The organism is Streptomyces sp. NPDC043996 (genome assembly GCF_056435225.1).
Genome location: NZ_JBWKEY010000012.1, coordinates 1 through 57,671, shown reverse-complemented (window position 1 = coordinate 57,671; position 57,671 = coordinate 1). Strand labels below are relative to the sequence as shown.

The following is a 57,671-nucleotide window of genomic DNA, read 5'->3' as shown; positions in this document are numbered from 1 at the left end:
GCCCGGTGTCTCACCGAGGGCGCGAACGAGGCGCGGCGGCGTTTCGAAAGCCATGCGCGAGGTGTTCCTTTCAGTCCCGCGGCGGCGCGGACGGGTCCGCGCCGGTGTCGGCCCGCTCCGCGAGCCCAGGGAAGGCTACGCTCCCGCCGCGCCAGCGCGCCGCCCGGACCGCGGCCTCGCGCAGGGCCTCGGCGGCGGCCCCGCGCCGGTCGCCCTCGGCGGCCCGCACCAGGTCGGAGTACACCCCGGCGACCCGCTCCTCCAACTCGGCGGCGAACCGCGCCGCGGCGGCCGCGTCCGGCACCGGGAACGGCAGCGCGTACGCCGCCGCCGACGGCTCGGGCTCGCCCCCGAGCCGCCGCACGGCCCGCCGCAGCTCGTCCCGCCGGGCCCGGTGCGCGTCGTAGGCCGTACGGGCCTCGGCCCGGCGCCCGTCGCCCACGCGGCCGCCCACGACCCCGTAGCCGTACACCGCGGCGTGCTCGGCGCGCAGCGCCGCCTGCACCGCCCTCAGCTCGGCCTTCGACACCTCGCGTGCGCTCACTGGCCGCCCTCCCTCTCATCCCGCTCGTCCCGCTCGTCGCTCTTGTCGCCGCCATCGCGCTCCGTCAGCAGGTACGCGTGCGCGGCGCCCGCCGCGGCGACCGACGCGAACAGCCGCGCCAGCTCGCCCGGCACGTCGAGGAGCTGCTTCCCGCGCCGCCGGGCCAGCTCCCGCTCGGCCGTCGCCAGGGAGCGCAGGGCGTCCCGCGCGTCGCCGGGCACCGGGGGCGACGGCCGCGCCGATGAGGGCGGGGGGCTCGTCGCGGAGCGGCCGTCGGCGAAGGCCTTCTCGTGCCGGGCCACTTCCGCGCGCAGCGGCCGCAGCCGCTCCGCCAGCGGGGCGTGGGCCGCGATCACGGCGTCGTAGCGGCGCAGCAGCCGGGCGCTGTCCCGGGCCGCCCGCGCCCGCAGCCGCTCGGCGGCGGCCGGGAGCCCGTCGGCGGAGCCGTCGTCCGAACAGCCGGTGAGCAGCAGGGCGGTTCCGGCCGCGCCGGCGGCCCCCGTGAGCAGGCTTCTGCGGCGCGGACCCGGACGGGGCCGCGAGAGAGCGGGATACGACGGCACGGCAGACGTCCTCGGAAGGTGGGCCGCGGGCGGCGGGGCGGGAGCGGGAGACGAGCGGGCGCGAGGCCGGTGATCACCGTACCTTCGCCCTGTCCTCGTACGTGCGAGCGGCTCGGTCCCGTACGCGCGTACGAGGCCCGGCGGGCGCGCGACCCCGACGATGGACGGCAACACCCTCCGGGACCGGATACCCTTTGACCTGACACGCGACGATCCCACAACAGCACACGCGGCCGAGGAGTCACCCGGATGAGCACCACCCAGAGCGAGAGGCTGCGGGAACTGCTGGAACCGCTCGTCAGCTCCCAGGACCTCGATCTTGAAGAGATCGAAGTGGCCTCGGTCGGACGCAAGCGGGTGCTGCGGGTCGTCGTCGACTCCGAGGACGGCGTGGACCTGGACGCGATCGCGGATGTGAGCCGGGCGCTCTCCGCGAAGCTCGACGAGACCGACGTCATGGGCGAGGGCGAGTACGACCTGGAGGTCGGCTCCCCGGGCGCCGAGCGCCCCCTGAAGGAGCGGCGCCACTACGAGCGCGCCGTCGGGCGGCTCGCGAAGTTCCAGCTGGCCGACGGCGACGAGCTCGTCGCGCGCATCCTCGACGTGGACGACGAGGGCGTCGACCTGGAAGTGCCGGGCGTGAAGGGGCGCAAGCCCACCGCCCGCAGGCTCGCCTTCGACGCGATCGACAAGGCGCGCGTGCAGGTCGAGTTCAACCGCAAGGACAAGAAAGACATGAAGGAAGAGGAGGAGGCGTAGCCGTGGACATCGACATGAGTGCCCTGCGGGGTTTGGTACGGGAGAAGGAGATCTCCTTCGACCTGCTGGTCGAGGCGATCGAGTCGGCCCTCCTCATCGCCTACCACCGCACCGACGGCAGCTTCCGTCGCGCACGCGTGAAGCTGGACCGCGAGAGCGGCCACGTGACGGTGTGGGCGACGGAGGACCCGGCGGACCTCGAAGAGGGCCAGGAGCCCAAGGAGTTCGACGACACCCCGTCCGATTTCGGCCGGATCGCCGCCACCACCGCCAAGCAGGTCATCCTGCAGCGGCTGCGCGACGCCGAGGACGACGCGACCCTCGGTGAGTACGCGGGCCGTGAGGGCGACATCGTCACGGGCGTCGTCCAGCAGGGCCGCGACCCGAAGAACGTGCTCGTCGACATCGGCAAGCTGGAAGCCATCCTGCCCACGCAGGAGCAGGTGCCGGGCGAGGAGTACCCGCACGGCATGCGCCTTCGCTCGTACGTGGTGCGCGTGGCCAAGGGCGTGCGCGGCCCGTCCGTGACGCTCTCGCGCACCCACCCGAGCCTGGTGAAGAAGCTCTTCGCGCTCGAGGTCCCCGAGATCGCCGACGGTTCCGTGGAGATCGCCGCCATCGCGCGCGAGGCCGGGCACCGCACCAAGATCGCGGTCCGTTCGACCCGCTCCGGGCTCAACGCCAAGGGCGCCTGCATCGGCCCGATGGGCAGCCGGGTGCGCAATGTCATGGGCGAGCTCAACGGCGAGAAGATCGACATCGTCGACTGGTCGGACGACCCGGCCGAGATGGTGGCCCACGCGCTGTCCCCGGCGCGCGTCAGCAAGGTCGAGATCGTCGACCTCGCCGGACGCTCGGCCCGCGTGACCGTGCCGGACTACCAGCTGTCCCTGGCCATCGGCAAGGAGGGCCAGAACGCCCGCCTCGCCGCCCGGCTCACCGGCTGGCGGATCGACATCCGGCCTGACACCGAGCAGCCCGGCCAGGACGCCTAGGACTGACCCGTCCGAGGGGGAGTCGCGGTCCGGGAAAACCGGTTGCGCGAACCCCCCTCGTCCTGGTCACGTACTGATCAAGACAACAGCCGTTCGATTTTTGCCCCAGAGGGGTGAGGTCGGTACGGGGAGGTAGACTTAAGCGTGTCTGGCCGGACGCATGCCCGCGCATGCCCTGAGCGCACGTGTGTGGGGTGCCGGGAGCGAGCGGCCAAGAACGAGCTGCTGCGCACCGTGGCGGTCGAGGGCGCCTGCGTCCCCGATCCAAGCGGTACGCTGCCCGGCCGGGGTGCGTATGTACACCCCGCCCTGGTCTGTCTCGACCTGGCGGTCCGCCGCCGGGCGTTCCCCCGGGCCCTTCGGGTCCAGGGACCGCTCGACACCGCGCTCCTGCGCGGGAATGTCGAGGCAGCCGAGACCGTTGCCCCGCAGGCAACACCGTAAGAAGTGCCGCACGGAGCCTCCGTGCGGCCCTGGTACCTCGCGAGTTGGAAGTAGGTCGAGATTGCGATGAGCACTCGATGAGTACGCGATGAGTACGCCCATGAAGTAGCGACGGTCCGGCGGTAACCCGGACCTAAAAGGAGCGAAGTGGCTAAGGTCCGGGTATACGAACTCGCCAAGGAGTTCGGGGTGGAGAGCAAGGTCGTCATGGCCAAGCTCCAAGAACTCGGTGAATTCGTACGTTCGGCGTCCTCGACGATCGAGGCGCCCGTGGTACGCAAACTGACTGACGCATTCCAGCAGGGCAACGGCTCCGGCAAGTCCGGCAAGCCCGCCCCGCGCAAGCCCGCCGCGCGTCCCGCGGCACCGTCCCCCGCGCAGGCCGCCCGTCCGGGTCCGGCCGCGCCCAAGCCCGCGGCGCCCCGCCCGGCGCCCGCGGAGAGCGCGGACAAGCCCGCGCCGGCCGCCCCGGCGGCCCCGGGTCCGCGCCCGACGCCGGGCCCCAAGCCCCCGGCGCCCAAGCCGGCCCCCGCCGCTCCCGCAGCCCCGGCTCCGGCCGTGCCCGAGTTCACGGCGCCCCCGGCGGCTCCGGCCCCCGCGGCCCCCGCCGCCTCTTCCGGCGCCCCGGCCGCACCGCGCTCCGGCGCCCGTCCCGGTGCCCCCAAGCCCGGTGGCCGTCCGGCCCCCGGCCAGGGTCAGGGTCAGCGCGGCGGCGAGCGCCAGGGCGACCGTCAGGGCGCCCCGCGTCCCGGCGGCCAGGGTGGCGCGCCGCGTCCCGGCGGCCGTCCCGCGGGCCCGCGTCCGGGCAACAACCCCTTCACCTCTGGTGGCTCCACCGGCATGGCGCGCCCGCAGGCGCCCCGTCCGGGCGGCGCGCGTCCCGGCCCCGGTGGGCCCGGCGGCCAGGGCGGCCCCGGCGGCGCCCCGCGCCCGCAGGGCCAGGGCGGCCCCGGTGGCGCGCCCCGTCCGCAGGGTCAGGGCGGCGCCCGCCCGACTCCGGGCGGCATGCCCCGTCCGCAGGCCCCGCGTCCCGGCGGCGGCCCCGCGGGTAACCGTCCGAACCCGGGCATGATGCCGCAGCGTCCCGCCGCGGGCCCGCGTCCCGGCGGTGGCCCCGGTGGCGGCCGCGGTCCCGGCGGCGGTGGCCGTCCGGGCGGTGGCGGCGGCGGTCGTCCCGGCTTCGCCGGTCGTCCGGGTGGTCCCGGCGGTGGCGGCGGCGGCTTCGCCGGTCGTCCCGGCGGTCCCGGTGGCGGTGGCGGCGGTCGTCCGGGTGGTCCCGGTGGCGGCGGCGGTGGCTTCGGCGGCCGTCCCGGCTTCGGTGGCCGTCCCGGTGGCCCCGGTGGCCGTGGTGGCACGCAGGGCGCCTTCGGCCGTCCCGGCGGTCCCGCGCGTCGCGGTCGCAAGTCGAAGCGGCAGAGGCGCCAGGAGTACGAGGCCATGCAGGCCCCGTCGGTCGGCGGCGTGATGCTGCCTCGCGGCAACGGCGAGACCGTTCGCCTGTCGCGCGGTGCCTCCCTCACCGACTTCGCCGAGAAGATCAACGCCAACCCGGCGTCGCTCGTCGCGGTGATGATGAACCTCGGCGAGATGGTCACGGCCACGCAGTCCGTCTCCGACGAGACGCTGCAGCTCCTCGGCGACGAGATGAACTACACCGTTCAGATCGTCAGCCCCGAGGAGGAGGACCGCGAGCTGCTCGAGTCGTTCTCCATCGAGTTCGGTGAGGACGAGGGCGGCGAAGAGGCCCTCATCGCCCGTCCGCCGGTCGTGACCGTCATGGGTCACGTCGACCACGGCAAGACCCGACTCCTCGACGCGATCCGCAAGACCAACGTGGTCGCGGGCGAGGCCGGTGGCATCACCCAGCACATCGGTGCCTACCAGGTCGCGACCCAGGTCAACGGCGAGGACCGCGCGATCACCTTCATCGACACCCCGGGTCACGAGGCGTTCACCGCCATGCGTGCCCGTGGTGCGAAGTCCACCGACATCGCGATCCTCGTGGTCGCGGCCAACGACGGTGTGATGCCCCAGACGATCGAGGCGCTGAACCACGCCAAGGCGGCCGACGTGCCGATCGTGGTCGCGGTCAACAAGATCGACGTCGAGGGCGCGGACCCGACCAAGGTGCGCGGTCAGCTCACCGAGTTCGGTCTGGTGGCCGAGGAGTACGGCGGCGACACGATGTTCGTCGACATCTCCGCCAAGCAGGGCCTCAACATCGACAGCCTCCTTGAGGCCGTCGTCCTCACCGCCGACGCCTCGCTCGACCTGCGGGCCAACCCGGAGCAGGACGCGCAGGGCATCGCGATCGAGGCCCACTTGGACAAGGGCCGCGGCGCCGTCGCGACCGTCCTCGTCCAGCGCGGTACGCTCCGCGTCGGCGACACGATGGTCGCCGGTGACGCCTACGGCCGCGTGCGCGCCATGCTCGACGACAAGGGCGAGAACGTGGAAGAGGCGGGTCCCTCGACCCCGGTCCTCGTCCTCGGTCTCACCAACGTCCCGGGCGCGGGCGACAACTTCCTGGTGGTCGACGAGGACCGTACGGCCCGTCAGATCGCCGAGAAGCGCGCCGCCCGCGAGCGCAACGCCGCGTTCGCCAAGCGCGTCCGCCGCGTCTCGCTCGAGGACCTGGACAAGGTGCTCAAGGCCGGCGAGATCCAGCAGCTCAACCTCATCATCAAGGGTGACGCTTCTGGTTCCGTCGAGGCCCTTGAGTCCTCCCTGCTCCAGCTGGACGTCGGCGAGGAGGTCGACATCCGCGTCCTGCACCGCGGCGTGGGTGCGGTCACCGAGTCGGACATCGACCTGGCCATGGGCTCCGACGCCATCGTCATCGGCTTCAACGTCCGCGCGGCCGGCCGTGCCGCGCAGATGGCGGAGCGCGAGGGCGTCGACGTCCGCTACTACTCGGTGATCTACCAGGCCATCGAGGAGATCGAGGCGGCCCTCAAGGGCATGCTCAAGCCGGAGTACGAGGAGGTCGAGCTCGGCACCGCGGAGATCCGCGAGGTCTTCCGCTCGTCCAAGCTCGGCAACATCGCGGGTGTGCTCATCCGCTCCGGCGAGGTCAAGCGCAACACCAAGGCCCGACTGCTGCGCGATGGCAAGGTCATCGCGGAGGAGCTCAACATCGTGGGCCTGCGCCGCTTCAAGGACGACGTCACCGAGATCCGCGAAGGCTTCGAGGGCGGTATCAACCTCGGCAACTTCAACGACATCAAGGTCGACGACGTCATCGCGACGTACGAGATGCGCGAGAAGCCGCGGGCCTAGTGTCTGCGGGGCGGGGGTTGCCCGGGGATTCCCCGGGCGGCCCCCGCTGCCTTTTCGGCGCTCCGCGCCTCGTCCTCAAACGCCGGACGGGCTGAATCCCTGGAGCGGGGTCTGGGGCGGAGCCCCAGGAACGGGACGGGTAGGGGCGGCGGGGGCGAAATCCCGTCGAGCCGGACCCGCGTTCGTTGTACGGTTCTGGTGACCCTGCCAACCACACGCGGGGCCCGACCCCGGACCGGCGGGATATCCGGACACACATGTATGTGGGGACTCTGTCCTTCGACCTGCTCCTCGGCGACGTACATTCGCTGAAGGAGAAACGCTCCCTCGTCCGCCCCATCGTGGCGGAACTCCAGCGGAAGTACGCGGTGAGCGCGGCGGAGGTCGGCCACCAGGAGCTGCACCGCAGGAGCGAGATCGGCCTGGCGCTGGTCTCCGGGGACGCGGGGCACCTCACCGACGTACTGGACCGGTGCGAACGGCTCGTCGCCGCCCGGCCCGAAGTGGAGCTGCTGTCCGTACGGCGGCGGTTCCACGGTGACGATGACGACTGAACGACTTGATCGACCTGAACGATCAGCGGCGAGCACAGCACAGAAGGAGACGGAGCAGTGGCCGACAACGCGCGGGCGAAGAGGCTGGCAGACCTCATCCGAGAGGTGGTGGCCCAGAAGCTGCAGCGCGGGATCAAGGACCCGCGGCTCGGCACGCATGTCACCATCACGGACACCCGGGTCACCGGTGACCTGCGGGAGGCGACCGTCTTCTACACGGTCTACGGCGACGACGAGGAGCGCGCGGCCGCAGCCGCGGGCCTGGAGAGCGCCAAGGGCGTGCTCCGCTCGGAGGTCGGGCGCGCGGCGGGCGTGAAGTTCACCCCGACGCTGACCTTCGTGGCCGACGCCCTCCCGGACAACGCGCGGGCGATCGAGGACCTCCTCGACCGGGCCCGCGCCTCGGACGCGAAGGTCCGCGAGGCCTCCGCGGGCGCCGACTTCGCCGGTGGCGCGGACCCCTACCGCAAGCCGGGCGAGGACGAGGAAACGGACGGCGACGCCGCCTCATGACCAAGCGCACCACCCACACGCCGGACGGACTTGTCATCGTGGACAAGCCGTCCGGCTTCACGTCGCACGACGTGGTCGCCAAGATGCGGGGCATCGCCAAGACCCGCCGCGTCGGCCATGCGGGCACCCTCGACCCGATGGCGACGGGCGTCCTGGTGCTCGGCGTCGAGCGCGCCACCAAGCTCCTGGGGCACCTGGCCCTGACCGAGAAGGAGTACCTGGGCACGATCCGGCTCGGCCAGAGCACGGTCACCGACGACGCCGAGGGGGAGATCACCGCCTCGGTGGACGCCTCCGGAGTGAAGCGCGAGGCCATCGACGCGGGCATCGCCGAGCTCAGCGGCGCCATCATGCAGGTGCCGTCCAAGGTCAGCGCCATCAAGATCGACGGCAAGCGGTCGTACAAGCGGGCGCGCGAGGGCGAGGACTTCGAGATCCCGGCCCGCCCGGTGACGGTCTCCTCGTTCGCCGTGTACGACATCCGCGACGCCGTCGCCGAGGACGGCACCCCCGTGCTCGACCTGGTCGTGTCCGTGGTCTGCTCGTCCGGCACCTACATCCGGGCGCTCGCCCGCGACCTCGGCGCCGGGCTCGGCGTCGGCGGCCATCTGACGGCCCTGCGCCGCACCCGCGTCGGCCCGTACAAGCTGGACGCGGCCAAGACCCTCGACCAGCTCCAGGAGGAGCTGACCGTGATGCCCGTCGCGGACGCGGCCACCGCCGCCTTCCCGCGCTGGGACGTGGACGACAGGCGGGCGCGGCTGCTCCTCAACGGCGTGCGGATCGAGATGCCCGACGAGTACGCGGGCGCGGGCCCCGTCGCCGTCTTCGGGCCCGAAGGCACCTTCCTGGTGCTCGCCGAGGAGTCGCGGGGCAAGGCGAAGAGCCTCGCCGTGTTCGCCTGAGGCGGTCCCTCGCCGCGGGTGCCCGCGGTGAGGGGAGTTGGAGTGCCGCTCAAGTCCCTTGGCCTTGGCGGCACTTGACTCGTCTCATGGTGGAGCGGCGCACCATCGTCCGCCGCTCCACACCCCCCTTTAGGAAGGTGTATCCACCTCCGCCCGCCGATTCACCCGGGCGGGCAGGCGCTCGGAGTGAACCGCGGGAGCGGAAGGGGGCGCGTTCGGCTCGCGTTCTGTCCGGCTGATCACCGCCGACCTACGGTCGAAGGACGGGGGTCGGGTGAGCGGGCGGGGAGGTTCGAGCATGGCGGGACGGGGCCCGCGTGCCCGGGGCGGCGGGGGCCGGGGCCGCGGCACGAGGGCGAGCGCCCCGGACGGCTGGCGGGAGCCGGTGTGGTCCCTGGTGCGGATCTGCGACCTGGCCGGACGCCCCCGCGGCACCGGCTTCGCCGCCGACGAGCTCGGCACCGTGATCACCAGCCACGAGACGGTCGACGGCCTCGCCCGCGTCGTCCTGCACGCCGCCGACGAGCGCACCTGCGTCGTGGCCGCCGACGCCGTGGTGGCCCTCGCGGAGTCCGGCCTCGCGCTGGTGCGCACCGAGGGCCTCGGGCTCAGGCCGCTGCCCGTCACCCCGCGCGAGACCGTGCCGGTCGGCTCGTACGTACGGATCGCCGCCGGAGGGTGGCGGCAGGCGCGGGTCCTGGACTCCTCCTCCGTGACGTACGCGGCGACCGACCGCTTCCACGTCCTGGACGCCGCCATGGAGCTGGCCATCGGCACCGACGGCGCCGACGCGCTGCGGCTTGGCGGCGGCGCCGCGGGCGGCCCCGTCCTCGACTCCGCCTCCGGCGCCGTGCTCGCCGTCCTCGCCACCGCCGTGCACGCCCCGCACCGCGCCGCGGGCTTCGCGGTGCCGCTGCGCGACGCGGCCGCCGCCGACCCCGGCGGCCCGCTCGCCGCGCTCCTCGCCCACAACGCGGCCACCGTGCCCGCGTACGGACCCGATCTGAACCTGGCGGGCGCGCTCCAGCTGACGGCCACCTCCACGGGCTCCGACGGCCCGGACGCGCCCCGCACCGAGCCGGTCGAACGCCCCGCCGTCGGGCGGGAGCTGGCCGCCTTCGCCGACGGGCCCGCGCGCGTCCTCGGCCTCGTCGGCGACCCCGGCACCGGCCGCACCACCGAGCTCGCCGCGCTCGCCGCCCGCCGCGCCAAGGGCGCCGAGCCCGCGCCCACGCTGTGGCTGCGCGGCGCCGACCTGCGGGACGCGGACACCTCCGTGGGCGACGCCGTGGCCCGCGCCCTGGAGCGGGCCGCGCGCATCCTCGCCGCCTCGGACGCGGCCGCCACGGCGGGCGGCGGGCTCGGGGACGTCTCGGCGGGGCGCGTCGCCCGGCTCGTCCGGGACGCGGGGCGGCCGCTGCTGCTCCTGCTCGACGGCCCTGAGGAGATGCCGCCCGTGCTCGCCCACCGGCTCGCCGAGTGGAGCACGGGCACGGCCGGGTGGCTGCGGGACACCGGCGCGCGGCTCGTCGTCGCCTGCCGCGCGGAGTACTGGGAACAGGCGGGGGGCCACTTCCCTGCCGCCCTGCTGCACACCGGGGGAGCGGAAGGGCCCGGCGGCGACGCCTTCGGGGACGCGCTGCCGGGCTGCGTGCGCCTCGGCGATCTTTCGCCCGACGAGGCCCGCCGGGCCCGCGAGCGGTACGGCATCCCGGACGCCGCGCTCGCCGCCGCCGACGCGCGCCACCCCCTCGCGCTGCGCCTGCTCGGCGAGGTGCGGGCCGCGCTGCCCGGCGCGCCCCCGGGGCGGCCGGACCGCGAGGAGGTCCTCGCCGCGTATCTGGACCTGATGAGCCTGCGCGTCGCCGTGCGGCTCGCGGCGGCGAAGGGGCTGCGCGGCACCGCCGTGCGGCGGCTCGCGGCGAAGGCCGCCGGACAGATCCACGAGGCGGCCCGGCGGTGCCTCGGGCCAGGACAGGGCGAGCTGGACCGGGCCGCGTTCGAGGAGGTGTTCCCGTGGGGCGCGCTGCCGGGCGGCGACGGCTGCGCCGGATGGGCCTCCGCCGTCCTCGCCGAGGGCGTCCTCGTGCCCGCGGGCGCCGGATACCGCTTCGCCCACGAGGAACTCGCCGACTGGATCCAGGGCACCCACCTGGACGTCGAGGGCGCGCTCGCGTCCCTGGTCTACCGCTTTCTCCACACCGCGCCCCCCGCCCACTCCCTGCCGGTCCCCCGACACCGCGTCGGCCCCGTACTCCAGGCCCTTCTCCTGCTCGAACGGCAACGGGGCCCGGAGGAACTCGCGGAGTGCCTGGAGCGGCTCGCGGGGGCGCTCGACGCCTTGGAGAACCAGGCGGTGGCGGCGGCTGGGGGAGCTGGATTTGCGGGGTGTGGTGGGTGCATGGGGGGAGTCCGTGGTGCTGGGTGTGCTGGGCGCGCTGGGTGGACTGAGCGCGCTGGGTGCGCTGGGGCCGCCGGGGACGCCGGATGCGCCGGGCGTGCTGGAGGCACTGGACGTACGGGAGGCGCTGCCGGATGCACCGGGTGCGCCGGTGGTGCCGGATGCACGGGAGGCTCCGGGGGTGCCGGATGGGCCGGTGACGCGGGAGGGGCCGGTTGTGCCGCAGACGGTGGTGCCGGTGGTGCCGGTGGTGCCGGACGGGCCGGATGTGCCGCAGGCGCCGGTGCCGGTGGTGCCGGGCAGGCCGGATGTGCCGCAGGCGCCGGTGGCGCGAGAGGCGCTGGGTGTGCTGATGGGGCTGGTGAAGCCGGGGGCGCTGCGGGCGCCCGAAGTGGCGGTGGCGCGGGTGGCGCGGGATGCGCCGGGTGTGCCGATGGCACCAAGTGCGCTGGTGACGCCGGGTGTGCCGGAGACACCGGATGTGCGGAAGGCGCCGGAGGCGCCGCAGGTACCGGATGGGCCGGAGGCGGTGGAAGCGCCGGATGTGCCGATGGCGCTAGGTGCGCTGGTGACGCGGGGTGCGCTGCGGGCTCCGGATGTGTTGGAGGCGCCGGGCGCGCTGCGGGCATCGGATGTGCGGGAGATGCCAGGAGCGCCGTGGGTACTGGATGTGCTGGAGGTGGTGGATGCGCCGGGTGTGTCGATGGCGTCGGGTGCGCTGGTGACGTGGGGCGCGCTGCAGGCGCCGGATGTACTGGACACGCCGCAGGCATCGGATGTGCGGTCGACGCCAAGAGCGCCGTGGGTACCGGATGGGCCGGAGGCGGTGAAAGCGCCGGATGTGTCGATGGCGCCAGGTGCGCCGGTGACGCTGGGCGCGCCGCAGGCTCCGGATGTGCTGGAGCCGCCGGAGCCGCCGGGCGCGCCGGATGCACTGGACACGCTGCGGGCGCCGGGTGCGCCGGGTGCGCCGGATGCACCGGATGCACCGGGCACGCCGCAGGCACCGGATGCGCAGGCGCCAGTGGCGCCACCGGCGCCACCGGACAGCCCGATGCCCTCGGAGACGCGCGTTGGTGGGCCCGGCACCTGCTCGGGGGTGTCCTGCTGCGGGTTCGGGACGCGCGGCCCTATCTGCGCGTGCTCCAACCGCTCGCCGCGCGGCGCCGGTTCGCGCCCGCGTTCTGGCTGGCCCTGCCGCTGCCAGAGGCGGAACGGTACGACCTGCTGCGTACCGTCGTGGCCCACGACGACCCGCCCGGCACCCCCGGCCGCGCCCTGGACGCCGTGGCCGAGCGCCTCGCCGCCGACCCCGGGGCCGTGCAGCGCCACCTCACCCGCTGGTTCGCCGACGGCAGCCCGCTGCGGTCGACGCCGCACGCCACCGTCGCCTCCGCCGCCCAGGCCCTGCTCCACACCCACCGCCACCGCGCCATCGACGACCTCACCGAGGCCCTCGCCGACAGCGCCCACTCCCGCGCCGACGAACTCCTCGGCGCCCTCGCCGAGGATGAGCCGTCCGCGGTGTGCCGCGCCGTCGACCGCTGGGCGCACGACGACCGCGCCGCCCGCCGCGTCGCCGCCGTGGTCTGGGGCCTGCGCACCGCCCCGCACGCCCGGGGCGACGCCGACCGCGCCCTGCTGCGCTACGCCGCGCACGCCCTGCTCGCCCGCCCCGGCGACGACTCCCTGCACGGCGCCGCCCTCGCCCTGCTCGTCCGCGATCCGCAGACCCGGGCCCGCTATCTGCCCACCGCCCTGAAGCTGTTCGCCGCGGGCGCCCCCTGGCTGCCGGCGAGCGCCCTCGCCACCGCCCTGACCACGCACCCCGAGCCCGTACTCGCCGCCTTCCGCGCCCGGCTGTGCGGCCCGGACGCCGCGGCCGGGGACCTGCTGCGGGACCTCGCCGACGTGACCGCGCCCGGCCTGGCCCGCAAGGTCGCCGCCCTCGTCCTTGACCACGTGGAGCAGTGTCCGGAAGCCGCGGGGGCGGCCGCCGCGTACGTCGGTCTGCTGCTCGACCAGGGCCCGGGCGTGCGGGCCGTGCTGTTCCCGCTGGTCGGGGCGCTGCTGCACACCGGTGACGCGGACGTGCGGCTCGCCCTCGCGCCCGTGCTCACCGCGCCCGGCAGCCCGCCCTCGCGGCCCCTGCGCGCCGAACTCCTCGACCTGCTGCTCACCGAGGAGGACGAGCCGCGGGTCGTGGAGGCCGTCCTTCGCGCGGTCGGCGGCCGCGGCGGCGGGGCCGAGCGGGACCGGAACCTGGTGCGCCGCGCCGGGCTGCTCCTCGGCCGCACCCCCGAGGGCGCCACGCGCTACGACCGCACCCTGGTGGCGCTGGCCCGCGCCGCGCCGGACTTCGCCGTGCGGCTCGCCCGTTGGATGGCCGAGGCCCCCGGCGACTGGGCGGCGCTCGTCGGCCCGAGCGCCCGCCGCACCATCGAGGGCGTCGCGGGCGCGGTGGCGGTGTCGGCGTGAGCTCCGCCACCCCGGCCGATGCGGGCGACATCCTGTCGGCATGGCAGTCTTAGACCTGCGCAATCGGCAAGGGAACGTACACACGTACGGGACATACACGGGTTCGGCGAGGAGCGAAAAAAGTGCAGCGCTGGCGTGGCTTGGAGGACATTCCCCAGGACTGGGGGCGCAGCGTCGTCACCATCGGTTCCTACGACGGTGTGCACCGCGGCCATCAGCTGATCATCGGCCGCGCCGTCGAGCGCGCCCGCGAACTCGGCGTCCCCTGCGTCGTCGTCACCTTCGACCCGCACCCCAGCGAGGTCGTCCGCCCCGGCAGCCACCCGCCGCTGCTCGCCCCGCACCACCGGCGCGCCGAGCTGATGGCGGACCTCGGCGTGGACGCCGTCCTGATCCTGCCGTTCACGACGGAGTTCTCCAAGCTGTCGCCCGCCGACTTCGTGGTGAAGGTCCTCGTCGACAAGCTGCACGCCAAGGCCGTCGTCGAAGGCCCCAACTTCCGCTTCGGCCACCGCGCCGCGGGCAACGTCGAGGTCCTGGCCGAGCTCGGTGAGACGTACGACTACGACGTCGAGGTCGTCGACCTGTACGTGAGCGGCGCGGCGGGCGGCGGCGAGCCGTTCTCCTCCACGCTCACCCGGCGCCTCATCGCCGAGGGCGACCTCGCGGGCGCCCGCGAGATCCTCGGCCGCCCGCACCGCGTGGAGGGCGTGGTCGTGCGCGGCGCCCAGCGCGGCCGCGAGCTCGGCTTCCCCACGGCCAACGTCGAGACGCTGCCGCACACCGCGATCCCCGCCGACGGCGTGTACGCGGGCTGGCTGCACGCCCAGGGCGAGGCCATGCCCGCGGCGATCTCCGTGGGCACCAACCCGCAGTTCGACGGCACCGAGCGCACGGTCGAGGCCTACGCCATCGACCGCGTCGGCCTCGATCTGTACGGGCTGCACGTGGCCGTGGACTTCCTGGCCTTCGTGCGCGGCCAGGCGAAGTTCGAGTCCATCGACGCGCTGCTCGTCGCCATCGGCGACGACGTGAAGCAGGCGCGGGCCCTGGTCGAGGACTTCGACGCCGGCCGTGGCTGACGTCTAGCGCCCTTCGGGCTCGTCCTCGAACGCCGGACGGGCTTGAGTCCTCGCCGCCCAGTGGCACGCCACCTGCGAGGCCCCGCCGCCCGAGAGCACCGGCAGGTCCTTCGTGCGGCAGTCCCGCGCCACTCCGGCGCGCTCCGCCTCGCCCGCGGCCAGGACCTGGCAGCGCACATGGAAGCGGCAGCCCGCCGGTACGCGTGAAGGGTCCGGGGGCTCGCCGGTGAGGACCACGGGATCGCCCCCGGCCTCCGGCAGGACCGAAAGGAGGGCCTGGGTGTACGGGTGCTGAGGCGCCGTCAGGACCTCCTCCACCGCGCCGGTCTCCACGATGCGGCCCAGGTACATCACGGCCACGCGGTCGGCGATGTTCCAGGCCAGGCCCAGGTCGTGGGTCACGACGAGCGCGGACAGGCCGAGCTCGTCCCGCAGCCGCAGCAGCAGCGCCAGGATCTCGCCGCGCACCGACGCGTCGAGCGAGGCCACCGGCTCGTCCGCGACGATGAGTTCGGGTTCGAGGACCAGCGCGCCCGCGATGACCACGCGCTGGCGCTGGCCGCCGGACAGCTCGTGCGGGTAGCGCAGGAAGAACCGCTCCGGCGGGCGCAGGCCCGCCCGCGACAGGGCCTCGGCGACGGCCTCCCGCTCGTTCCCGCCGTACCGGTGGATGCGCAGGCCCTCGGCCACGGCGTCGTACACCGTGTGCCGCGGGTTGAGCGAACCGCTCGGGTCCTGGAGCACGAGCTGCACCCGCTTGCGGTACGCCTTCAGGGCGCGGCCCTTGTAGCTCAGGGGTTCGCCGCCGAACGTCACCCGGCCTGAGGTGGGCGGCACCAGGCCGAGCAGGGAGCGCGCGAGCGTCGTCTTGCCGCAGCCGGACTCGCCGACGAGGGCGACGATCTCGCCCGCCTCGATGGCCAGGTCCACGCCGTCCACGGCCCGCGCCGGGTCCCCGCCGTGGCGGCCGGGGAAGGCGATGTGCAGGCCCTCGGCCGCGAGCAGCGGCGCCGCCCCCGTGGGCGGCGGCGGGGGTGACGTCACGGTGGATTCGGTGGTCATGCGCGTCTCCTCGCGGCCCGGGGGGCGGTGTCGTCGGCTCGGTTCGCGGCCCGCGGCCCGGTCACGGCGCGCCTTCCACCGCGGGGGCCGAGGCCTGCTGGGCGGGGAGCTGACCGGCCACGTGGACGCAGGCCGCGTGGTGGTCCTGGCCCGCCGGGCGCAGGTGCTGGTCGTCCCCGGCGCAGCTGTCGATGGCCACCGGGCAGCGCGGGTGGAAGGTGCAGCCGGACGGCAGCGCCGAGGGGTCCGGCGGGTCGCCGGGCAGCCCGCGCGGCGCGAACCGCGAGGCCGGGTCCCCGATGCGCGGGAACGCCGCCGACAGGGCCTTGCCGTAGGGGTGCCGCGCCCGCTCGTACACCTCCCGGGCCGGGCCCTGTTCGACGACGCGGCCCGCGTACATCACCGCGAGCCGGTCGCAGGTGTCGGACAGGACCGCCAGATCGTGACTGATCATGATCAGGCCCAGGTCCTGCTCGGCGACGAGCCGCTCGATCAGGCGCAGGATCTGCGCCTGGATCATCACGTCGAGCGCGGTCGTCGGCTCGTCGGCGATGATCAGGCGCGGGTCGCAGGCGAGCGCCATGGCGATCATCACGCGCTGGCGCTGGCCGCCGGACAGCTCGTGCGGGTACGCGTCCCCGCGGGCGCCGGGCAGGCCCACGTGCTCCAGGAGCTCGCGGGCCCGCTTCCTGGCGGCCGCCGGTGTCGCCTTCTTGTGCAGCAGGATCGGCTCGGCGATCTGGTCGCTGATGCGGTGCACCGCGTTCAGCGAGTGCATGGCGCCCTGGAAGACCACGGACGCGCCCGCCCAGCGCACGGCGCGCACCCGCCCCCACTTCATGGTGAGCACGTCCTCGCCGTCCAGCAGGACCTCGCCGCTCACCCGCGTCCCCGCGGGCAGCAGCCGCAGCAGCGCGAGGGCCAGCGTGGACTTGCCGCAGCCGGACTCGCCCGCGACGCCCAGCTTCTGCCCGGCGCCCACGGCGAGGTCGACCCCGCGGACGGCGGCGGCCCCGGACGCGTACGTCACTTCGAGGTTCCTGACGTCGAGCAGCGGGGGCCCGGCGAGGGCGTTCTCGGCGGTCAACGGGTCACTCCCAGCCTGGGGTTGAGCACGGACTCCACGGCCCGCCCGCACAGCGTGAACGCGAGGGCGACGACGGCGATGGCGATGCCGGGCGGCGCCAGGTACCACCAGTCGCCCGCGCTGACCGCGCCCGCCTCACGGGCGTCCTGCAGGAGGCCGCCCCAGGAGACCGCGGTCGGGTCGCCGAGGCCGAGGAAGGCGAGCGTGGCCTCGGTGAGGATGGCGCTGGAGATGACGAGGGTCGTCTGCGCGAGCACCAGGGGCATGACGTTGGGCAGCACGTGGCGGAGCATGATGTGGGTGTGCCCGCCGCCGAGGGCCCGGGCCCGCTCGATGTACGGGCGGGACTCCACGGCCAGGGTCTGGGCGCGCACCAGGCGCGCCGTCGTCGGCCAGGTCGTCACGCCGATGGCCAGGATGATGGTGCTCAGGGAGCCGGACATCACGACGGCCAGGGCGATCGCGAGCACCAGCGTGGGCATCACCAGGAACCAGTCCGTGACGCGCATCATGACCGTCCCGTACCAGCCGCGGTAGTGCCCCGCCGTGATGCCCACGACCGTGCCGATCGCGACGGACAGGAACGCGGCGAGCAGCCCGATGGTCAGCGAGATCCGCGCCCCGTACACAAGGAGCGCCAGCAGGTCGCGGCCGAACTGGTCGGTGCCGAGCGGGAACTCCGAGCTCGGGGACTCCATGGCCTCGCCCGGCGCCCGGGTGACGCTGTCCGCGTCCGAGCCGACGAGCAGCGGCGCGCACACCGCCGCGAGGGAGATCAGGACGAGCACGGCGAGGCCGAGGAGCCCGGCCCGGTGGGTGCGGAACGCGCGCCAGAACCGGGCCGCGGAGTGCCGTCTGCGGGTCCAGGCGAGCGCCCGCGGGTTGGGGGCGGGCGCGGCGGCGGTGTCGGTCGTCATCGGCCCACCCTCGGGTCGAGCAGCGGATAGACCACGTCGGCGATGGTGTTCATGAGGATCACCGCGGTGGCGAAGACGAAGAACAGGCCCTGCACGAGCGGCAGGTCGGGCACGCTGAGGGCCTGGTAGAAGAGGCTGCCGAGCCCCGGCCAGGAGAACACGGTCTCCACCAGGATCGCGCCCGCGACGACCGTGCCCAGGTTCACGAACATCAGCGTGACCGTCGGCAGCAGCGCGTTCGGCACGGCGTGCCGACGGCGCACCAGATCGTCCCGCAGGCCCTTGGCGCGCGCGGTCGTCAGATAGTCGCTGCCCATCTCGTCGAGCAGCGAGGACCGCATCACGAGGAGGGTCTGCGCGTAGCCGACGGCGACGAGCGTCACCACCGGCAGGACCATGTGGTGCGCCACGTCGACGACGTAACCGAAGCCGCTCTCGTCACCGCTCTCCATGCCGCCCGTCGGGAAGAGCCCTGGCAGCGGCCCCGCCCCCACCGAGAAGGTGATGATGAGCAGCAGCCCGAGCCAGAACGACGGCACCGAGTACAGCGTCAGGGCGAGCCCGGTGTGGAAGCGGTCGCCGATGCGGCCGTTGCGCCACGCCGTGCGGGTGCCCAGCCAGATGCCGATGACGGTGTAGAGGACGTAGGCCGTCCCGGTGAGCCACAGCGTCGGTCCGATGGCATCCGTGATCTTGTCCATGACGGGCGTGTGGAACTGGTACGAGGTGCCGAAGTCCCCGGTCAGGACGTTGCCGCAGTAGTCCGTGAACTGCTTCCACACCGGGTCGTCCAGGCCGAACTCGGCTCGCATGGCGGCCAGTTGCTCGCTGGAGACGCGACGCCCGCCCGTCATCTGCTTCACCGGGTCGCCCGGGATGAGCCGGAACAGGAAGAAGCTCGTGACGAGCACGGCGAACATCGAGACGAGCGCGCCCGCGACCTTGCCGCCGACGTACTTCAGATAGGCGGCGCCGCCGTGCGCCCGGGGGCCGGGGCCCCGCGGTCCTGCCTGCTCGGCAGGTCCGCCGGGGGCCTTCGCCTCGGCCTCGGCGGCGAGGATCGCCGCCGGGTCGCTGTTCGCCGCGGTCATGTGCCGCTCGCGGTGTTGTGATTCGTCATCCGCTACTCACGGTCCTCCGCCGTCGAGCGGCGGCGCAGTGCGATCAGGACTCCGCCGCCCGCGAGCACCACCGCGGCGACGGCGATACCGATGATGACACCGGTCGAGCCGCCCTCATCGGAACTGCCGTTTCCACTCGCCGGTACCGCCGACCACCAACTCCAATAGCCGTCCTGGCCGTAAATGTTGCCCGCGGCCGTCGGCATGGTGCTGATGGACTTGATCTGGTCGGTGCGGTAGGCCTCGACGGCGTTCGGGTACGCGAGGACGTTCATATAGCCGGAGTCGTACAGCCACGACTGCATCTGTTTGACGAGCGCGGCTCGCTTGTCCGGGTCGTACTCGGCGAGCTGCTTGTCGTACAGCTCGTCGAACTTCTTGTCGCAGATGAAGTTGTCGGTGGCGGCGCTCTCCTTGGCCTTCTCGGGGAGCGCGGCGCAGGTGTGGATGCCGAGGACGAAGTCGGGGTCGGGGTTCACCGACCAGCCGTCGAAGGCGAGGTCGTACTCACCGGCGTACCAGGGCACGGAGACGTCGTCCAGGCAGTTCACCTTCAGCCCGATGCCGAGGTCGCCCCACCACTCCTTCAGATACTTCCCGACGGCCTTGTCGTTCGGGTCGGTGGCGTGGCACAGGATGCGCAGGTTCAGCGGCTTGCCGTTCTTGCCGACGCGCTTGCCGTCGCCGTTCTTCTTGTATCCCGCCGCGTCGAGGAGCTTCGCGGCCCGCTTCGGGTCGTACGCCAGCTTCTGGCTCGCGGAGGGCTGCCAGGCGTAGTCGGAGAAGCGCGGCGGAATGTATCCGGCGCCCTCCACGGCGTTGCCCTGGAAGACCTTGTCGACGATCGTCTCGCGGTCCACGGAGAGGAACAGCGCCTGGCGCACCCGCTTGTCGAGCAGCGCCGGGTGGCCGTCGCCGAACTTCTCGCCGTCCAGGGTCCGCGCCCCGGGGTTGGTGGCCAGGGCGAAGAAGCGGCGGCCCGGGCCGTTGTTCACCTTGACGTCCGGCTCGCCCTTGAGGCCATTGGCCTGCGCGGGCGTCAGCGCGGGCTGTCCGGCGACGAAGGAGACCTCGCCCTTCTTCAGGGCGGCGACGGCCGCGTCCTGGTCCTTGTACGTCTTGAAGACCAGCTCGTCGAATTTCGCCGGCCCGCGCCAGAACTTCTTGTTGGCCCGCAGCTTCACGAACTGGTCGACCTTGAAGTCGCTGAGGACGAAGGGACCGTTCCCGACGACGGGGAAGTCCTCGTCGTTGTTGAACTTGGAGATGTCGTCGACCTTCTCCCAGACGTGCTGGGGGACGATCGGCACGTCGAGCGCCGCCATCGTCGACTGCGGCTTCTTCAGCTCGATGACGAGCTGGGTGGGGGAGGGCGCCGTCACCTTCTTGAAGTTGGTGACGAAGTTCGAGTTGGCGGTGGCCGTCCCCTCCTTCGACATGATCTTGTTGAACGTCCAGGCGGCGTCCGCGGCGGTCGCCTTCTTCCCGTCCGACCACGTCGAGTCGGAGCGGATGGTGTACGTCCAGGTCAGCTTGTCGGGCGAGGCCTCCCATTTCTCGGCGAACCCCGGGACCGTGTGGTTGTCCTTGGGGTCGTAGTTCGTGAGGTACTCGTACGTCAGCCGGTGGATGCTGGTGCTGAGCAGCCGCTGGGCCAGGAACGGGCTGAGCGAGTCGACGCTCTGCGCCACGGCGACGGTCAGGGTCTTCTTGCCGTCACCCTTGGCCTGGGCCTCCCCGGGCGCGGGGTTGAGCGGGGTCGCGAGAGCGGCGGTGAGGCCGAGCGCGGCGAGGGCGCCGCCCGCGACGGCGAGCCGGGAACGGCGACGGGGGCGGGGCCGCGCGGGGCGCGCGGCGCGGGTGGGGGGCGCGGCGGAGGTGGGGGGCGCGGAGGGACCGCTGCTGGTTCTGCCGTTGCTTCCGTCGTTGCTTCTGCCGTTGTTGCTGCTGGTGCTGCCGTGCTGATCTCTTGTGTCCATGGCTCGGTGACCTCGCGTCATCGCGGCTCGTCGATCAAGGGAGTGCCAGCTGGATGCTGTGTGTCTACCAGCGCCAGTCTGCACGCGTCAACGGCCGGTGAACCCCATGTGGCCTGCGGAAATAACGAGTTGACCGGGATTTCATCCGCATTGGTCAAGACCTCTGCCGCCCCCCAGGCCAGCGCGTGACGCCGGGGGCGGGGGCGGCCTCACCTGCGGGGCGTTCCGCTCCCTGGTTCTTGCTGTGGGCAGCTGGTCCGCCCAGAGGGCGGAACGGGTGGGCACAGCCCGAAGCCGCCGGGTGGGGATACACCAAGGGCCCGCACCGGCGGGGGTACGGGCCCAGGCGAAGGGGGAGGGCTACTGCTGGGGCGGGGCTTCCGGGGCCTGCGGCGGCACAGGGCCGGGCTGCCCGGGCGCGACCGGCGGGTAGGGAGCCCCCGCCTGCGGCGGAACCCCCGGCTGCCACCCCTGCGGAGCCCCCGGCTGCGAGTACGGCGCCCCCGCCCCCGCCCCCGCCCCTGGCATAGGCGGAGCCACCCGCGGCGGCGGATTCCCGTCGGACGTCCACAGCCCCTGCGCCTGCTGCGCCCGCGTGAAGTCCTCCGCCACCATCGCGGCCAGCGTGAAGTACGCCTCCCGCACCTTGGGCCGCATCATGTCGAGATTGACCTCCGCGCCCGCGGCGAGGTGCTCGTCGAAGGGAACGACCACCACGCCCCGGCACCGCGTCTCGAAGTGCGACACGATGTCCTCGACCTTGATCATCTTCCCGGTCTCGCGCACGCCGGAGATCACGGTGAGGGACCGCCGCACCAGATCCGCGTACCCGTGCGCGGACAGCCAGTCCAGCGTCGTGGACGCGCTGCTGGCCCCGTCCACGGACGGCGTCGAGATGATGATCAGCTGGTCGGCGAGGTCGAGCACCCCGCGCATCGCGCTGTACAGCAGACCCGTGCCCGAGTCCGTGAGGATGATCGGGTACTGCTTCCCGAGGACGTCGATCGCGCGCCGGTAGTCCTCGTCGTTGAACGTCGTGGACACCGCCGGGTCGACGTCGTTCGCGATGATCTCCAGACCGGACGGCGCCTGCGAGGTGAAGCGCCGGATGTCCATGTACGAGTTGAGGTACGGGATCGCCTGGACGAGGTCGCGGATGGTGGCCCCGGTCTCGCGCCGGACGCGCCGCCCGAGCGTACCGGCGTCCGGGTTGGCGTCGATCGCGAGGATCTTGTCCTGCCGCTCGCTGGCGAGGGTGGAGCCAAGGGCGGTCGTCGTGGTCGTCTTGCCGACGCCGCCCTTGAGGCTGATGACGGCGATGCGGTAGCAGGAGAGGACCGGGGTGCGGATGAGCTCCAGCTTGCGCTGGCGCTCGGCCTCCTCCTTCTTCCCGCCGAACCGGAACCGCGACCCGCCCACGGGCCTGCCGCTCTTCGTCTTCTGCTTCTTGTTGTTGAGCAGCCGGTCGGAGGAGAGCTCCACGGCCGCGGTGTACCCGAGCTGCGCGCCCGGGTGGGTCCGCTCGCGCTGGTCGTGCCGCACGGCCTGGGGCCACCCGGCACCGGCGCGCGGGTCGACCGGCGGCTGCGCCTCGGGCAGCGGCTGCGCGGGCGGCAGCGGCTGCGGGGCCTGCGGCTGCTGGGCCGGGAGGGGAGCGTGCGCCTGCCCCTGCTGGGGCGCGGGCGGTGCGCCGGGGGCCTGCGGGAAGCCGTAACCAGCCTGCTGCTCAGGGGAGTTGGCGGGGGCTGGCACGGGAGCCCCGGGTGTGGGGTAGCCGTAGGTGCCCTGGGGCATGGCGGCGTTGCCCGGAGCCGGGGCTTCCGGCGCGGGGAAGCCGTAGCCCGCGCCTGGCGCGGGGGTGCCGGTCGCGGCGGCCGGGGGCTGGGGCGCGGAGGGATCGGTCGGCGCCGGTACGGGGATCGCCGGGGCCGGGAGGCCGTAGCTGGTCACCGGCGCGGGGGCGCCCGGCGCGGGCGGCGGCGGGAAGCCGTGGGCGCCCTGAGATGCGGCGGGGTCGGCCGTGGCCGGGGCTCCCTGCGCCGGGAAGCCGTAGCCGCTCTGGGGTGCGGCGGGCGGCACCGGGGCCGTCGCGGGCGGCTGCGCGGGGCCGGTGGGCGCGGCCAAGGCCTGCGACGCGGGCGCCGGGGCCTGCGGCTGCGCGGGCGGCTGTGCGGGCGGCTGTGCCTCCCCGCCGGGCGCGACCTGAGGAGGCGCGGGCCACTGCGGCGCGGCCGTGGGCGCGGCGGGCTGGAAGGCGGGCGGCAGTGGCGGCAGCCCGCCTTGGGGCGCGGGCGGCGGGGTCCACGCGGGCGGCACGGAGCCCTGTACGTCATCGACGGGGGCGGCATCGGGGGCGGGGGCCGGGGCGGGCACGGCGTCGGCGATGACGGGTGCGGCGTCAGTGGCCACGGGTGCGGCCGGGGGCTCGGTGGGCACGGCGTCTCCGGCGGCCGGTACGGCGTCGTCGGCGGCGGGCGCGGGCTCGGCTGAAGCGGCGACGACCCCGGCATCGGCATCCACAGCCGCGCCCTGCGGCGCCTCGTCCCCGTCAGTACGGTCAACGGAGTCGGCACCCTCGGCGCTCACGGCCGCGTCGACGCCCGCTTCCTCGGCGGCGCTCCCCGCACCGGACCCGGCCCCGGAACCCGAGCCATCACCGGCATCAGACGCAGCCGCAGCCGACGACGAGGACGCGGACGAGGACGCGGACGAGGACGCGGACGAGGACACAGACGCACCCTCAGGCCCCGCCTCACCCACCGAAGCCTCGGCCTCGCCTTCACGCTCGGCCACCTCCCGCCGCAGGGCAGCGGGCGAGAACCGCATGGTGGCACCGCTCTCCAGGTCGCCCCCTTCGGAGGCGGGCGGCGCGACCGGCGCGGGCGGCGGGGTCAGCGGCTGCCCCGTGGGAGGCGGCGGCGCCGACCAGTCCGGCTGGAAGCCGCTCCCCACCGGCAGCTTCGGCACGGTGGCGAGGGGCGTCCCCGTACTCGCGACAGGCGCACCACTCGTACCGGCGGCGGAGGAGCCAGTACCCCCGACCAAACCGGCAGATTCCGCCGCCTCGGCCTCGGCACCGGCCCCGGCCTCGCCCGAACCCCCCAGCTCGTCCGTCCCCTCCACAACACCGGCAGCACCAGTCGCACTAACTGCACCAGCCGCACCAGCGGAGCCCGCAGCCCCAGCGGAGCCCGCAGCCCCAGCGGAGCCCCCAGCCCCAGCGGAGCCCGCGGCGTCGGCGCTCCCGGAGGCGTTCTGCGTGTACCAGGCGGGCGGGGCGTAGTCGATGGTGAACTCGCCCGTCGTCTCGGCAGCGGACTCCGCGTCGGACTGATCGTCGACGGGTGTGTCCCAGCCGCCCCGGATCTTGTCCCGATCGCTGTTCACAATGCCTCCTGGTGTGCTCGAGCACGCTCGTGCCGTGGTGGGGGGCGACCGTTCCTGTCGTCCGATCCGCCTGGCTCTCCCCGTGTGGCGGACGCGCACACCCCACTCGCGGGTTCTGGCGTCGCGCCCCGTCCCAGCCTAATCACCAACAGCACCAGCACGGCAGGCCAGTAGGTCCCGCGATCGGCCTCCTTCACGCCATGTCTCACTCAGCGCCGGACAGCGGTCCCTCACCACGAGGAGCAAACCGGTCAGCTATCGCCAAACCCGGTAAATCCCCACGCTCGGGCCACCCTTGAGCCGTGCGCACCCCACGCCCGAACCGCCACCGAACCGCCACCTGATCCCGACCGCGCGCGTGGGTGCTCAGTCCATCCGCCGCGCGGCGCCAAGGAGACCGGTCTCGGCGTCCGTCGCCCGCGTCACCACGTACTGCCGGTCGCGCTCGGCGCACCACAGCGTCACCCCGTCCGCGAGCGTCGGCAGGGCCTCCACGTCCTGACCGGAGAGACCGAGCGAGCGGCCGAGCCGCGCGGCCTCGTCCGGCGAGACGCGCTGCACTCCCACGAGCCGTGCCTGCCGCACCAACCGGGGTGCCACCGGGCTCAAGTACGGAAGCAGCGTCAGGACGGACTGCCAGGGCCCGGACACCACGCGACCGCGAGGCGGCCGCATCCCGCAGTCCCGCACCACGAGGACCGGGTTGCCCGCCGAAGCGCCCTGCGGCGGCACCCGCCCCACGTCGTGCACGCTCAGCCCGCTCTGACCGGCGCCGAGCGCCTCGACGAGGCGCGCCCAGGACGCGGCCCGGCCGGTCTCCACCGCGACCCGGGCACCCGTGGCGGCGGCCCGCAGCGCGATCACCTGCGCCGTCCACAGGCCGCCGATGAGCAGGATGTCGTACGCCGTCGGCCGGTTGAGCCCGAGGACGGCTGGCCGGTCGCTCCCGTCCACGCCTATGACGACCCCGTCGTCCCCCATCGGCAGCGCGAGCCCTTCGAGGGCCTCGGCGGACAGCACGTGCCGCGGGTGCCGGGGCCCGACCAGGCCGAACCCGGAGCGCACCCGCGCGCGCAGCCGCGCGGCCAAGGCGGCGTCGGGCGCCTCCGGAGGCGTGGGCGTCGTGGTCATCCGCGGGCACCCCCCAGCGGCAGCGTGGCGAGCAGCCCGGGCAGCTGCTCGCGGTCGAGCCGGGCGAGACCCGTCCGCCACTGCCGGGCCACCTGCTCCAACGCCCCGCGCGCGGTGACGAGTTCCGCGTCGCTGCGGCCCGTCACGCGCAGGTGCCCGGACACGGAGTCCTCCCGCTGCCCGCCGCGCCGCAGCGTCAGGCTGAACGTGGTGGCCAGGGCGGGCACGGCGGTGAGCACGGCGACCAGCTGCGGCAGCGAGGGCCCGCCGCCCCCGAGCGGCGGCCACCGCCGCACCCAGTACGTCGTGTGCCGCCGGTTGTCGCAGCGCCAGAACCGCGCCGACTCCTCGGTGCGCCGCTCGGGCAGCTCGGCCCGCCCGGCCTCCGCGGTGACGAGCGGGTTGGCGCAGGCGGAGGTGGCGAGGGCCGCGACCAGTTCGTCCTCGTTCAGCAAGGTGGCGCGGAAGCCCGCTCCGGTGAGTCTGCTCGCCAGGTGGTCGGCGGCGCGCACCACGCACTTGCGCGCCCCGGCGGCGCCGCCCCCGCGCGCGGCCACGGCCTCCGGGCACAGCTCGGGGTCCAGCTTCAGCGCGATCCAGGTGATGCGCACGGCGGGCGCGCCGGTCTGGGCCTGCAACGGCGCGTAGTTGCTGACGGCCACCGACTGCTGCGGCAGGTGCAGGGCGGGCGCGGGCTGTGTGTGCACGACGACTTGGGCGGACTCCAGGCGGACGCCGTCCACCTCCAGGGCGTCCCGCACCAGCTTCAGGGGGAGCGGGCGCTGCTCCCGCTCCGCGCGCAGGCATGTCATCTCCGACTCGACCTGCACCACCGCCGTTACGAACGTCCCGTCACCCACCAGGCCGACGTCGCGCCGGTCCCGGCCGCTGTACGCGTCCGTGCGCAGGGCGGGGTCGCACTCGACGGCCGGGGCGAGCCCCGGTTCCGTCCCCGGCGGCACCGGGGTGCTCGACGCGAGGCGCTGACGCGCGCGCAGCGCACGCCGCGTGCCCAGCCATTCGAGCAGGGGGCGGCCTCTGCGCCGTACGACCGCGAGGAGGAACAGCGCGGCGCCGAGCAGCGCGGCCGGGACGAGGAGCAGGTCGTTCCACACCCACGCGGCCAGCGGCAGGGCGGCCGCGAGCTCGATCAGTACGAGCTGTTGCAACCGAAACGAGCCATGCTTTCCGCCACGTGTCCTGAACTGCGCGGAACCGGAGGCGGCCGGTCCCGTCGCACGCCCGGACACCGCGCCCCGCTGACGTGTCGGCGTGCTCGGCACCCGCCCGGGCCCGCCCCGCCCGGCCCCGCCCCGCGTACGCACAGCCGCCATGCCAAACCCCCCGTCTCCTCGTAAACCACCCTGCTGGCAGGACAGTTGAGCACGCGGGCACCCTACCCCTCGCGCACAGGCGATCACTCAACATGCATAGTAGAGGCCGGGTCTGACAATCAGAGCGGGGCGGGAGCCCCGGACGCGACACGGGGGAGATGCGGACGCCGATGGCTTCACGCCGGGACGAGCTCAACGCGTACACCTTCGCGAAGAAGCGCACGCTGGCGGCGTTTCTCCAGCCGTCGCCGACCGGCTCGGAGGAGGGCGCCCCGCGGCCGCTGCGGGCGTTCCTGCCGAGCGTGATCGTGGGCCTGCTGATCCTCGTGGTGTTCGGCGCCTGGGGGATGTTCAAGCCCAAGGCGCCCAAGGGCTGGGACGAGCCGGGCGCCCGGGTGATCGTGGGCAAGCAGTCGACCACGCGGTACGTGGTCCTCAAGACCGGCGCCAAGTCCCGGCTGCACCCCGTGCTCAACCTGGCCTCCGCGCGGCTGTTGATGAACGGCTCGGACTACAAGGTCATCCAGGTCAGCGACGACATCCTGGACGCGGGCGAGCCCCCGCGCGGCCCCATCCTCGGCATCCCCTACGCCCCGGACCGGCTGCCGTCCACCGACGAGGCGGGCAAGGCCAAGCGCTGGGCCGTCTGCGAGCAGCCCGGGGGCAAGGGAAGGACCGTCCAGAAGGCCACCTTCGTCCTGGCCGACCGCGAGGCGCAGCTGACGGACGGCCGCAAACGCCTCGAGAACGGCGAGGTCTTGTACGTCAGGACGCGCGTCGGCGCCCGCTATCTGGTCGACGCGGGCGGCACCGCGTACCGCGTCACCGGCAGTGAGGACGACGACCTGACCGAGACGCTCGTGGGCAAGCGCGAGCCGCAGCTCGTCACGAAGGACTGGCTGGCCACCCTCCACCAGGGCAGCCCGATCCGCTTCCCGCGCCTGCCCCGGGACGTCGGCGCCCCCGCGGGCGTCGAGGGGGAGCTGTCCGAGGAGGAGAACAAGGTCGGCATGGTCCTTCGGGCACAGACGGGCGAGGGCACACAGCACTACGTCGTCATGCCCGGGAGGGCGCAGCCCATCAGCGAGTTCACCGCCTGGCTGCTGATCAACTCCCCGGAGACCGCCCGCCTGAACATGAACGGCAGCGCCCGCACCGTGGGCCTCCAGGACTTCCCCGCCGACGGCAGCCCCTTCGCAGGGCAGCCCCGCGCGTGGCCCGAGCGGCGCGCCACGCAGGTCAACGCGTCGGCGCGCGAGGGCGGCGGCCGTGACACGGTGTGCAGCGTCCTGCGCGACGTCAGCCGCCGCGGCGACACCACACTGAGCACATGGGCGGGCCGGACGTACCCCGTCGAGATCACCAACGGCGGCACCAGCACCCACGTCACCCCCGGAACGGGCCTGCTCTACAAGCAGGTGCGCGGCAGGCAGTCCGCGACGGGCCAGCTCTTCCTGGTCACCGACACGGGACTGCGGTACGCGGTGCAGATGAACGGCGACAGCGACGCGAAGAGGTCGGACATCGGCGCCGACAAACAGCGCCGGACCCAGGACGGAAGCCCCGAGCCCAGCGAGGCGCAGGTCAAGCTCGGCTACGAGAAGGTCCGCCCCGCCACGGTCCCGCTGGCCTGGTCCGAGTTCCTCGCCAAGGGGCCACGCCTGGCGACCAACAGCGCCCGGCAGCCGCAGGGTTCATGACCGGCGTACGGGGCGAGGCGCGGGCCGACGGACGGAAGGGGAGGGGTGACGTGGGGGAGCGGTCGTGGATGCGTGGGGGGCGTGTGAGGGGGGTGTTGGCGCGTGGGGCCGCGCTGAGGGGGGTGCGCGCGCCTGGTTCTGCCGTCGCGCCTGTACTGGTACTGGTACTGGTACTGGTACTCGCGCTCGGGGGAGCCATGCCGGCGACGGCGACGGTCGAGGGCGTACCGACGCCCCCCGTCCGCACGTACCGCGACGGCAGCGGCACCTGCGAGTTCCCGGCCACTCCGGTCAAGGGCCGCCCCTGGCCGCTGCAGCGGGTCCTCCTGGACGAGCTCTGGCAGGACGGCAACCAGGGCCAGGGCGTGCGGGTCGCCGTCATCGACACGGGCGTCGACGACAAGAATCCCCAGCTCGCCGACGCGGTCGCCGACCGCGCGGGCCGTGACTTCCTCACCAAGGGCAAGGGCGCGGACCCCACCGACGACCAGGTGGGCCACGGCACCAAGGTCGCGGGCATCATCGCCGCGCGCCCCCGCAAGGGCACGGGCTTCGTGGGCCTCGCCCCGAAGGCGACCATCATCCCGATCCGCCAGAACGACGCGGAGAACAGCGGGAACTCGGACACCATGGCGCAGGCCATCGACCACGCGGTCGCCAAAGGCGCCCAGGTCATCAACATCTCCCAGGACACGACCAAGCCCCTGTCGGCCACCTCCAGACTCGCCGAGGCGGTACGGGACGCGCTCGCCGCCGACGTCGTGGTGGTCGCGTCGGCGGGCAACGACGGCCTCGACGGCAAGGTCAAGAAGACCTACCCCGCGGCCTTCGACGGCGTCCTCGCCGTGGCGTCCTCCGACCGCAACAACGAACGCGCCGCCTTCTCCCAGGCGGGCCCCTTCGTCGGCGTCGCCGCCCCCGGCGTCGACGTCGTCTCCACCGTCCCGGGCGGTGGACACTGCGCCGACAACGGCACGAGCTTCTCGGCCCCGTACGTCGCCGCCGTCGCCGCCCTCCTCAAGGCCAAACACCCCGGCTGGACGCCCGCCCAGATCGTCACCCGGATCGAGCAGACCGCGGAACGGCCCATCAACGGCCACGACGACTTCATCGGGTGGGGCGTGATCGACCCCGTCCGCGCCGTCACGGAGTCCGACACCGCCCACCCGGCGTCGTCCCCGACCCCCGACCCCGGCCTGACGAAGCCCCCGGCGCCCGACACGGCCGCGTTCTCCCTGGCCGAGACCTCCCAGGAGCGCACCGAACGCCGTGCGACGTACGTCATGGGCGTCGCGGCGGTCCTCGTCGCCGTCATCACGGGCACAGCGGTGGTCCTCCGCGACCTGCGCCGCCGCCGGGGCCAGCGGGGTGGTGGGGGAGCGTGAGCGGGGTGGGGCCGGGAGCACGATTTCCGGCCGAATCCTCAGGCCCTCACCCACCCACCCCTCACCGCCCCCGAATTCGCTCCCGCATCCGACAACCAGCCCGTCCCCACGCCCTCGTACGCGGACGACGCACTCGACCCACTCAACGCGAACCACGGCCAACTGGCTGGAACCGCACACCTTTCCAGCCGTCGAATCCACCCCTGCGGGAACCACCCCGATACCAACTGACCTGTATGCCCTTTGCAGTTGGACACCCATGACCGAGTGACTAGAGTGATGAACGGCATCACGAGAGAGATGTGCACGGGGGTGCACGGGGGCGGCACGAGCCTGCGAAGCGCGTGGCACACGTGAAGGCGCAGCTCTTGCCCGCCGACTGCCACGGCATTGTCCCGGAGCAGATCACGACGGCGGCGCGTTCCGCCGTCGCACCAGAGGAGGGCAAGGCGATGAGCGTCGATTACAGCAGTGACGACCTGACGAAACTGGCTGAGCGGATCCGCAACTTCCATATGGATGTGAGCAAGAAGGTCACCTCGCTCAACACCGTCGTGGACACCATCCAGGCGGGCTGGCAGGGCGCGGCGGGCAAGGAGTTCGACGTCATGCAGCGCGGCGTGAACCAGCACCTGAAGAAGCTCCAGGACAACCTCGTCGACCTGGAGGAGGTGATGCGCATGAGCGTCAAGGGCTTCGACGGCCACGAGCAGGAGCGCATCTCCGAGATCCGGAAAGTCGACAACTCGTACACGGTCACCAGCAGCATCGTCAACCACGCCTGAGCCCACGCTCGGGCCGTCCACGCTGTGCGCAGCAGCAGCTGAGGAGCGCCGAACATGTCAGTCAACTTCGACCGCACAGCGGTCAACTACGACACGGTGACCCAGGCCGCGGCCGACGTGAGGAGGAACGCTCACGACATGTCCACGGGCCTGGAGGAACTGATGCGGGAGGTCAAGCGCGTCGCCGACACCTGGGAGGGCGAGGCGAAGGCGGCGTACGGCGAGATCCAGCGCAAGAGCGCCACGGAGATGGCCGGCCTGACGGAGAAGCTCGGCCGCATCGCCCAGCTCCTGGACCAGTCGGTCGTCGGCTACCAGGACACGGACAAGGGCAACGCGTACCGCTTCCGCATGCTGTCGTAGGCACGTTCTCGTAGCCGGATGGCGAGAGGGGTGGACGCGGAACAATCCGCGCCCACCCCTCTCGCACTCCCAGCCGACGACATCACTCCATCGGGTCGGCCGAAGGCGCACCGCGCCGACCCGGCGCGGGCTCCAGGTCGAACTCCCCGTCACGCGCCCCGAGGACGAACGCGCGCCACTCGGCCTCGGTGTACCGCAGCACCGTCTCCGGCTCCAGGGACGACCGCATGGCCACCGCGCCCTCGGGCAGATAGGCGATCTCCACGCGCTCCTCGTGTGCCTCGGTGCCGGGCGCGCTGTGCCATTCGGCCCCCGAGATATCCAGGGCGTAGAGCTCGTTCTTCTCGCGCTCCTTGCGCGCCCTGACTTCCTCGTCCTGTGCCTCGGCCATGGTGGAACGGCCCCTTCCCGACGTACGAACGAACTGTGCCGCCACCCTACTTGGACCTCGACGTACGCGGAGAGCAACGGCGAAGTAACCATGGAGTCGTCACGCGGCGCGCGCCCCTACTTCTTGAGCGCGGCGAGGGCGTCCCGGGTGTCGGACGTGATCATCTCCTCGGCGTCCTGGTCCGAGGGCGGCTTGACGCCGCTGGTCGAGGTGCCGCCGTACCAGCTCCACCGCATCTCGTACGTGAACCACCCGTCCCGCACGCCGAGCGTCATGCTGGAGAGCTCCTTGGAACTGCTCGTCTCCCGCCGCTCGGTGACCAGGTACGCCTCGTCGCCGAGACCGCTGACCGCCTTCGTCTCGTACCCGTACGTCTTCTCCGAGCGGTCCTCGAAGCCCTTGTACAGGGAGGCGAACTCCCCCTCGGGGTTGCTCTTCTTGTGCCACTGCGCGGTGCTGTACAGATAGACGCTGCTGTAGTCGCTCGCACCGGCGTTCTTGTCCTTGAGGCTCCACGTGCAGTTGCCGGAGTCGAGCCCCTCCTGCCGGGACGCGTAGTGCGTGGTCGGATCGCTGGTGTCCCGCGGTTCGTAACGCTCCTTGAAGGCCTCAATGGTGACGGCGTCACAGAGGTTCTTCTGGAAGTTGTACCCGGCGAGATCAGCCTCGGCATCGTCCCCGCCCTTGGCGACCCCGGCCCCGAACACCAGCCCGGCCCACACCGCGGAAGCGACCACGACACCCCCCAGCCCCCAAAGCCACCCCGCCCCCTTCCGCTCCACCGGCACCCCAGGCGGCCCAAACCCCACCGGCGACTGCACCGGCGGATACCCCCCCAGGCGGCACCCCCGGAGGCTGCTGAACATAAGGATTCTGCTGATACGGATTCGGAGGCTGCTGCTCCGGCGGTATGGACATGCCACGCAACGTACCCGATGCGTCCCAAGGGTAAGACCAAATGTGCGACGCCAGGGGGGCTGTTTACAGCTCCCGCCAGAGAGTGATCATCGCGCACAGCCTGAAGCGCGCAACGCAGTCGCTCTCCCACGGGGACTGGACCGGTGAGAAGCCGACTGCCCCGAGGTCGCGCGTTGTTCCTCGGCGATGCGAGATCGCGAAGCTGCTGGTCGTCTCCGGATGTGGCGGCACCCTTGAATGGGAGAGCGTTATTGAACTTTACACTTCAGCTCACGCTTGGAGAATCTTACGAAATCATCCATAAGTGAAGATATTCTCTTGCGGGCCGCCTTTGGCTTCGCTGGTTCGGAAGCCCTTAGCTCCAACTCGATATATTTGTAGGAGTTCGGCCAACGGGTCTCTGTGGAAGGCAGGGAGGATGGGCGCTCGCACGTGAAGTAGGCCGCTGTCCCACTGCTGAATTTGGTGGACCAGGCGATCCCTCTATCTCCCGCGCTGATTGATGAGGGATTAGTCTTGGCCCAAGCGCTCCAGTCGATTTCCTTAGGCGACTGAGCTTTTCGGCTTGCGCTCGCAGAGAATTTTGTGTTCCCGTTGAAATAAACTAGACATGATGTGCTCTGCTTGGACTTGTAGAGATCGAATTCAGGATCTTCATCTACGGTAGTCTCCCCTTCTCCTTTCGGTAAAAGGTTTGCAACTTCCTCTCCCTTGAATGCATTCCAGCACACCCTCTTGGGGAGTTTGACGTTGGAATTATTCCTATTCGACGCGTCGCTGCAGCCGGAGATTGTAAGGGCTCCTGCGATGAAAGCTACGACTGGGACAGTTGGGCCAAGTCTCATCTTCGTGCGTGACTTCACTTCGCTCCTGTAGCGATGTGTGGACTCAGTTACCTAGGTTTGGAGCTGGCTACCAGATCCCGGCCGATCGAATGTGCTGTAGCTGTTTCCGTTGACGCGGAACCCTTGTATGCCGCGATAAGGTCGGGATCGATCCCTGTTCCTTTTGCTGCTGCTGCCACGGCATTTTGTGCCGAATCTTTCGTTGCCTTCTCGGCGTTTGCGTACCCGGTTGCTGTCTCCCTTCGCGCCTGATCTGTCGTGTCTTGCTTGGCGCCCTCGACCACGGACTCCGTGACATCCTCCTGAAGCCACTGCGCGATGTCGCCGCCAACTGGAAACATCTCAATGTACTTCGCTCCTGCGGCAGTGATTATGCGATTTGTCCATTTCGCTTGATCTTCGACTGCCTTGTTGTACCGCTCATCCTCGTATGCTTGCCGGTCATGAATCGCTTGAGCTCGAGCTTCGGTCATCATGCCGGCAATCTCACCCCCAGGGTGTACCGCGTTGCGCACTGACTCACCCATGTCCGGATGTTTTTGAGGGTGCGTTAATACGTCACGCACAAGTGCAGTGGTGTATGCCTGCTGTGCGTTGCTGATGGATCCGTACGAGTCCGGATCCTGCCCTACAGCCCCTAGGAAGCGGGCCATGTCTGCCTTGGGGAACTCGGCTTGATGGCCGAACGGCTTGATCAAGCCCGCTCCGTTTTCTGCGGAAGCTTGCAAGTCGGGCATGTACTCGGCAGCCATGTCGCCAAAATTTCTGCTGAGGCCTGAAAGGCTGCCAGGAGGGTCTCCCGGCTTGGCGGCGACAAGAGTAGGGTCCTCTCCGATCTTTGATACTACGCGTTCCATCACATTGGCCATTTCCTCTGTGTGCCTCACCGGGGGAGCGTCCAAATCCCCTGGAGGTCGGTGCGTGACGGCAACTTCAAGAGCGTTGCCGATTGCATTGAGGGTGGGAGTCGATTCATTTCCGGCGCCGGACTTGGTGTCACTCAGATCTTCCAGGATTCCTTTGTCAAGGAAATAGTCCACCGTGCCCTGCGGCTCACCGTGCTGGCCGCTAACGAATCGGTCGGACTTGGTGACGATGCCGTCGTTGTCGCTATCCTCGCGTACTGGTTCATTGAAGAACGATGTTGCCGCATTCGGATTATGAGTCATCGCCTCTAGCATCCCGGTGATCGGGTTGAACCCTCTTCCGCCCTTCTCGTCGAGGTTGAGGGAAACTCCCGGATCGTTAGGGATGCTCTCTGTCCAGATGCCTGGATCCTTCTTGTCCATGGCGGTCATGTCGCGCGCTACAGACGTGAGAAATTCCGTGTCGTACTTGCCATTCCTAATAAGTGCCCCCAGTGCCTGGTAGCCGTAGATCTTCGTCCCTGGCCGCGTGTTGGGAACGTCGATCTGCTGGTGGCCGACCTTCATCAACTGTGTGGTCCACGCGTGGTCCAGGCCGCCGGGTGCACGCGTCGCCGTGCCGAGCATGTTGCCCATGTCGGTCTGGATTCCGTGGACCAGGTTCGCCCGGTCCTGCCCGGGAGCTCCGAGGCTGGTGGCGTCCAAGGACATCGTCGCGTAGATGTCGAGTGCTCCTTGGGGACCGAGACGCCGGTAGTAGTCGGTGGAGAATTCAGGATCCCTGGCGTTGATGTGCAGGAGATCCCGCAGTTCCCGGAGCTCCTTCAGATGCCGGGCGGTTCCGCCCTCACCCGTGACGATCCTGGTGAGCTCAACCGCACGCGCGACTTCGGCGTCGTCGATCATCCGGTGCTTCGGCTTGCTGAAGTTGTGCTTGTTCTTCGTGATGTTCGCCTCGAGGGTGCGGGCGGTCCACTCGTCGTCGTGCCTGCACTCCTCGACGATGCGGTTGATGCGCTTCTGCGTGTCCGCGATATCAGCGCGTTGCTTGCTCAGAGCCCGCGCGTACGCGCCACGATCGGTGTCGTGCTGGGCCGACACGTCATCCTCAAGGGAGTGCACGGCAGTGACCTTGCCGTTGTGATCCACCTTGAGGCGCTTTCCAGGCGCCTCGACGTCGACGATTTCCCGGAGCGCTTCCTTGGCTGTCTTGACCGACAGGTATCCCTCATTGAGGATGTCAGCGATCCCCTTGGCGGCCTGCGCGGCATCATTGAACTCTGCGGTCGTCTTCTTGATGAACGGCTTGGTGACGTCCGAGTTGACGCCCTCCCAGTCGGCCTTCTCCGACTTGGCCAGCATTCCGCTCTCGGCGCTCGCGTGAAGGTCCACCAAACCGTCGACCACATCCCGCCAGTCGTCGATCGCGGCCTTCATCTGCGCGACCGGCGCGTCATAGATGTCTTGGAAGTCGGGCATGCTCAGTGACGCCTCTCACCTGAAGTACTTGCTGATCCGGGAGGCACTCATCGCGGTGATGATGTCGTCCTCGTCCTTGGCGTGCGCGGCCTTCGAGTAGTCCAGATGGTTGGAGATGTTGGCGCACGCGTCCAGAAGGGTCCGCAACTGAGAGTTCCAGGTGTCGTGCACGGTGAGCAGAGCCGAGCCGGTACGGAAGCTCTTGTTCGTCAACGCGGTCGCCGCGCTGAACGTGCTGCCCCGGGCGAGATTGCCCTTCCTCTGCAGCCCGTCGATCAGTTTGTAGGCGTCGTTTCCGATTCGCCCCAGATCATCACGGCGGACGACGAGGTCATGGGCCCCCTTGCCCTTGCCGCCCTCTCCGGAGACCTGATTCAACCGCGTCTGCGCCGTGTGGTGTTCGGCCGCGGAGTTCCTGGCTTTGCCCCACTCTTCCTCGAACGACATGGCCCCCCGCTCAACTCGATCGACGATGTACAGGACGAGCCGCGAGCGCGGTCGCGGCTCGACGTCCGTGTCCCCTCACAGGGATGGCCCCGAGCCGGGCCGATCGCCGGAGGAACGGTTGAATCCGTCCCCCTGCGGTGGCCCGAACTGCTGGTGCGGTACGTGGTGCGGCAACGGTGGCGGCGGCCCCTGAACAGTTGCCTGCGCGTTCCGCCGACGGCGGGTGCGGACCGCGTAGCCGGGGACCACGGCACCCGCGAGGACGGCGCCACCGAGCCCCAGCGCGATCCACAGAGAGGAGCCGTCGCCATCCTTGGACGCCGCGACGGGGCCGGAGCCCTTCCGCCCCGACTCCTCGCCGCCATCCGCGGAGTCACCGTCCTTGGCCGACGGCCCGGACGCAGGTGCTTTGGGCTCGGCTGCTGCCAGATCAGGAAGGGGGTACTTGTCGGCCGGCCCGGGATCACCCGGTGAGGTGAGAGCGATCCGGGGACGGACGGCGCCGTAGCCGACGGTATTGGTCCGTTCCTTGCCGCCCACGGGTTTGCCCGCGGTGTTGATGAGGACACGCAGGACCTGGTTGTTGGTCCAGGTGGGGTGCTTGGACCAGATCAGGGCGGCGGAGGCGGATGCCAGGGCGGTGGCACCGCTTGTGCCGTTGCCTCGACAGACGCCTGTGCCGCCAGGGCAGGCCGAAACGATGTTCTCGCCCGGTGCTACGAGGTCGACTTGAGGACCCCATTGAGACCACTTGGCGCGGGCTGCGCTCTTGCCAATCGCGCCGATGCCAATGACGCCTGGTGTTGCGGCTGGATACTCGAAGAGATTGGACTTATCGCCACTGTTGCCCACGGCAGCGAAAATCAGCTTGCCTTTGCCGATGGCGTATTTCACCGCCTCCGCCAGAGCGGGCGTGCTGACGTTCCGTGTTCCACTGCTGTTCATCTTGCCCATGGAGATGTTGATGATCTGGGCCCTGCTGTCGGCAGCGTAGCGAATTGCTTCGGTCAATTTACGTGCGTACTCGGAACCGCTGTCGACTTTTCCGTAATCTTCCTCGGCGTACTTCATCCGGATAGGAAGGATCTTGGCATCCGGTGCGAGGCCGTACGAACCGTTGGCCGCGCCCCTCGCACCGGTTCCTGCGATAAGTGCTGCCATGCCTGTGCCGTGCCTGTCGTGGTCGGTGTGTTCGTCGCCTGACTTGGTGGAGTAGTCCTTGCCGTCCAGGACTCGACCTCGTAGATCGGCGATGGAGTCATCGACTCCCGAATCGATGACAGCGACGGTGATGCCACGGCCCGTGCTTGATTTCCACATCTCGGGCGCGTGCATGGCGTCGAGGTGCCATTGCCTGTCACGAATCGTGTCAGCGTGAGCAGACCCAGCGGTGGCCGCTGTGAGCAGCAGAGCGAGTGCTGCTGAAGCAGCGCCCGTCCAGTGACTGGGACGCTTGGTTCGGGTACGCATCCGCATGATTTCGCTGGTTTCTCGTGAGGTCAATCGACGACGGGGGGAACGACACGGCGACCACGTGGTTCCCAGGTCTCGTCGCCCTCGGTGAGGTAGTGCGGTCGGTTCTCGCGCTGGTCATCACGTCGCGACGTGCCACTGGGGGCATGGGGCGCTGACGCCCCGGGGCGTCCCGACAGCCCGTGCTGCCCCGCTGCGTTTGAATCCCGAGGACGCACCAGGCCCGTGCCGCCAGGAGTGAAGGGGCGTGGACCGGCCTGGCCAGGTTGTTGCCGTCCACCCACGACACCACCGGTCTCTCCAGCGAGACGTCGCCCACCGGCAGTCCCGCCCTGGCTCCCGCCTCCTGGCGCGATGCCTTGCCCGAATCCTGGGCCCATGGGCATGCGCCCTTGCGGCCTGTCGCCGCCGATGACCGTGCTGTGCGGAAGGCCTGTCGCTGGACGCCCCATATCCAGCGGTACGCGGCGTCCACCAACGATGCCTGGATTGCTCGGGGGGTGTGAAACTGGGCCTGCTGCGGGCGGTCCCTGGCCAGGCCTCACTGGGGGGCGAGCGTCCGGCGGCGTGCGCCCTGTAGGAGGCAGGTCCTGAGGGATCTGTTTGCCCCCGAGCGTCGGTGGAAGGGGCACCGGTTGGCCGTGAGGTCCGTTTTCGGGTCGTCCTGGCACCGGAGGCGTGGAGGGATCCACTGGCAAGGTCGGTGGGGCCTGAGGAGGTGCGATGGTGTTGTCGATCCCCATGTGCACAGGACGGTCCGGGATGTTGCTGGTCGGCCAGTCCGGTGGCGGGGAGCTCGGATTCGGTGGGACGTTGTGACTGCCTGATGGCACTGGACCCGTATTCCCGGACGGGCCTGCGCCAGGTCCGCCAGCAGGAGCAGGAGCCGTCCCGCCTGGAGGGACCGTTGTCCTTTCGGTCTGTGGTGAGGGAGCCGACCTGCTACCCACAGGGCCACTCGGGCCGACTGGCACAGTCGGCTCATCAACTGGAGCCTGTCGCCAGTCCTTCGCCTTCATATGGGCCGCCGGCGGCGAAAACGTAGGCGGCGTAACCCCATTCACCCGCTCCGCCGTGAACTGATACGTCTGGGCCAGCTTGCGCATGCGGGCAACGGCTTCCGCCTTGAGCGCGTCGATGCGCCCCCGCGCGTCCGCCGCGTCGGACTGGGAGGTCTGGGTGACCTCGCGTGCGTCGGGGTCGTTCTTCGCCTCGCGGGCGGCGGCCAGGTTCTTGTGGGCGTCGCGGAGGTCGGCCTTGGCGGTCGCCGTCTCGGAGACGTCCGGCATCGAGGCCTTCGCCTCGGCGATGGCCTGCGAGACCTCGCCCATCCAGCGGGCGGCGATGCCGCTGTACTCGCCCAGGTTGAGCGTCGAACTCCCCGCCTGGTCACCCCATTCGCGGAACGCGTCGCCCGCCTCGCCCTGCCACTCCAGGCCCTTGACGTACGTCTTCAGGTCGTCGCCGATCTTGGTGATGGCGGACGCCGCCTTGGACAGCTTCCCGGCCAGGTGCGAGGCTGCCTCAGGGCTCGCGGAGTCGAGCAGGGCCACTAACTGCTCGTGGGTCATGGACTCGAAGTCCGTGTGGGCGACCCGGGGTGCCCGGCCGCCGCCTCCCGTGTGCCGCTCGGCCATCAGAGCCCCTCCGTGCCATTGGCGTCCTGCTTGCCGGTCTCCGCGGAGCGCTCCCGTCGCGCGTACGGATCCCGCTCCACCTCGTAGTACTTCTCCGCCTCCGCGTTGAGCGCCCTCATCCGCGCGCGGATGTCGTCCTCGAGGTTGTCGTAGCCGACGCGCGACGCGTGGACGGCCAGGCCCAGGCCCTCGATCTGGGTGCCCAGGGCCTTCGAGAGCTTCTCCAGCTCGTCATGCACGATGTCGTACGACTCGTACAGGAACTGGGCCTCCTTGAAGTCCGAGGAGCCGAGCTGCGCGCGCGACAAGCGGTCCGCGCCGACCTTCCCGGGGGCCGCCTCGGAGCCGTGGAGCTCCTTGAGCAGCGTGTCGACCCGTCTCTTGAACTCCTTCATGGCCCTGGTGTGGATATCCAGCGCCATTTGCGGATTGACACCGTAAAGACTGTCGAACGACTTGCCCGTGTCCGGCGCGCCCACTGTCCCCCCGCCGTTTCCCGAACTCCCCACTCCAGCCTCCCCGTTGCGTACGTGCCGCCACTGTCACTCTAGTGGCGGCCTGGCAAGTGACCCACTTGAATCAGTGACGTCCCGCGCTTTCGGGACACGAACGTCCCGCGCCCCGGAGGCAGCGGCCGTGCGCGCACGTTGCCGAGGACGTCGCCCTCGCTCGGGTCCCCCGAAAGGACGACCCCCTGGGCACCCAGTTCCTTCACACGCTGCATGAACGGCTCGTACATGGAGCGCGAGGCGCCCCCCGAGCTGCGCGCGACGATGAACTTGACGCCGACGTCCCGTGCGAAGGGGAGATGCTCGACCAGGGCCCCGAGCGGATTGCCGGAGGCGGTCGCGACGAGCTCGTAGTCGTCAATGATCACGAACAGCTCGGGGCCGTTCCACCAGCTGCGGTCACGCAATTCGCGTGGGGTGATGTCGGGCTTGGGAGCGCGCTTCTCCATGAACGTCGCGATCGCGTTCATGTGGACGTCCATTGCAGATGCCATTGGCGCGTACTCCAGGAGGTGCTCCTCCGAGACGGCCTCCAGCATCGTGCGCCGGTAGTCGCCCACGACGATCCTGGCCTGGGCCGGGGTGTACCTTTCGGCCACCTGTTTCGCGATCAAACGCAGCAGGTTCGTCTTGCCCGACTCGCTCTCCCCGAAGACCAGGAAGAACGGATCTGTCTCGAAATCGACGAAGACCGGTTCCAGGTTCGCCTCGTCGATGCCGATCGCGATGCCCTGCTGGGGGAACTCGAAGCCCTTGGGGAGCCGGTCGGCGGGCAGCGTGCGCGGCAGCAGCCGGACCGGCGGGGCGGCAGGACCCTGCCAGTGGGCCGCGACCGCCTCGGTCAGCTGGGCCGTCCCCGCGGCCAGGCTCGCCGCGTCCGACACGGCGTCCACGCGCGGCAGCGCCGCCATGAAGTGCAGCTTCTCCGGCACCTGACCCCGGCCAGGGGACCCCGTGGGCACGTTTACCGCGACCTTGCGGTCGAACTCGGAGTCCATGGCGTCACCGAGGCGCAGCTCCAGGCGGCCGAGCAGCTGGTCCTTGAGGGCGGCCCGCACCTCCATGTAGCGCGACGCGGACACGACGACGTGAACGCCGTATCCGAGCCCTCGGCCCGCGATGTCGTTGACGACGGGTTCGAGCATGTCGTAGTCGTTCTTGAAGCTGCCCCAGCCGTCGATGACCAGGAAGACGTCGCCCCATGCCTCGCCCGGCAGCTGCCCGGCCGCGCGCCGCTGCCGGTAGGTGGTGATGGAGTCGATGCCGTTGGCCCGGAAGAACGCCTCACGGCGGTTCAGGACACCCGCGACCTCCGCCACCGCCCGCCGCACCCGCTCCGGGTCGAGCCGGGACGCCACGCCGCCCACGTGCGGCAGCCCGGACAGCGATGACAGGCCTCCGCCGCCGAAGTCCAGGCAGTAGAACTGCGCCTCCGCGGGGGTGTGCGTCAGCGCGAAGGACGCGATCAGGGTGCGCAGCAGCGTCGACTTGCCCGACTGCGGGCCACCGACGAGCAGCATGTGGCCCGCGGCTCCGGAGAAGTCGCGGTACAGCGTCTCGCGCTTCTGCTCGAAGGGCTTGTCGATCAGCCCCAGCGGAACGACCAGGCCTCCCGGGCGCGCGTACTCGCCCGCGTGCAGTCCGCGCTCCGGCGAGGTCATGAGCGGCGGCAGCAGCTGGTCCAGCGTCGGCGCCTCGTCCAGTGGCGCCAGCCACACCTGGTGCGCCGGGACGCCCTGGCCCTCTAGGCGCCGCACGACGACGTCGAGCACGGTGTCGGCCAGCGCGTCGTCGTCCCGGACCGCCCGCGGCGGCCGCCCCGGGTCCGGGGCGGCGTAGGTGGCGGGGACGGGCGCCGCCGTGAACAGCGCGGCCCGCCGCTCGACCGGCTCCTGGTCGGGCACCGGATCCGCGCCGCCCGCGCGGTGCGTCCCGGAGACGTACGCCGCCTTGAAGCGGGTCATGTCGTCGGTGCCGAACTTCAAGTACCCCGAACCGGGGACCGGCGGCAGGTGGTAGGCGTCCGGCACCCCCAGCGCCGTACGCGACTCCGAGGCCGAGAACGTCCGCAGGCCGATGCGGTACGACAGATACGTGTCGAGGCCGCGGAGCCTGCCCTCCTCCAGGCGCTGCGAGGCCAGCAGCAGATGCACGCCCAGGGAGCGGCCGATGCGGCCGATCTGGATGAACATGTCGATGAAATCCGGCTTGGCGCTGAGGAGTTCGCTGAACTCGTCGATCACGAGGACCAGCGACGCCAAGGGGGCGAGGGGAGCGCCCGCCGCGCGCGCCTTCTCGTAGTCGTGGATGTTCGCGTAGTTGCCCGCCGCGCGCAGCAGCTCCTGGCGCCGCTGCAGCTCGCCGCGGATCGCGTCGCCCATGCGGTCCACGAGCGTGAGGTCGTCGGAGAGGTTTGTGATCACGGCGGCGACGTGCGGCATCTCGGACATCCCGGCGAACGTGGCGCCGCCCTTGAAGTCCGCGAGGACGAAGTTCAGGGTCTCGGAGGAGTGCGTCACGGCCAGCCCGAGGACCAGCGTGCGCAGTAGCTCGGACTTGCCCGAACCCGTCGCGCCCACGCAAAGACCGTGCGGCCCCATGCCCTCCTGGGCGGACTCCTTCAGGTCGATCATGACGGGTTGGCCGTCCTCGCCCACACCGATCGGTACGCGCAGCCGTTCGGCTGTCGAACGCGGCCGCCACGTGCGCGTGACGTCCACCGACGCCGCGTCGCCCAGGTTCAGCATCTCCGTGAAGTCCAGGTTGGCCAGGAGCGGTTCGTCGTCGTCACCGCCGCCCGTGCGCAGGGGCGCGAGCTGGCGCGCGAGCGCCTCGGCGGTGGCCAGCGGCAGCGCGTCGGCCGTCCCTTCGTAGGCGACGCCGTCGCCCGACTCCAGGCGCAGACGACCCCCTCGTACGACCACGGAGAGTCCTCCGCGCGGCTCGTCGAGCTCTCCGGGGACGACCTCGACGATCGTGACCCCCTGGAGGCCCTCCTGCGCGGCGAAGGCGGACGTCGGCGGCACCATGCCGCCGTCGAGGACGACCACGATGTGCGGCTGGTCCACCACGGGCTGACCGCCCCTGCTGAACCTCGGCCGCCCGTCGAGCTGCCCGGCCAGGAGCTGCTCGAGCTCGCCCAGGTCGTCCCCGAACAGCCGCTGTGACCCCGCCCCGTCGATCCGCCCCGGCACCTGGCAGTGCGGCAGCCACTTCGTCCAGTCCCAGCACTCGACGGCGCCGGGCGCGGCCACGACCGCGATCCTCAGGTCGTCCGGGCTGTGCAGTGTGGCGAGTTGGGACACCAGCGCGCGGGCGGCGCCCCGCGCGCTCTCCGGCTCACCGGACACCGTCAGGTGGTAGAAGGCGCGCAGCGACACCGCCACCGGCAGCCCCTCCACCGAGCCGTGCACGGCGAGGAACCGCTGCATCGCCCCCGCCGCCAGCGGCTCCAGCTCATCCACGGGCGCGGTCTGCGGCGCCACCAGGGGAGTGGCGAGCCGCTGCGGGCCGAGGCCGACGCGGGCCTGCCCGAAGTCCCCGTCCCCGACGCGCCGTTCCCACACCCGGGTGCCCTCGGCGACCACCGACCACAGCTGGTCCGGGGCCGGGTGCTGGTAGAACTGCGCGTCGCGCTGCCTGAGCGCCGTCCTGCGCACCGTGCGCCTCGTCTGTGACAGGTACTTGAGATAGTCCCGGCGCACATCCGCCATTTGCCCCTGCGTACCCCGGCGATATCGGACGATCTGCGCGATCACCATCGCGAGGGTCGAGACGAGCATCACCACACCCATGATCCGCATGAACGGATGGGCGTTCGGCGAGGCGAAGAAGAAGACCACCGACGACCCCATGCCGAGGGTCGGCAGGAGCTGCAGCAGCATGCCCTCCTGCTGCCCGCGCGGCAGCTCCGGCGGCGCCTCCAACCGCAGCTCGTCCGTGGGCACTTCGGGCGGCAGCGCGCGTGGCGGGCGTTTGATGACGATCTGGCTCACCGGAACATCGATCCCCCTGATCGGGCGGGTGGTCCCGCGGCCGCGGCCGCGGTGTCCTGCGCCGCCGCACGCACGGCCACGGACTCCTTCCGTACAGTTGCGATCCTACTGTCCGCCACTGACAGCGGGTGGCGATAGGGTGACTCCCCAGTCGTGCGCAACCGCGAATCAGGGGGGTATGCCAGTGAGTTCGCCCACGGCGACCGGATTCTGCCGGGTCACTGTCGTGGCACCCGACAGCCGTATCGACGTCGCGCTGCCCGAAGACATGGCGGTGGCCGACATCCATCCCGAGATCCTCCGGCTGACGGGCCAGACGCAGGAAGTCGGCGCGCCGACCGGATTCCACTTGGTGCGCCGCGACGGCGCGGTGCTCGACGGCGCCCGCACCCTCGCCGCGCAGCGCGTCCTGGACGGCGAGGTCCTCAGCCTGCGCCCGTTCGCGACGTCCCTGCCGCCCACGGTCTATGACGATGTGTCAGACGCGGTCGCGTCCGCCGTGACGCGCGACCGGCACCTGTGGAACGACGACCTGCTGCGCGTGGCCGGCCTCATCGGCGGCGCCGTCCTGCTCGCCCTCATGGCCCTGGTCCTCTGGTACGCCGACCCGGTCCGCCACGACACGCACGGCCTGCCCGCCGTCGTCGCCGGCGCCGCGGGGCTGCTGCTCACCGCCTTCGCGGGCGTACGCGCGCGGGTCTACGCCGACCGGGCCGCGAGCGCCGCCCTGGGCCTCGGCGCCCTCCCGCTGCTCCTCGTCGCGGGATCCGGCGTCGTCGCCCCCGACGCGGGCCAGGGGCCAGGACGCCTGCAGTTCCTCATCGGCTGCGTCACCGTCCTGGTCGCCTCGGTCGCCCTGGTCGCGCTCGCCCCCGCCAGCGACGCCCCCTTCGTGGCCGCCGCGTTCCTCGCCGCGGCCGGCACCCTCGCCACGTTCCTCAGCGTCGTCACCGAGTCGTCCGCCACCGAGGCCGCGGCGGTCGTCGCCCCGGTGACGATCGCCCTGGTCGCGTTCCTGCCCGGCCTGTCCTCCCGGTTCGCACGGCTGCCCATCGGCTACGCCCCGCCCCGCAGCGCGACGGACGAGGACTTCTACGCCGACCCGGACACCACCCCGGACGCCGAACCCCTCGACGCCGAACGCGTCGCGGCCCAGGCCCGCCGCGGCCACGAGCTGCTCCTCGGCCTGGTCGGCGGCGCGGCGGCCGCCGTCGTGGCCTCGGCGGCCGTGCTCGGCTTCTCGGACGACCTCTGGGGCCAGCTCCTCGCCCTCGCCTCCGGGCTCGCCATGCTGATGCGGGCCCGCCTCTTCCGGTACACGGCCCAAGTGGCGTGCGCCCTGCTCGCGGGCATCGCCGCCATCGCCGCGCTGCTGCTCGGCCTCGCGCTCAACCCTCCGAGCGACGCCATGAAGGACCTCGTGCTCTACGGAGACCACGGGCCGCTGGAACAGCGCACGGTGTGGCTCGTCGTGGCCGTCATCGCCGGATGCGCACTCCTTACGGCCATCGCGCTCACCGTTCCGCGGCGGGGCCTCACGCCGTTGTGGGGCCGCCTGCTCGACCTGACCGAGTCGGCGGTCCTGCTGTCGCTGGTGCCGCTGTGCCTCGCCGTCCTGGATGTCTTCAACGCGGCTCGGTCGCTGACCAGTTGACCTGCGCCCTTACTCTTAGCTTCTTTTCCCAGGACACAGGACATTCGAGAACAGGAGCCCCGGCGTGAGCTACGGCCCGCCCCATTCAGAGTTCACCGAGTCCGCGCGGGCCGCGGACCGCGCCCAACGGCAACGCCGCACCAGGGCCGTCGCCGGACTCGCGGCCCTGCTGGCCCTGGTCCTGTGCACGGGCGGCTGGATGATCTGGGCCGCGGCCGACGACGAGGACGCGCGGCGGAACCCGGCGGCGGCCCCACAGGCGCCGGACGACATCCGGGACACCACCGAGACGACGCCCCGGTCCCTGGCGGGCCGCAAGGCGGTCGAGTACGTCGAAGACGACATGAAGAAGGCATACGGACGGGACACGGTCCACGCTCCCGGCGCCTGGGCCACGGACAAGACGTTCGTCAGGGGCGTGGGCGCCGGCCTGAAGGGCTTCGCTTTCGGCACCCTCGAGGAGAAGTGGTCGACCCGCCTGGACGGGCCGATCTGCGACACGACCCGCCACGTCACCGTCGACGGCCGCACGGCCGTGCTCTTCCAGGCGCGCGCCGACTCGGCCGACCGGGACAAGCGGGACGACAAGAAGAGCGACAAGAAGAAGGGCGACAACAAGAAGGACAGCGGCAAGGGCAAGAAGCCCAAGGACAAGAAGCCGAAGAGCAAGAACAAGGACGGCAAGAAGAGCAACGACGACAAGAAGAGCAACGACGACGAGAAGAAGAGGGACAAGCGCAAGCCCAGCCGCGCGGACTCCGGCGCCGGGGCCGTCGACCCGTACGTCTGTGACCGTCTGGCCATGGTCGACCTGAACACCGGCAAGAAGCTGTGGCAGGTACGGCTGCCCGAGGCCACCCACGCCTTCGCGCCGCACACGAACGTGACCATGACCCGTGGGACGGTCGCCGTGGCGTGGGGGCGGGGCTCCGCCGCGTACGCCATGGACGGCGGTGAGCGGCTCTGGAAGAACACCGGCGTGAAGTCCTGCCAGGACACCGGCTTCGCGGGCGGACGGGCCCTGCTGGCCCTGGTCACGTGCGGAGACCCCAGCGCCCCCGCCTACCGCGTGCAGGCGGTCGACCCGCGGACGGGCAAGCCCACCTGGACCTACAAGGTCGCGCGCGGGGTCAAGGGCGTCTACCTGGTGTCCTCGAGCCCGGCGGTCCTCGCCGTGGCCGCGGGCGACATCGTGCCGACCGACTTGATCACGCTGGATGACCGGGGCGCGTACCAGGCGACGATCGACCTGCCCGAGAAGCGCTATGTCGACACGTGCCACAGGCAGCTGTTCGGCGGCGTGGAGACGTGCGACTCCATCGTGGTCGGGCGGGACCAGCTGTTCCTCGCGACCAAGGGGGACATCGGCGACGGCAACTGGATCGTCTCGTTCGACCTCGCGACGGGGAAGACCGTCCGGAAGTTCGGCCCCAAGGGCCTGGCCCGCGTCTACCCGCTGCGCATGAGCGGTGACAAGCTGCTCGCGCTCCGGCCGGGCGACCAGACCACTCCGACCGCCGTCATCAGCCTTGATCCGGGTACGGGCAAGGAGTCCCCGTTCCTCCTCTTCGGCACGCCCCGCGTCTCCAACCTGACCGAGCCGGGGGAGACGGACGTCATCGTCGAAGACGGCCGCGTCTTCTTCGCTCCCCGCGAGCTCGACACCGAGAACAGCGGAGAATGGAAGGGGTCGGGCTACGGCGCCCTCGGCGTCGAGCCCTCGTGACGGCGCGTGGGCGGCCCGCCACCGGAATGGCGGCTTCCTAGGTGTGCCGTCGAGGGCGCGCGTCCTCCCTGGTACTCTGTGTAACGCCCGCCTGTCTGCGCGCGCTCCCAGGCCCTCCGGCCCGGGGATCCGCGCCCCGCGGCACCCGCCCTCATCGGCGGACCCCCACCTCCCGAGGTGGAACCCCCTGCCTCCGAGTCCCGGAAGCACCCCTGAGATGAAGACCAGGGGCACTCGGAGGCGCACCTAGACATCACAAGGAGTACGCGTGTCGCTCGACGCCGCTACGAAGAAGCAGATCATGTCCGAGTTCGGCCAGAAGGAGGGCGACACCGGCTCCCCCGAGGTCCAGGTCGCCATGCTCTCGCGCCGCATCTCGGACCTGACCGAGCACCTCAAGATGCACAAGCACGACCACCACTCCCGTCGTGGTCTGCTGATCCTGGTCGGCCAGCGTCGCCGTCTGCTGCAGTACCTGGCCAAGAAGGACATCCAGCGCTTCCGTGCCCTGGTTGACCGCCTCGGCATCCGCCGCGGTGCGGCGGGCGCCAAGTAAGACGCCGTGAAGGGAGCGGTTCCCACTCGAAGCACTCGAAGGGGGCCGCTCCCTTTGCTGTACGTGCGCGGTGTCACAGTCGCTTTGTAGTCTGGTGACACCTGGCACGGTGCCAGGCGCCGTCCCACGGTTCCAGTGGACCGTGGCGGCGCCGTATGAGACAACCGCATAGAGGAGAGGCGCTCCCCGCCGCCGCCGGTCCTCGGTAGTGGCTTCCGGGGTCGAAGCAGGACACGGTCCCCGGGGGCTTCGATCGAAGACCGGCCCGCACCCAAGGCGCGCTTCTCCGCACCGCTCCGACGCCACACGGGCAGGGGCGGACCCCGGGCCACACGGGCCCGGGGTGAAAAGACGATACGTAACGGAGAAATCGCTAGTGGAGAACGAGACCCACTACGCCGAGGCCGTCATTGACAACGGCACCTTCGGCACCCGCACCATCCGCTTCGAGACGGGCCGTCTCGCCAAGCAGGCCGCCGGCTCCGCCGTGGCGTACCTGGACGACGACACGATGGTCCTCTCGGCCACCACCGCGTCCAAGAAGCCCAAGGACCAGCTCGACTTCTTCCCCCTGACGGTGGACGTCGAGGAGCGGATGTACGCCGCCGGCAAGATCCCCGGCAGCTTCTTCCGTCGTGAGGGCCGCCCCTCCGAGGACGCGATCCTCACCTGCCGCCTGATCGACCGCCCGCTGCGCCCCTCCTTCAAGAAGGGCCTGCGCAACGAGATCCAGATCGTCGAGACGATCATGGCGCTCAACCCCGACCACCTGTACGACGTGGTCGCGATCAACGCCGCCTCCTGCTCCACGCAGCTGGCCGGCCTGCCCTTCTCGGGCCCGATCGGCGGCACGCGCGTGGCGCTCATCAAGGGCCAGTGGGTCGCCTTCCCGACGCACACCGAGCTCGAGGACGCCGTCTTCGACATGGTCGTCGCCGGTCGCGTCCTGCCGGACGGCGACGTCGCGATCATGATGGTCGAGGCCGAGGCCACCGAGAAGACCATCGAGCTCGTCAAGGGCGGCGCCGAGGCGCCGACCGAGGAGGTCGTGGCCGCCGGTCTCGAGGCCGCGAAGCCCTTCATCAAGGTCCTCTGCAAGGCCCAGTCGGACCTCGCCGCCAAGGCCGCCAAGCCCACCGGCGACTTCCCGGTCTTCCTGGACTACCAGGACGACGTGCTCGAGGCCCTGACCGCCGCGGTCAAGACCGAGCTCGCCCAGGCGCTCACCATCGCCGGCAAGCAGGAGCGCGAGGCCGAGCTCGACCGCGTCAAGGAGATCGCCGGCGAGAAGCTGCTCCCGCAGTTCGAGGGCCGCGAGAAGGAGATCTCCGGTGCCTACCGCGCGCTGACCAAGAAGCTGGTCCGCGAGCGCATCATCAAGGACAAGGTCCGCATCGACGGCCGCGGCGTCACGGACATCCGTACGCTCGCCGCCGAGGTCGAGGCCATCCCGCGCGTGCACGGCTCGGCGCTGTTCGAGCGTGGCGAGACCCAGATCCTGGGCGTCACCACCCTCAACATGCTCCGCATGGAGCAGCAGCTGGACACCCTCTCCCCGGTGACCCGCAAGCGCTACATGCACAACTACAACTTCCCGCCGTACTCCGTCGGTGAGACCGGCCGCGTCGGCTCCCCGAAGCGCCGCGAGATCGGCCATGGCGCGCTCGCCGAGCGCGCCATCGTGCCGGTCCTGCCGACGCGCGAGGAGTTCCCGTACGCGATCCGTCAGGTGTCCGAGGCCCTCGGCTCCAACGGCTCGACGTCCATGGGCTCGGTCTGCGCCTCCACCATGTCGCTGCTGAACGCCGGTGTGCCCCTGAAGGCCGCCGTCGCCGGCATCGCCATGGGCCTGATCTCCCAGGAGATCGACGGCGACACGCACTACGTCGCCCTCACCGACATCCTCGGTGCGGAGGACGCGTTCGGTGACATGGACTTCAAGGTCGCCGGTACGAAGCAGTTCGTGACCGCCCTCCAGCTCGACACCAAGCTCGACGGCATCCCCGCCTCGGTCCTGGCCGCCGCGCTGAAGCAGGCCCGCGACGCGCGACTGCACATCCTCGACGTGATGAACGAGGCGATCGACGTTCCGGACGAGATGTCCCCGAACGCGCCGCGCATCATCACCGTCAAGATCCCGGTGGACAAGATCGGTGAGGTCATCGGCCCGAAGGGCAAGATGATCAACCAGATCCAGGAGGACACCGGCGCCGACATCACGATCGAGGACGACGGCACCATCTACATCGGTGCCGCCGACGGCCCGGCCGCCGAGGCCGCCCGCGCCACGATCAACGGCATCGCCAACCCGACCATGCCGGAGGTCGGCGAGCGCTACCTGGGCACCGTCGTGAAGACGACGACCTTCGGCGCGTTCGTGTCGCTGCTCCCGGGCAAGGACGGTCTGCTGCACATCTCGCAGATCCGCAAGCTCGCCGGCGGCAAGCGCGTGGAGAACGTCGAGGACGTCCTCGGCGTGGGCCAGAAGGTCCAGGTCGAGATCGCCGAGATCGACTCCCGCGGCAAGCTCTCCCTGATCCCCGTGATCGAGGGCGAGGACGGCGCCGAGAACGCCGACGACGCGAAGGACGACGCCGCCAAGTGACGTCCCGTAGCTCCAAGGCGACGGCCCGCACCTCTTCGGAGGCGCGGGCCGTCGCCCGTACCCAAACTCTGATCAAGGGCCAGAACGGCATCGGCACGGTCCGCAAGACCACCCTCCCCGGAGGTCTGCGCGTCGTCACCGAGACCCTCCCCTCGGTCCGCTCCGCCACCTTCGGCATCTGGGCCCACGTGGGCTCCCGCGACGAGACGCCGTCCCTGAACGGCGCGACGCACTACCTGGAGCACCTCCTCTTCAAGGGCACGAAGAAGCGCAGCGCCCTGGACATCTCCTCCGCGATCGACGCCGTCGGCGGCGAGATGAACGCCTTCACGGCCAAGGAGTACACGTGCTACTACGCGCGCGTGCTCGACACCGACCTGCCGCTCGCCATCGACGTGGTCTGCGACATGCTCACCGGCTCGCTGATCCTCCAGGAGGACGTCGACGCCGAGCGCGGCGTCATCCTCGAAGAGATCGCGATGACGGAGGACGACCCGGGCGACTGCGTGCACGACCTGTTCGCGCACACGATGCTCGGCGACACCCCGCTCGGCCGCCCGGTCCTCGGCACGGTCGACACGATCAACGCCCTCACGGCCGACCGCGTCCGCCGCTTCTACAAGCGGCACTACGACCCGACCCACCTGGTCGTCGCCGCCGCGGGCAACGTGGACCACCAGAAGGTCGTACGCCAGGTCCGCGCCGCCTTCGAGAAGGCGGGCGCCCTCACGCGCGCCGACGCGACCCCCATCGCCCCGCGCGCGGGCGTACGCCGCGTGCGCACGGCGGGCCAGGTGGAGGTCGTCGACCGCAAGACCGAGCAGGCCCACGTCATCCTCGGCATGCCAGGACTGGCCCGCACCGACGAGCGCCGCTGGGCCATGGGCGTGCTGAACACCGCGCTGGGCGGCGGCATGTCCTCGCGTCTCTTCCAGGAGGTCAGGGAGAAGCGCGGGCTCGCCTACAGCGTGTACTCGTACACCTCGGCCTTCGCCGACACCGGCCTGTTCGGCGTGTACGCGGGCTGCCGCCCCAGCCAGGTGCACGACGTCCTCAAGATCTGCCGGGACGAGCTCGACCACGTCGCTGAGCACGGCCTGACGGACGACGAGATCCGGCGCGCGATAGGCCAGCTCGCGGGCTCCACGGTCCTCGGCCTCGAGGACACCGGCGCGATCATGAACCGCATCGGCAAGAGCGAGCTGTGCTGGGGCGAGCAGATGTCGGTCGACGACATGCTGGCCAGGATCGCCGCGGTCACCCCGGACGACGTGCGCGCCGTGGCCCGCGACATCCTGGGGCAGCGCCCGTCGCTCTCCGCGATAGGCCCGCTCAAGGACAAGCAGGCCGCCCGCCTGCACGAAGCGGTGGCCTAGGCCCGGGACTCCCGGGCCGTGGTCCCGTACGACTCATAACTCGGTTAAGGAAACAGGCAGATGAGCAAGCTGCGCGTGGCGGTCATCGGGGCCAAGGGCCGCATCGGCTCCGAGGCGGTACGAGCCGTCGAGGCCGCCGACGACATGGAACTGGTCGCGGCCCTCGGCCGGGGCGACAAGCTGGAGACGCTGGTCGACACGGGCGCCCAGGTCGCGGTCGAGCTGACCACGCCCGGCTCGGTGATGGGCAACCTCGACTTCCTCGTCCGGCACGGCATCCACGCCGTCGTCGGCACGACGGGCTGGACCGACGAGCGCCTCGCGCAGCTGCGGACCTGGCTGGCGGCGTCCCCGGAGACCGGCGTGCTCATCGCGCCGAACTTCTCCATCGGCGCGGTCCTCACCATGAAGTTCGCGCAGATCGCGGCGCCGTACTTCGAGTCCGTCGAGGTCGTCGAGCTGCACCACCCGCACAAGGCCGACGCCCCCAGCGGCACCGCCACGCGCACCGCCCAGCTCATCGCCGCCGCCCGCGAGCGCGCGGGCAGCGCCCCGCAGCCCGACGCCACCGAGACGGCCCTCGAGGGCGCCCGCGGGGCGGACGTCGACGGCGTGCGGGTGCACGCGGTGCGCCTGAGCGGCCTCCTGGCCCACCAGGAGGTGCTGCTCGGCGGCGAGGGCGAGACGCTCACCGTCCGGCACGACTCGCTGCACCACAGCAGCTTCATGCCGGGCATCCTGCTTGCCGCCCGCCGCGTGCCGGTGACTCCGGGCCTCACCTTCGGCCTGGAACACTTCCTGGACCTGAGCTGACCCGGGCCGACTCCATGCGCGCAAAGATCACCTACGCCGTCACGGCCGCCGTCCTGGTCGTCTACTTCGTCCTGGTCGGCAGCCGTGGCGTGCTGCTCATACAGCACGGCACCGTCCTGACCGTGTCCTTCGGCGTCGCGGTGCTGATCCTGCCGGTCATCGGCGTCTGGTTCCTGTGGCAGAACACGCGGTTCGTCCAGCGGGCCAACCGCCTCGCGGCCGAGCTCGAGGCCGAAGGCGGGCTGCCCGTCGACGAGTTGAAGCGCACGCCCAGCGGCCGCGTCGACCGGGATTCCGCCGACGAGGTCTTCGCCCGGCGCAAGGCCGAGACGGAGGACGCCCCCGACGACTGGCGCTGCTGGTTCCGCCTCGCCGTCGCCTACCACGACGCCCGGGACACCCCCCGGGCCCGCAAGGCCATGCAGCGGGCCATCGCCCTCCACGAGGGCAGGCCGGTGAGCGTCTGACCACGCTGGGAACGGGTTGGGCCGTGCCGGGAACGGGCTAGGCCGTACGGCCGTATTCGTCGGCCCAGGCCTCGACGGTGTCGGCGGCCCGGTCGAACGCGGTGCGCCGCGCGAGGAAGTCGGCGCCGCGGTCGGTGAGCAGCACCGTCCGCTCGGCCGCGGGCCGGTCGCCGCGTACGAGGAGGAGGGCCTGGCCCTGGACGGTGCGGGGCAGCCCGAGCCAGCGCACCGGCTGCTGGACCGTCCGCACGGAGGCGACGTGCGCCCACGGCGTCGTCCGGGTGTACAGGAAGGCCACGCGGCGCAGGCCCTGGGCGCTCACCCAGGTGCCCACCCGCAGCAGCCGGACCGCGACGCACACCACGAGCACCGCGATGCCCCCGCAGGCCGCGGCCCCGGACAGCGAGCCGGCGAACGCGATGATCACCGTGGCCACCAGGGCGTACGAGGCGAGGAGCAGCAGGACGGCGGCCGCGCCCACGCGCCAGGGGCCCGGGCGGTACGGCCGACGCCAGTGGTCGCGGTCGTCGAACGGGAGCGCGACGTCTTGCGCGGCCTCGTCGAAGGCCCGGTCCGGGGTCAGGAAAGGCAGGGGCACGGCTGGTCCTCACTCACTCCGCACACGTTGTGCCCGGTGAGGCTATCGAGCCGTGTCCCCTGCTACCAGCCTCGGGGGGCCAAGGGAGTGGGGGGTGGGGCCACCAGATGGCCCGGGGGCCGGGGACGGTCAGCGACCGTCCGAGGCCTCGGACTGCTGGTTCTTGGCCGGTGCCTGGTCGGCCGACATCGCGGGCATCCCGAAGAGCACGGAGCCCACGAGACCGGCGACCACGGTGAGCCCGATGAGCGTACGGCCGACGACCTGACCGGCCGTGGCGCGCTCACGGGGTGGGGGAGTGACGTTGCTGCGGAACTTGTCGGCTTCGGCGATGAAGGCGAACGGAACGGGCTCTCGCCGACGAAACATGGGGCGCGCTTCTCCTCACGGGTCTCGAACGAAACTCTGTTGCCTATACAGACGCTCGAAACGCCCAAAGGGTGCCCGGTTTCAGTAAATTCGCCGAAGATTGTCATGAGGGGTCTCCGGACGGCCGATTGTCAGTGCCGGGCCATAGAGTGGTCGCCGTCCCTCGCAGCACGTGGATGTTCGGGGGACGCCCCACGATGCACAGGGAAGGACCCCGCCAGTGAGCGAGACCCCAGCCGAAGACCTCAAGCCCAGCTTCCGGAGCGACGTCACGGTCGAGCTGGTGAAGCATGCCGCGACCGACCAGGACGTCCTGTGGGCGGCGCGGGTCTCGACCGCGGGTGAGCAGTCCCTGGACGAGCTGAAGAAGGACCCGGAGCGCTCCAAGGGCCTGATCAACTACCTGATGCGGGACCGCCACGGCAGCCCCTTCGAGCACAACTCGATGACGTTCTTCATCAGCGCCCCGATCTTCGTCTTCCGCGAGTTCATGCGCCACCGCGTCGGCTGGTCGTACAACGAGGAGTCGGGTCGGTACAGGGAGCTCCAGCCCGTCTTCTACGTCCCGGACGAGTCCCGCAAGCTGGTCCAGCAGGGCCGCCCCGGCAAGTACGTCTTCGTGGAGGGCACCCAGGCCCAGCAGGAGCTGACGGGCCGCGTCATGGAGGACTCCTACCGCCAGGCGTACGAGGCCTACCAGGAGATGCTCGCCGCCGGCGTGGCCCGCGAAGTGGCCCGTTCGGTTCTCCCGGTGGGCCTGTTCTCGTCGATGTACGCGACGTGCAACGCGCGCTCCCTGATGCACTTCCTCGGCCTGCGCACCCAGCACGAGCTCGCCAAGGTGCCGTCGTTCCCGCAGCGGGAGATCGAGATGGTCGGCGAGAAGATGGAGCAGCACTGGGCCGAGCTCATGCCGCTCACGCACGCGGCGTTCAACGCCAACGGCCGCGTCGCGCCGTGACCGGGCGCCCGGTTCCACGGGCCGGGCGCACACCTGGATCGCCTCGGCACAGATGTGCGGTTGAGCCGACAGAAGTGTCCGTATTGCGGCTTTTCCGGAAGTTCATCTAGCCTGATCAAACGGACCCGGCACTGCTTGAACCCCCGAGCAGGCAGTGCCGGGCTCCCTCGAGTGTCACACCCAGCACATCCCCCGAGGGGCGACCCCGCGCTGAGCAGCGAGTAGCGTGTTACCCATGGCTCCGACCTCGACTCCGCAGACCCCCTTCGGGCGGGTCCTCACCGCCATGGTCACGCCCTTCACGGCGGACGGCGCACTCGACCTCGACGGCGCGCAGCGGCTCGCCGCCCACCTGGTGGACGCAGGCAATGACGGCCTGATCGTCAACGGCACCACCGGCGAGTCCCCGACCACCAGCGACGCGGAGAAAGCAGAGCTCGTCCGAGCCGTCCTGGACGCGGTCGGTGACCGCGCCCACGTCGTCGCCGGAGTCGGCACGAACGACACCCGCCACAGCATCGAGCTCGCCCGCACCGCCCAAGAAGCGGGCGCGCACGGCCTGCTGACCGTGACGCCGTACTACAACAAGCCCCCGCAGGACGGCCTCCTCCGCCACTTCACGGCGATCGCCGACGCCACCGAGCTGCCGGTGATGCTGTACGACATCCCGGGCCGCAGCGGCGTGCCGATCAACACGGAAACGATCGTGCGCCTCGCGGAGCACCCGCGTATCGTCGCCAACAAGGACGCCAAGGGCGATCTCGGCCGGGCCAGCTGGGCCATCGCCCGCTCCGGCCTCGCCTGGTACTCGGGCGACGACATGCTGAACCTGCCGCTCCTGTCGGTCGGCGCCTGCGGCTTCGTCTCGGTCGTCGGCCACGTGGTCACCCCCGAGCTGCGCGCGATGCTGGAGTCGTACGTCAACGGGGACGTCCAGAAGGCCACGGAGATCCACCAGAAGCTGCTGCCGGTGTTCACGGGCATGTTCCGTACGCAGGGAGTGATCACCACCAAGGCGGCGCTCACGCTGCAGGGCCGCCCCGCGGGGCCGCTGCGGCTGCCCCTGGTCGGGCTCTCCCCGGAGGAGACCGCCCAGCTCAAGATCGATCTTGCGGCCGGCGGGGTACAGCTCTAACCACAGACTTCACAACTCAATACGCAATATCCCGCAGGCCAGGCGCCTGCACCCACAACTGCTACTGCACGAACGTCATGCGCGCCACGTGCCCTGGAGGTACGTGGCGCGTGTGGTGAGGAGAGTCTTTTGAGTCATCCGCATCCTGAACTCGGCGCACCGCCCAAGCTCCCGAAGGGCGGCCTGCGGGTCACCCCGCTCGGCGGCCTCGGTGAGATCGGCCGGAACATGACGGTCTTCGAGTACGACGGGCGTCTGCTGATCGTCGACTGCGGAGTGCTCTTCCCTGAGGAGGAGCAGCCCGGAATCGACCTGATCCTGCCGGACTTCACGTCCATCCGTGACCGCCTCGACGACATCGAGGGCATCGTCCTCACGCACGGTCACGAGGACCACATCGGTGGTGTCCCCTACCTCCTGCGGGAGAAGCCGGACATCCCCCTGATCGGCTCCAAGCTGACCCTCGCCCTGATCGAGGCGAAGCTCCAGGAGCACCGCATCCGTCCGTACACGCTGGAGGTCGCCGAGGGCGACCGGGAGCGTCTTGGCCCCTTCGACTGCGAGTTCGTCGCGGTCAACCACTCCATCCCGGACGCTCTCGCGGTCGCGATCCGCACCCCCGCGGGCATGGTCGTGCACACGGGCGACTTCAAGATGGACCAGCTGCCGCTGGACCGCCGCCTCACGGACCTGCACGCGTTCGCCCGGCTGAGCGAGGAGGGCATCGACCTTCTTCTCTCGGACTCCACGAACGCCGAGGTCCCGGGCTTCGTCCCGCCCGAGCGTGACATCTCGAACGTCCTGCGGCAGGTCTTCGCGGGCGCCCGCAAGCGCATCATCGTGGCCAGCTTCGCCAGCCACGTCCACCGCATCCAGCAGATCCTGGACGCGGCCCACGAGTACGGCCGCAGGGTCGCCTTCGTCGGCCGCTCGATGGTCCGCAACATGGGCATCGCGCGTGACCTCGGCTATCTGCGGGTGCCGCCGGGCCTGGTCGTGGACGTGAAGACGCTCGACGACCTGCCGGACCACGAGGTCGTCCTGGTCTGTACGGGTTCGCAGGGCGAGCCGATGGCGGCCCTGTCCCGGATGGCCAACCGCGACCACCAGATCCGCATCGTCCAGGGCGACACGGTGATCCTGGCGTCGTCGCTGATCCCGGGCAACGAGAACGCGGTCTACCGCGTGATCAACGGGCTGACCCGCTGGGGCGCCAACGTCGTCCACAAGGGCAACGCCAAGGTGCACGTCTCGGGCCACGCCTCCGCGGGCGAGCTGTTGTACTTCTACAACATCTGCAAGCCCAGGAACCTGATGCCGGTCCACGGCGAATGGCGCCACCTGCGCGCCAACGCCGAGCTCGGCGCCCTCACCGGCGTCCCGCACGACCGCATCGTCATCGCCGAGGACGGCGTCGTCGTCGACCTCGTCGAGGGCAAGGCGAAGATCGTCGGCAAGGTCCAGGCGGGCTATGTGTACGTGGACGGCCTCTCGGTCGGCGACGTCACCGAGTCCTCCCTCAAGGACCGCCGCATCCTCGGCGACGAGGGCATCATCTCGGTCTTCGTCGTGGTCGACTCGACCACCGGCAAGATCACCGGTGGGCCGCACGTCCAGTCCCGTGGCTCGGGCATCGAGGACGCGGCCTTCAACGACGTCCTTCCGAGGATCCAGGAAGTCCTGGAGAGGTCGGCTCAGGACGGCGTCGTCGAACCGCACCAGCTGCAGCAGCTCATCCGCCGCACGCTGGGCAAGTGGGTGTCGGACAACTACCGCCGCCGCCCGATGATCCTGCCCGTCGTCGTCGAGGTCTGATCACCTTCGGACCGTCCTGACGACGCGAGCCCTGGAGCGGGGCGCCTCGATTTGCATCGAGGCGCCCCGCTCCAGTACGTTTACGGCTCCGCCAGACGGGGAACCGCCGAGCACGGCAACGTGCGAGGGGCCACCCGGACGGGGCGGAAATTCCGACTCAGAATCTCTGATAAAGTCGGAACCGCCGGAAAGGGAAACGCGAAAGCGAGTCCCTGAAAGGCACCGAGGAAATCGGAACGGACCGGGAAGCCGGAAAGATCTGATAGAG

Annotated in this window: 44 protein-coding genes (1 of these 44 running past the window's edge); 23 read left to right on the top strand and 21 right to left on the bottom strand. The window is 71.2% G+C overall.

Features of this window, described 5'->3' with window-relative positions; genetic code table 11:
• The 3 genes in view from AC07A4_RS28515 to AC07A4_RS28505 are tightly spaced (at most 16 nt apart) and all read right to left on the bottom strand, a layout consistent with a single transcriptional unit that may run on beyond the window.
• On the bottom strand, positions 1-54 hold the 5' end (the start) of the coding sequence (locus AC07A4_RS28515) for an aminoglycoside phosphotransferase family protein (protein WP_478603787.1). 861 nt of this gene lie to the left of the window's left edge; the window shows 54 of its 915 coding nt (coding positions 1-54); the start codon lies at positions 52-54; its stop codon lies beyond the left edge, outside the window.
• Positions 55-70: 16 nt separating this feature from the next.
• Positions 71-529, bottom strand: coding sequence for a ferritin-like domain-containing protein (locus tag AC07A4_RS28510; protein WP_478604316.1), 459 nt, complete (start codon positions 527-529; stop codon positions 71-73).
• Positions 530-540: 11 nt separating this feature from the next.
• Positions 541-1,107: a hypothetical protein gene (locus AC07A4_RS28505; protein ID WP_478603785.1), complete on the bottom strand. Its 567-nt coding sequence runs from the start codon at positions 1,105-1,107 to the stop codon at positions 541-543.
• A gap of 249 nt (positions 1,108-1,356) precedes the next feature.
• Between AC07A4_RS28505 and rimP the strand changes: the two genes are divergently transcribed.
• From rimP to AC07A4_RS28460, 9 genes are all read left to right on the top strand, one after another.
• Positions 1,357-1,866: a ribosome maturation factor RimP gene (gene rimP / locus AC07A4_RS28500; RefSeq protein ID WP_478603783.1), complete on the top strand. Its 510-nt coding sequence runs from the start codon at positions 1,357-1,359 to the stop codon at positions 1,864-1,866.
• 2 nt (positions 1,867-1,868) lie between these two features.
• Positions 1,869-2,861, top strand: coding sequence for a transcription termination factor NusA (nusA, locus tag AC07A4_RS28495; RefSeq protein ID WP_478603781.1), 993 nt, complete (start codon positions 1,869-1,871; stop codon positions 2,859-2,861).
• A 144-nt stretch (positions 2,862-3,005) separates the two neighbouring features.
• Positions 3,006-3,305, top strand: coding sequence for a YlxR family protein (locus AC07A4_RS28490; RefSeq protein ID WP_478603780.1), 300 nt, complete (start codon positions 3,006-3,008; stop codon positions 3,303-3,305).
• A gap of 147 nt (positions 3,306-3,452) precedes the next feature.
• Entirely contained in the window at positions 3,453-6,584 is a 3,132-nt protein-coding gene (gene infB, locus AC07A4_RS28485; RefSeq protein ID WP_478603777.1) for a translation initiation factor IF-2, read from the top strand.
• Between the two features lie 257 nt (positions 6,585-6,841).
• On the top strand, positions 6,842-7,138 hold the full coding sequence (locus AC07A4_RS28480; RefSeq protein ID WP_478603774.1) for a DUF503 domain-containing protein: 297 nt from the start codon (positions 6,842-6,844) through the stop codon (positions 7,136-7,138).
• A 57-nt stretch (positions 7,139-7,195) separates the two neighbouring features.
• Complete coding sequence (gene rbfA, locus AC07A4_RS28475; protein WP_478603771.1) at positions 7,196-7,651, top strand: 30S ribosome-binding factor RbfA; 456 nt, start codon at positions 7,196-7,198, stop codon at positions 7,649-7,651.
• On the top strand, positions 7,648-8,556 hold the full coding sequence (gene truB, locus AC07A4_RS28470) for a tRNA pseudouridine(55) synthase TruB (RefSeq protein ID WP_478603768.1): 909 nt from the start codon (positions 7,648-7,650) through the stop codon (positions 8,554-8,556). The genes rbfA and truB overlap by 4 nt, the downstream gene beginning before the upstream one ends.
• 298 nt (positions 8,557-8,854) lie before the next feature.
• Positions 8,855-13,435 (top strand): hypothetical protein, encoded by a 4,581-nt coding sequence (locus AC07A4_RS28465; protein WP_478603766.1) that lies wholly within the window; start codon positions 8,855-8,857, stop codon positions 13,433-13,435.
• 122 nt (positions 13,436-13,557) lie between these two features.
• On the top strand, positions 13,558-14,517 hold the full coding sequence (locus AC07A4_RS28460; RefSeq protein WP_478603764.1) for a bifunctional riboflavin kinase/FAD synthetase: 960 nt from the start codon (positions 13,558-13,560) through the stop codon (positions 14,515-14,517).
• A gap of 3 nt (positions 14,518-14,520) precedes the next feature.
• On the opposite strand, the gene AC07A4_RS28455 is transcribed toward AC07A4_RS28460, so the two are convergent.
• The 8 genes from AC07A4_RS28455 to eccE form a co-directional block, all read right to left on the bottom strand.
• Positions 14,521-15,579, bottom strand: a complete 1,059-nt coding sequence (locus AC07A4_RS28455; protein WP_478603762.1) for an ABC transporter ATP-binding protein — start codon at positions 15,577-15,579, stop codon at positions 14,521-14,523.
• Positions 15,580-15,640: 61 nt separating this feature from the next.
• A complete protein-coding gene (locus AC07A4_RS28450) occupies positions 15,641-16,666 on the bottom strand; it encodes an ABC transporter ATP-binding protein (protein WP_478603760.1) in 1,026 nt (341 codons plus the stop codon).
• Entirely contained in the window at positions 16,663-17,583 is a 921-nt protein-coding gene (locus AC07A4_RS28445; RefSeq protein WP_478603758.1) for an ABC transporter permease, read from the bottom strand. Before AC07A4_RS28445 ends, AC07A4_RS28450 begins: the two co-directional genes overlap by 4 nt.
• Positions 17,580-18,674: an ABC transporter permease gene (locus AC07A4_RS28440; protein ID WP_478603755.1), complete on the bottom strand. Its 1,095-nt coding sequence runs from the start codon at positions 18,672-18,674 to the stop codon at positions 17,580-17,582. Before AC07A4_RS28440 ends, AC07A4_RS28445 begins: the two co-directional genes overlap by 4 nt.
• Before the next feature lie 32 nt (positions 18,675-18,706).
• Complete coding sequence (locus AC07A4_RS28435) at positions 18,707-20,683, bottom strand: ABC transporter substrate-binding protein (protein WP_478603753.1); 1,977 nt, start codon at positions 20,681-20,683, stop codon at positions 18,707-18,709.
• A 360-nt stretch (positions 20,684-21,043) separates the two neighbouring features.
• Positions 21,044-24,070 carry an SCO5717 family growth-regulating ATPase gene (locus tag AC07A4_RS28430; RefSeq protein WP_478603751.1) on the bottom strand — a complete coding sequence of 1,009 codons (3,027 nt, stop codon included), beginning with the start codon at positions 24,068-24,070 and terminating at the stop codon, positions 21,044-21,046.
• A 366-nt stretch (positions 24,071-24,436) separates the two neighbouring features.
• Entirely contained in the window at positions 24,437-25,201 is a 765-nt protein-coding gene (locus AC07A4_RS28425) for a hypothetical protein (protein WP_478603749.1), read from the bottom strand.
• A complete protein-coding gene (gene eccE / locus AC07A4_RS28420) occupies positions 25,198-26,535 on the bottom strand; it encodes a type VII secretion protein EccE (protein ID WP_478603746.1) in 1,338 nt (445 codons plus the stop codon). The genes AC07A4_RS28425 and eccE overlap by 4 nt, the downstream gene beginning before the upstream one ends.
• 170 nt (positions 26,536-26,705) lie before the next feature.
• Between eccE and eccB the strand changes: the two genes are divergently transcribed.
• The 4 genes from eccB (at position 26,706) to AC07A4_RS28400 (ending at position 30,768) form a co-directional block, all read left to right on the top strand.
• Positions 26,706-28,235, top strand: a complete 1,530-nt coding sequence (eccB, locus tag AC07A4_RS28415) for a type VII secretion protein EccB (protein ID WP_478603744.1) — start codon at positions 26,706-26,708, stop codon at positions 28,233-28,235.
• A 197-nt stretch (positions 28,236-28,432) separates the two neighbouring features.
• Complete coding sequence (mycP, locus tag AC07A4_RS28410; RefSeq protein ID WP_478603742.1) at positions 28,433-29,620, top strand: type VII secretion-associated serine protease mycosin; 1,188 nt, start codon at positions 28,433-28,435, stop codon at positions 29,618-29,620.
• Between the two features lie 452 nt (positions 29,621-30,072).
• A complete protein-coding gene (locus AC07A4_RS28405) occupies positions 30,073-30,405 on the top strand; it encodes a WXG100 family type VII secretion target (RefSeq protein WP_478603740.1) in 333 nt (110 codons plus the stop codon).
• A gap of 54 nt (positions 30,406-30,459) precedes the next feature.
• Positions 30,460-30,768 carry a WXG100 family type VII secretion target gene (locus AC07A4_RS28400; protein WP_478603738.1) on the top strand — a complete coding sequence of 103 codons (309 nt, stop codon included), beginning with the start codon at positions 30,460-30,462 and terminating at the stop codon, positions 30,766-30,768.
• Positions 30,769-30,850: 82 nt separating this feature from the next.
• On the opposite strand, the gene AC07A4_RS28395 is transcribed toward AC07A4_RS28400, so the two are convergent.
• From AC07A4_RS28395 to eccCa, 8 genes are all read right to left on the bottom strand, one after another.
• Positions 30,851-31,159 (bottom strand): DUF397 domain-containing protein, encoded by a 309-nt coding sequence (locus tag AC07A4_RS28395; RefSeq protein WP_478603735.1) that lies wholly within the window; start codon positions 31,157-31,159, stop codon positions 30,851-30,853.
• 116 nt (positions 31,160-31,275) lie between these two features.
• Positions 31,276-31,896, bottom strand: coding sequence for a hypothetical protein (locus AC07A4_RS28390; RefSeq protein ID WP_478603733.1), 621 nt, complete (start codon positions 31,894-31,896; stop codon positions 31,276-31,278).
• 429 nt (positions 31,897-32,325) lie between these two features.
• Positions 32,326-32,940: a hypothetical protein gene (locus AC07A4_RS28385; protein WP_478603731.1), complete on the bottom strand. Its 615-nt coding sequence runs from the start codon at positions 32,938-32,940 to the stop codon at positions 32,326-32,328.
• A 29-nt stretch (positions 32,941-32,969) separates the two neighbouring features.
• Positions 32,970-35,267, bottom strand: coding sequence for a DUF6571 family protein (locus AC07A4_RS28380; protein ID WP_478603728.1), 2,298 nt, complete (start codon positions 35,265-35,267; stop codon positions 32,970-32,972).
• A gap of 15 nt (positions 35,268-35,282) precedes the next feature.
• The gene (locus tag AC07A4_RS28375; protein ID WP_478603726.1) at positions 35,283-35,714 is read right to left on the bottom strand and encodes a hypothetical protein; all 432 of its coding nucleotides are present in this window, start codon (positions 35,712-35,714) and stop codon (positions 35,283-35,285) included.
• Between the two features lie 75 nt (positions 35,715-35,789).
• Positions 35,790-37,184, bottom strand: coding sequence for a type VII secretion-associated serine protease mycosin (mycP, locus tag AC07A4_RS28370; RefSeq protein WP_478604313.1), 1,395 nt, complete (start codon positions 37,182-37,184; stop codon positions 35,790-35,792).
• 1,639 nt (positions 37,185-38,823) lie between these two features.
• The gene (locus tag AC07A4_RS28365; protein ID WP_478603723.1) at positions 38,824-39,219 is read right to left on the bottom strand and encodes a hypothetical protein; all 396 of its coding nucleotides are present in this window, start codon (positions 39,217-39,219) and stop codon (positions 38,824-38,826) included.
• 152 nt (positions 39,220-39,371) lie between these two features.
• Positions 39,372-43,328, bottom strand: a complete 3,957-nt coding sequence (eccCa, locus tag AC07A4_RS28360) for a type VII secretion protein EccCa (RefSeq protein ID WP_478603722.1) — start codon at positions 43,326-43,328, stop codon at positions 39,372-39,374.
• A 178-nt stretch (positions 43,329-43,506) separates the two neighbouring features.
• On the opposite strand from eccCa, the gene eccD reads away from it, so the two are divergent.
• The 7 genes from eccD (at position 43,507) to AC07A4_RS28325 (ending at position 52,525) form a co-directional block, all read left to right on the top strand.
• Entirely contained in the window at positions 43,507-44,982 is a 1,476-nt protein-coding gene (gene eccD / locus AC07A4_RS28355; protein ID WP_478603719.1) for a type VII secretion integral membrane protein EccD, read from the top strand.
• A 64-nt stretch (positions 44,983-45,046) separates the two neighbouring features.
• Complete coding sequence (locus AC07A4_RS28350) at positions 45,047-46,708, top strand: outer membrane protein assembly factor BamB family protein (RefSeq protein WP_478603717.1); 1,662 nt, start codon at positions 45,047-45,049, stop codon at positions 46,706-46,708.
• A gap of 268 nt (positions 46,709-46,976) precedes the next feature.
• Positions 46,977-47,264, top strand: a complete 288-nt coding sequence (gene rpsO, locus AC07A4_RS28345; protein WP_478603714.1) for a 30S ribosomal protein S15 — start codon at positions 46,977-46,979, stop codon at positions 47,262-47,264.
• Between the two features lie 376 nt (positions 47,265-47,640).
• The gene (locus tag AC07A4_RS28340) at positions 47,641-49,869 is read left to right on the top strand and encodes a polyribonucleotide nucleotidyltransferase (protein WP_478603711.1); all 2,229 of its coding nucleotides are present in this window, start codon (positions 47,641-47,643) and stop codon (positions 49,867-49,869) included.
• Complete coding sequence (locus AC07A4_RS28335) at positions 49,866-51,245, top strand: M16 family metallopeptidase (RefSeq protein ID WP_478603709.1); 1,380 nt, start codon at positions 49,866-49,868, stop codon at positions 51,243-51,245. The genes AC07A4_RS28340 and AC07A4_RS28335 overlap by 4 nt, the downstream gene beginning before the upstream one ends.
• Positions 51,246-51,305: 60 nt before the next feature.
• Complete coding sequence (dapB, locus tag AC07A4_RS28330; RefSeq protein WP_478603706.1) at positions 51,306-52,058, top strand: 4-hydroxy-tetrahydrodipicolinate reductase; 753 nt, start codon at positions 51,306-51,308, stop codon at positions 52,056-52,058.
• Positions 52,059-52,072: 14 nt separating this feature from the next.
• Positions 52,073-52,525 carry a tetratricopeptide repeat protein gene (locus AC07A4_RS28325; RefSeq protein WP_478603703.1) on the top strand — a complete coding sequence of 151 codons (453 nt, stop codon included), beginning with the start codon at positions 52,073-52,075 and terminating at the stop codon, positions 52,523-52,525.
• Positions 52,526-52,562: 37 nt separating this feature from the next.
• On the opposite strand, the gene AC07A4_RS28320 is transcribed toward AC07A4_RS28325, so the two are convergent.
• Both AC07A4_RS28320 and AC07A4_RS28315 read right to left on the bottom strand, forming a co-directional pair.
• Positions 52,563-53,123 carry a hypothetical protein gene (locus AC07A4_RS28320; protein ID WP_478603701.1) on the bottom strand — a complete coding sequence of 187 codons (561 nt, stop codon included), beginning with the start codon at positions 53,121-53,123 and terminating at the stop codon, positions 52,563-52,565.
• A gap of 129 nt (positions 53,124-53,252) precedes the next feature.
• Positions 53,253-53,492 carry a hypothetical protein gene (locus AC07A4_RS28315; protein ID WP_478603698.1) on the bottom strand — a complete coding sequence of 80 codons (240 nt, stop codon included), beginning with the start codon at positions 53,490-53,492 and terminating at the stop codon, positions 53,253-53,255.
• A gap of 220 nt (positions 53,493-53,712) precedes the next feature.
• Between AC07A4_RS28315 and thyX the strand changes: the two genes are divergently transcribed.
• The 3 genes from thyX (at position 53,713) to AC07A4_RS28300 (ending at position 57,403) form a co-directional block, all read left to right on the top strand.
• Complete coding sequence (thyX, locus tag AC07A4_RS28310) at positions 53,713-54,453, top strand: FAD-dependent thymidylate synthase (RefSeq protein ID WP_478603696.1); 741 nt, start codon at positions 53,713-53,715, stop codon at positions 54,451-54,453.
• A 235-nt stretch (positions 54,454-54,688) separates the two neighbouring features.
• Positions 54,689-55,588, top strand: a complete 900-nt coding sequence (gene dapA / locus AC07A4_RS28305; RefSeq protein ID WP_478603693.1) for a 4-hydroxy-tetrahydrodipicolinate synthase — start codon at positions 54,689-54,691, stop codon at positions 55,586-55,588.
• Between the two features lie 129 nt (positions 55,589-55,717).
• A complete protein-coding gene (locus tag AC07A4_RS28300) occupies positions 55,718-57,403 on the top strand; it encodes a ribonuclease J (RefSeq protein ID WP_478603691.1) in 1,686 nt (561 codons plus the stop codon).
• The last annotated feature ends 268 nt before the right edge of the window (positions 57,404-57,671 follow it).

Excerpts from the sequence above, each read along its gene's own strand:
- rimP (WP_478603783.1), top strand. The coding sequence starts at position 1,357 with ATGAGCACCACCCAGAGCGAGAGGCTGCGGGAACTGCTGGAACCGCTC.
- AC07A4_RS28480 (WP_478603774.1), top strand. The coding sequence starts at position 6,842 with ATGTATGTGGGGACTCTGTCCTTCGACCTGCTCCTCGGCGACGTACAT.
- truB (WP_478603768.1), top strand. The coding sequence starts at position 7,648 with ATGACCAAGCGCACCACCCACACGCCGGACGGACTTGTCATCGTGGAC.
- AC07A4_RS28465 (WP_478603766.1), top strand. The coding sequence starts at position 8,855 with ATGGCGGGACGGGGCCCGCGTGCCCGGGGCGGCGGGGGCCGGGGCCGC.
- AC07A4_RS28455 (WP_478603762.1), bottom strand. The coding sequence starts at position 15,579 with ATGACCACCGAATCCACCGTGACGTCACCCCCGCCGCCGCCCACGGGG.
- AC07A4_RS28445 (WP_478603758.1), bottom strand. The coding sequence starts at position 17,583 with ATGACGACCGACACCGCCGCCGCGCCCGCCCCCAACCCGCGGGCGCTC.
- AC07A4_RS28440 (WP_478603755.1), bottom strand. The coding sequence starts at position 18,674 with ATGACCGCGGCGAACAGCGACCCGGCGGCGATCCTCGCCGCCGAGGCC.
- AC07A4_RS28435 (WP_478603753.1), bottom strand. The coding sequence starts at position 20,683 with ATGGACACAAGAGATCAGCACGGCAGCACCAGCAGCAACAACGGCAGA.
- AC07A4_RS28425 (WP_478603749.1), bottom strand. The coding sequence starts at position 25,201 with ATGACCACGACGCCCACGCCTCCGGAGGCGCCCGACGCCGCCTTGGCC.
- eccE (WP_478603746.1), bottom strand. The coding sequence starts at position 26,535 with ATGGCGGCTGTGCGTACGCGGGGCGGGGCCGGGCGGGGCGGGCCCGGG.
- eccB (WP_478603744.1), top strand. The coding sequence starts at position 26,706 with ATGGCTTCACGCCGGGACGAGCTCAACGCGTACACCTTCGCGAAGAAG.
- mycP (WP_478603742.1), top strand. The coding sequence starts at position 28,433 with ATGCCGGCGACGGCGACGGTCGAGGGCGTACCGACGCCCCCCGTCCGC.
- AC07A4_RS28405 (WP_478603740.1), top strand. The coding sequence starts at position 30,073 with ATGAGCGTCGATTACAGCAGTGACGACCTGACGAAACTGGCTGAGCGG.
- AC07A4_RS28400 (WP_478603738.1), top strand. The coding sequence starts at position 30,460 with ATGTCAGTCAACTTCGACCGCACAGCGGTCAACTACGACACGGTGACC.
- AC07A4_RS28395 (WP_478603735.1), bottom strand. The coding sequence starts at position 31,159 with ATGGCCGAGGCACAGGACGAGGAAGTCAGGGCGCGCAAGGAGCGCGAG.
- AC07A4_RS28380 (WP_478603728.1), bottom strand. The coding sequence starts at position 35,267 with ATGCCCGACTTCCAAGACATCTATGACGCGCCGGTCGCGCAGATGAAG.
- AC07A4_RS28375 (WP_478603726.1), bottom strand. The coding sequence starts at position 35,714 with ATGTCGTTCGAGGAAGAGTGGGGCAAAGCCAGGAACTCCGCGGCCGAA.
- mycP (WP_478604313.1), bottom strand. The coding sequence starts at position 37,184 with ATGCGTACCCGAACCAAGCGTCCCAGTCACTGGACGGGCGCTGCTTCA.
- AC07A4_RS28365 (WP_478603723.1), bottom strand. The coding sequence starts at position 39,219 with ATGAAGGAGTTCAAGAGACGGGTCGACACGCTGCTCAAGGAGCTCCAC.
- eccD (WP_478603719.1), top strand. The coding sequence starts at position 43,507 with ATGCCAGTGAGTTCGCCCACGGCGACCGGATTCTGCCGGGTCACTGTC.
- dapB (WP_478603706.1), top strand. The coding sequence starts at position 51,306 with ATGAGCAAGCTGCGCGTGGCGGTCATCGGGGCCAAGGGCCGCATCGGC.
- AC07A4_RS28325 (WP_478603703.1), top strand. The coding sequence starts at position 52,073 with ATGCGCGCAAAGATCACCTACGCCGTCACGGCCGCCGTCCTGGTCGTC.
- AC07A4_RS28315 (WP_478603698.1), bottom strand. The coding sequence starts at position 53,492 with ATGTTTCGTCGGCGAGAGCCCGTTCCGTTCGCCTTCATCGCCGAAGCC.
- dapA (WP_478603693.1), top strand. The coding sequence starts at position 54,689 with ATGGCTCCGACCTCGACTCCGCAGACCCCCTTCGGGCGGGTCCTCACC.